The organism is Desulfosporosinus shakirovi (assembly GCF_020595055.1).
In the GTDB taxonomy this organism is placed as follows: Bacteria; Bacillota; Desulfitobacteriia; order Desulfitobacteriales; family Desulfitobacteriaceae; genus Desulfosporosinus; species Desulfosporosinus shakirovi.
In genome coordinates this window covers 115343-166256 of the sequence record NZ_JAJDOO010000010.1, presented here as the reverse complement: position 1 = coordinate 166256, position 50914 = coordinate 115343, and the positions used below count along the sequence as shown (strand labels likewise).

Genomic DNA, 50914 nt, shown 5'->3' with positions numbered 1-50914 from the left:
GGCCAAGGATACTTGGAGCATAGCTCCTGGGAAAGTAGGTCATCGCCAGGTAACAAAAGAGAGACTATCTCTAACGAGATAGTCTCTCTGTGTGTAGTTATACTGTAACTTAAGATACTTGGGTCCTGGGTTCCACCCGTTCGGGATCCACACTGCAGGAGAGTGCGTTATATGTCGCAGTGTGGCGAAAGGATCATCCGCCTTTCGTTCCAGGGCCAAGGATACTTGGAGCATAGCTCCTGGGAAAATAGGTCATCGCCAGGTAACACATCATAAACAGAAAGACTATCTCTAACGAGGTAGTCTCTCGCTTGATGGGTTGAGAATTGGGTTGGCCTTTATTAGAATAAATATATCTGATTGTGAGCACGTTGTTATCGTATGGATTTAAAGCTGACGCTATGTTAGGCTTTAGATAAGGATAGAAGTTTAAAGGAGAGTGAATAGGCTTTCAATGAACTGTGAATTGATGGCATAACTTTCGGAGAAACTCTGACCAAGTGATTAACGTCTTACGTAAAAACTTATTTATGCAATGTAGTGAAAATATTCACCATACATCTAAATAAAGTAGTTAACTTCTATTCCTAGATAGTTATTTGCATAAACTGATGTTTCGGAAGTCATCATTCAATTATCTGATTTTAGATCAAGTTACCAAGAGATGTCTAACGAGTGAATAAATATGAAGGGGGCGTCGCTTATGTTAGCATGGATTTTAACGTTTGGATTGTGTATTTTCTTGGGTGCATGTACTGTAGTTATTGCCGCTTCATGTAATAAACTTTATAGGCTGGTTCATAGATTCTAGGCAAATGAAAGGGATGAAGTAGTAGAGGCCAATCATATCTGTTAACGCCTTGCAAAATGAGGTTTGGAAAACTCTGAATGAAGGGACAGGTTCCTTATTTTGATTAGAACAAGGGACCTGTCCCCTCCATTTATGTAATAGGAGATTTTAGGAGTCACAGAATGTATTTTCCTTTATCTGTTGAAACCGGAATACATACTGTCAAATATTTAGAGATTATTCTGGATAAAAACTGTAATACGAGACCTCACCGCTGGAGTGTTTGTGATGGGACTCCGTGAGGATTTATTGTTGCTAATCTTGGGAGGAATTTAGGAAAGAACGTGGAAGGTAGTAGGAGCTGATCATTCTTATAGAATAGCTATTGCATTAAACGTTGTCATAAAACAGTCAAAAAAATGATTGTAAACAAGGCAACTATCACTCCAAAATAACATTGATGTTAAGTTTTAATACTTTTCGGTAGCACGATCCCCTTAACAGGTTTCTTCAAAAAGTAAAAAGCAACAGTTGGACATTTCGGGAGAAACGCTAACTGTGCTGACTGCTTATCGAGCAAGAGAGGCTAATGTCAGTCTTGGGGCGAAGCATAGTGATGTTATAGGAGTTGAAAAATCAGAGGAATTATTCGAAGCTTGTAGTATGATAATTAATTCTGCAAATCGTAAAGTAGATTTGAACGGATTAAACTTCTTTAAGCAAGATCTCACTTAACTCAATTCTAGGACGAGAGTTGGGGGTTTGGTCAGGATAACCTACGGGTAGTAAGGCCACAACATTATAATTCTCGCCTAATCCTAGAATCTGCTTTACTTTCTCTTGGTCGAACATCATGACCCAACAGGTGCCTAAACCGAGGTCAACAGCACGTAATGTAATGTGATCGATAGCAATGGCCGCGTTTAAGCGAAGATAGGCTTCGGCGGTGGCTTGATCCATTGGGTTACGCTTTGCATAACTTTCTGTGTCCATCTTCTCGAGGGGGGTATCTGTGAAGGCACCCGCTTCCATGAGTTCTCGCATTCGAGTTCCTAAGCCTCCAAAGGACTCTGTAGACACACAGCATGCGATGACAACGGGCGCATGGCTGACAAATGGTAAAGGAGTAGCTTGGCTTAATTGTCTGCGAGCTTCATCACTTTTAATTACAACAAAGCGTGTAGGTTGAATATTACTGCCAGATGGAGCTAATCGCGCGGATTCGATAAGTTGAGTAATCAAGGATTCTGGAATGGGTTCGGATTTAAATTTTCGAATGCTTCGTCTGGCTTTCATGGCATCAAGTAATTCCATTTAAAACAACTTCTTTCTCAAATTATTTAAGTACTTATTGGGTTATATTTGTTGTTTCCATCCTAGAATAGTATTAGGATTATAGTGTCTTCTTATTCCTAGGGGTTAAGTCTGTCGACTGATGAACTTCATTGATACCAATAATATAGGAAACTTGTGTGATTCACCAGGTCTTGGAGCCAAGATGTGTATTTTTGTTTCAAGCGCCTTTGTGCAAAAAGGAGAGGGTGGTTGATTAAAATGGAAACAAATTACCGAGTTGCTTATAATAAATACTGGCAGGACCTAAAAAGAAAGGTACCGGAGGAAATCGCCACACAGCTTGCTGTGACCTACTCTGGAGAAACCCAACAATTCATTGTGACGTTCTTTAACTCAGAGTATATTTTAGATTGCAAAACTGAGACGATCTACAGGGAAATAGATGGATATGTCCCAGATATTAATGCAGCCATCATAATCTTGAATTACCTGGCCTATGCCAAAACAGCCCAAGAAACCGCTAAAAAATGGGTAAGTTTAAAGGAAATACCGAACGGTGGGATGCTATTTTACCCTGCCTTTCACAAAAGTTCGATCCTAGGCCTTGTCAGGGCATTTGGAGATCAGCCCAAACAATTATTGGCGTATGCGACTGCTTTAGGTGGAAAACCTGCATCTTTTGGGGATGCGTCAGCTGTTTTCCAAGCTTTCCCCGAAATCCCCTTGTGTGTAATTGTTTGGGAAGGGGACGAAGAAGTTCAAGCTAATGCCACCATCCTTTACGAGCCGTCCGTTGAACATTTATTGCACATCGAGAGCGTTATCGGCCTCGGCATGTATTTGGCGAGTCAATTAATACGGCGAGCAACTTCATCTTTAGCATTGCCATCTTAGATTGAACCGCAATAATATTTTGAGAGGATTGTTAATTCGGGCCTGTAGGGAAAATAGTAGTAGTCAATCGCCAATAAGTATATACTAGACTCAATGTCGTGGAGGTTGAAGCGATACCTTAGACAATGATAATTAAAATTGTAGGGAGACTGAAAATGAATTTTGAACAAATTTACTACGCCAATAGCCAACATAAGGGACATTTCTTAGCTCTTATAACACAGAAAAAATCAAATGAGTCTGGCTATTACTCAGCCTATTACATACTTACTTCAACTAAGGAGATTTGGTCAGCAACAAAAAGATATACCACTCTAGAAGAAATCGATTTTGGCAAAATTTTGGAACAGGGTTTTGCGAGTAATCATAAAGCACTTATTTTACTTGCTCAACATCTGTTCATGGGAAGTACTAGCTTTGACTTAGATCATGCTTTGGAAAGCTGGGATCAAATCAGTTACAGTGTAGCTTTGCAAGCAATTAAACTGCGATGGACACTTTCGCGAGAGAGTATGGAGGGATTTTTAGAGTAAAGGCTGGAGGAACAATGCTACTGAACCAATAAATAGGTGCCGTACTAAAACTAATATTTTTCGTACAGCACCTGTTATTTTTTCTTGACTTGCCCCAGGATATAGGCATTTCAAAAAGTAGATAATAGAAGATGAATGTTTACATTTTTGGGTTAGGAACTTAAACTGAATCAAAAGGTAAATATAATCAAGACTTTTTGAAAGGGCTGAGTAAAATGAGTATTAAAGAAGATGTACTGAAAGCAATGAGAGATGCAGGAGAACCTGTGAGCGCGGGAGAGGTTGAGAAATTAACAGGTCTGGAGCGTAAAGAAATTGATAAAGCATTTAAAGAATTAAAAAAGGAAGAAGCGATTGTTTCTCCTGTTAGATGTAAATGGCAACCTGCTAACTAAACACTATCTTTTATAGTTTGATAAACGTGGATAAGAATAAACTCCTGTCACAGATGCATTCGTATCTGCACAGGAGTCAATATTTCCATGGAATTCTTTAGAGGATTAGCAACTATCTAGCAAGGCTGTCTATGTAAAAGGTGATTAAAAGGCATTTGAACATGGTTCTTTGCAGTAAGAATTAGTAGAGCATTATTAATTGGGCTTCGTTTTAGTCCATTAAATACGTATAAAGAAATAAACAATCATTAAAATTTCAGCACATAATTTTAATACTGTCCCACCGAGGATGCCGACCAGAGTTCCAAACCCAACACGGATTGCTTGATTTATTTGTATACCACGCAACAATTCAGCCACAACAGCACCAAGGAAGGGGCCAATGACGATACCCAGCGGTCCGAAGAAAATCAAACCAAGGATTGTGCCGATGATTGCACCCCAAGCTGCCTGTTTGCTGCCGTTGAAGCGACGTGTGCCAGCAGCAGAAGCAACAAAATCCACGGAAAAGACTAAAACCAGCACTAATGCTTGTAAGAGAAAGAAATTTGCATCTAGTGTTGAAAACTTCGTCATGAAGCCATAAAGAAGCATGCCTCCGTAAATCAGGATGGAACCAGGTAAAATAGGCAGTATAGTCCCCAGCAGACCAGCGACAAAAAAGATGATCGATAGAATTAAAGCTGTCGTCTCCAAATTAAGCGCCTCCTTTTTATAGAAAGAAGTAAGATGAGACGGGTCTGCTAATATTTAATTGCTATACTAAAAGTGCGAAAGGAGTATCTCTCATCCTCTATGGATAGCTTAACACAATACATGGAGGATGGACAATTCCTTATGCCCAAAATTTATAAGAATAGACAGATTTCAGGACAGATAACCTGAATGATAAGTATTGGAGGCAAAAAAGGAGCTGTGTTATATGAATGGACCAGATAAGAACAAGCTATATCCGAATGAAAGGATAAAGACTGTTTGCTACATAAAGAATCTGCCCAAAAGGGCAAATGTTGAGATTGGAGACTACACGTATTATAGCGACAACAAAAACTCTCCCGAGGATTTCCATAATAACATTGAACATCATTATGAGTTTCTGGGTGATAAGTTGATAATAGGGAAATTCTGTGCAATTGCAGAAGGCATCAGATTTATTATGAATGGTGCAAACCACAGGATGGACGGCATTACAACATATCCTTTTAATATTTTTGCCGGCGGTTGGGAAAAGGTAACTCCAACTGTAGAACAGTTACCCTTCAGGGGTGACACTGTAATTGGTAACGATGTATGGATTGGACAGAATGTGACTATCATGCCAGGAGTTAAAATCGGTGATGGTGCGATTATTGCTGCTAACTCAACTGTGGTAAAAAACATTGAACCTTATACAATTTATGGCGGCAATCCAGCTAGATTTATTAAGAAACGTTTCACTGATAAAAATATTGAATTGTTGCTAGAACTCCAATGGTGGAATTGGGACGAGAGTAAGATATTTGAAAATCTTGAACTGTTAACTTCAGATAAAGGGGTGGATCAATTAGGACTAATTTAAATCTTATAGACTTTTGGGCAGGGGAGATTTCTATACAAGTTCAACATATGTGTGATATAATATGATTGATTTTAAATGGATGGAGGGTTGTCTTAAAATGGGTATTTGTCATATTAGACTCCGATTTAAATACTTTATGTAACTAATTTAATAGTGCTTAAAGGCTCTACCGCTGTGTAGAGTAATCGGGATTTGGTATGCCTATTTTTAAGAGAACCTTATTAACGATATATATGTATAATGAAATTCGTTAAAGAGGGACCAATCTGCCCTCTTTTTGTTGTATTCTTATATCAATAAAATCTCCTCAAAGAATGAGTTATTTCTGGTGCGATTCTTTGAGAGACCTTGCGTTAGTCAGTAAGACGCTTGTTTTTGGTATTTTAAGAACAAAATTTCTTTGTACTAGTCAGACCCCCATATCGCTAGCTAGCATCACTAATCAATGGAAAAGTGTGTTGCTTGCGCTAGCTAAGTTTTTTGAACTTTTTAGTAGGCATCTTCCCGTTTACTCATAACACAGGTAACCAGCCTGTGTTTTTTTGTGCTATCAGAAAGTATAAACTTGCGTTATATACTTTCTAAGCATAAGTGCAACTAGAGCTGCCGCCTTCGGTCCCTTCTCGCCATCCATGGCCGGTGCCTGCGGCTGACAGAATGACTAATACGTGAGAAGACAGTGTCTTCGGGTGCCAGCCAAGTTTTCTTTACATTCAAATGGGAGGAATATATATGGAACAAAAACAAAAAGCGATACTAGTAGGGGTTCAACTTAACAATCAGCAGGACTTTACAGATTCAATGGAGGAATTGTTTAACTTAGCAAATGCATGTGATCTAGAGGTAGTTGGTGAAAAGATCCAAAAATTGAATGGCTTGAATATATCCTATTATTTAGGCAAGGGTAAAATCCAAGAAGTATTAGCATTACTTGCTGAGAAGAATGCTAATCTAGTAATTTTCAATGATGAGTTATCTCCTTCTCAAATTCGTAACCTAGAGGAAATTTTAGAATGCAGGGTCATAGACCGAACGGTTCTGATTTTGGACATTTTTGCTCGGAGGGGCTAAAACCCGGGAAGCCCAACTACAGGTAGAAGTAGCGAAATTGCAATATATGTTGCCCAAATTAATTGGTCTGGGAGAATCATTGGGTCGTCAGGGGGGAAGTTCTGGCCTCAAAAACAGAGGCTCTGGGGAGACAAAACTAGAGCTGGATCGTAGAAAGATTGAAGATAGAATCAGTGGATTAAACAAAGAATTGGAGACACTTGTAGCTCAACGTCAAAACCAACGGAAAAAGCGTAAAAAGAAAGAGATTCCTGTGATTGCTTTAGTAGGGTATACAAATACAGGCAAGTCAACTCTTATGAATGCCATGATAGATTTATTCAATCCATCAACAGAGAAGCAGGTGTTTGAAAAGGATATGTTGTTTGCCACTTTAGAAACCTTCGTTAGAAGCATTAAGTTACCGGATAACAAATCCTTCTTATTAACAGACACAGTAGGTTTTATAAGTAAATTGCCTCACCATTTAATTAAAGCATTTCGATCAACGTTAGAAGAAGTTGCAGAAGCTGATATTCTGATTCACGTCGTTGATTACTCAAATCCTCAATATAATCAACAAATTAAGGTTACGAGGGAGACGTTAAAGGAGCTTGGAGCAGATAATATTCCTGTTATCTATGCTTACAACAAAACAGATTTGGTCAGTGTTGAAATTTCAAAAATTGCAGAGGATTGCGTATACATTTCTGCCAAGAGGAAAGAAGGAATTGTTGATTTAGTGAACGTAATTGGGCAAAAGGCTTTCACAGCCTATGTCCACTGTGAAATGTTAATTCCGTATGACAAAGGAAATATTGTATCCTATCTGAATGATAATGCAACGATAAAATCAACTCTTTATCAAGGTAGCGGAGTGTTAATATCTTTAGAATGTAAGGAAGCGGATTATGAAAGATATCAACAGTATGTAACCTAAAATAATAATTTCTAGGTGATATATGATGGATATTAACACGAAGATTCGAAAAGCTTCCTAAGACTAGAAAAATTGGTGGGACACCGATGGCTTTCTAAATGTAAACCGACTGCTTGTACGTACGTAATAATATATAGAGGATGTGATGCTCAATGAGCAAAACAATAAATCAAGTCATTGAAACAGCGGAAAAACATGGTCTGCAGTTGAAAAAAACACTTTAGAATTTAATGAATCGGGCCTTGACTTTCAGGTTGTATTTGCAACCGATCTAGAAGGTAATGAGTGGGTACTGCGTTTTCCCAGGCGTCAAGATGTTGTTCCTAGAACGAAAGTAGAGAAAAATGCCTTAGATCTGGTGAACCAATACTTTTCATTTGAAGCGCCAAACTGGTCGGTGTACACAGACGAGCTGATTGCGTACAAGAGGTTATGCGGCATACCGGCAGGTACCATAGATCCTGATACACATGCCTATGTATGGGAAATTGATGAGAAAAATGTACCGGAGTGTTTTCATCAAACGCTTGGAAAAGCACTGGCATCGCTGCACAACATTCCCAATAAAAAGGCAATTGAAGCTGGATTGGTTGTTCATACTCCAGAAGAGGCAAAACAGTCGATGAAAGAGCGTATGGATTCAGTGAAGGCAAAGTTTGGAGTGGGCGAGTCACTATGGAAATCGATGGCAGGCATGGCTGAATGATGAAGAAATGTGGCCTAAAGAAACCGGGCTTATTCATGGAGATGTACATGCAGGGCATATTTTAGTGGATAAAAATGCAAATGTGACTGGCTTGATTGATTGGACTGAAGCTAGGGTAACTGATATGTCAAATGACTTTGTCATCTATTATAAGATGTTTGGTGAAGAAGGGCTTGATTTGCTTATTAAGGCCTACAAAGAAGCGGGGGGATATTTTTGGCCGAAGATGAAGTCGCACATCATTGAATTAGTGTCTGCCTACCCAGTTGGAATTGCTGAATTTGCAATAATATCTGGTCTCGATGAATATGAGCAAATGGCAAAAGAAGCCTTAGAGATTTAATCTGAACCAACTAAATTAATTGAAACAATATAATAACAGTTCTTAAAAGCATAGTCTTTTTTTAGAGATGAGAGAAGACTATGCTTTATTGCTGATAAGAATGATTATTCAAAAAACAATTGATAATTATAATAAGTTGTTATAAAGTTCATACTGAGGCGAAATTGAAGGCTCTTTTAGAAAAGAGGAAGCATAATGTTGCCGGGCAACTTACAGCGTTTAACTTTCCAACTGTCGGAAGCCAGCTGGATTTATCCCTTGTTATAAAGGTATTAATGAAGTAAAATTGGCGGGTGGAAAATTAATGCATATAAGCAGTAAAGAGTTGAAGCCAGATATAATAATTATTGGCGCCGGCATTATTGGATTAAGCATTGCCTATCATATTCTGGAGGCGGATCCCAAACTGTCAATAACCATATTGGAAAAACAAAAAATGCTCGGAATGGGGTCCACTGGCATAGGAACTGGAAGTATTCGCCACCAATTTAGCAGTCCTCTGCTCAGGCGCTTGAGTCTTCTAAGCAGGGATTTCTTCCTTAATTTTCAGTCAACTTTTGATACCCCAATTGAGTATCTGGAAAAAGGAGGATTACTGCTAGCTGATAATGAGGGGTTGTGGAATCAATTGCAATTGACAGTTGAAGAAGCTGAGACTGATGGCATTCCTATGAATTTGCTGGAACAAGAAGAATTGCTAAGGAATTTCCCCTACCTGGACAGAGACCGCTTTCAGGGCGGTACATTTTGCCCATGGGATGCCTATGCAGACCCGTATGCGGTTTTGGCGGCGGTTTACGCGGCGGTACGTCGAAAAGGCGCTGATGTTCATTTCGGACGGGAAGCAACGAAAATTATCCTCGGTGGAGAGCGGATTAAAGGCGTCGAAACCAAGCGAGGGACTATTTGGAGCCCGCTTATAGTGAATGCCGTTGGTCCCCATGCAGCCCAGTTAGCGGCAACGGCAGGGATTATGCTTCCTGTGCAACCCTTTCGCCGTCAGGTTTACGTCTGCACTAACCCGATAGATGTGCCTCCGAAGACCCCCCTAATTACGGATCTGGCTACCGGTTTCTATTTACATCAGGAAGTCAGCGCGAAGACGGTATTATTAGGGGGAACCGATCAATACACCTGGCCTGGGTTTGAAGAAGGGGTTGATAAGTCTGTGGCTGAAGATTTCTTTACGGCAGTCATGGAGGCAATCCCTTCGGCGATCGATATAAAATGGTTGCGCACCTATACGGGGATTTGCGAACAAACGCCTGATTTTCTTCCGATTATTGGCGAAGCACCAGGATTAAAAGGGTTTATTTTAGCTAATGGGTTCAGCGGACATGGCTTTATGCATGCTCCCGCTGCTGGACTCATCGTAGCAGATCTAATTTTGAAGGGCAGAACTGAGCAGATCGATCTTAATTCATTTCAACCGGACCGATTCGAAAGATTTTCTCTTCCGGAATCCTAGGGAGTTCACAGCCTGACTTGTTTTCTTGAAGCCCTCTCTTGTTAGAATTCTAGCAAAAGAGGGTTTCTTTGCTTTAAATCAAAGGCACTCGGCCATTTAAGGACAGCGATAAGTGAAACCACGGTGATCGCTTGAGCCTTGGAGGATTTGGCGTTGACCTCTTAAATATTGGGTCCATGTTAATTATTAAGAAGTTCTTAAGAATTAGATTAAGATTTTCGTAAGATTTAGCTGATATCATTACCTAAAGGAAATAATAAAGGGTGTGATATGATTGAATAAACCAATACGTAGGAGTGATACATCATGAATATACTAGTTTGCGATGACGATAAAGAAATATTAGATGCTATAAAAATCTATTTAGAAAACGAAGGCTATAAAGTATTCAGAGCTTCAAACGGACTGGCAGCGCTGGAAGTCGTTGAAGAACATGAAATCCATCTGGTTATTATGGATATTATGATGCCCCAAATGGATGGACTAAGGGCAACGATGAAGATCAGAGAAGATAAAAATATTCCGGTTATTATGCTTTCTGCAAAATCTGAGGATACTGACAAAATAATGGGCCTAAATATGGGGGCTGATGATTATATTACCAAGCCCTTTAATCCTTTGGAATTAATTGCACGAGTGAGGTCTCAGCTAAGAAGATATATGACACTGGGGAGCATAGAAACAAAAAGTAATGTCTATAAGACTGGCGGACTCGTAATAGATGACGAGTGTAAGATTGTATCGGTTGATGGTGACGAAGTAAAGCTGACTCCCGTCCAATATAAGATATTAAAGCTTTTGACGGCCAATGCGGGAAGCGTGTTTTCCATCGACGAAATATATGAGAAGGTATGGAAGGAAGTTGCTTTTTGTCCGGAAAACACTGTTGCAGTCCATATAAGAAAGATAAGAGAAGGTATAGAAATAAATCCTAAAGAACCAAAATATTTGAAGGTGGTGTGGGGAATTGGATATAAAGTGGAGAAGATATAGCCATTCGCTTGTAACAAAGGCTATTGTTTTTATAATTACAGTACTGTGTTTCACTAGTGCCTTTACAATATTTTTGAATATTGCATTGGTGCATAGGGCCGACTTTGATTTTTTTTTTGAAAACAGCTATTATGAGGGCAACGATTATCGAAGAGACAGCTCAGAAATCGTTGAAAGTTTGAGAAAAGTACAAAGATATAAGAGTGAGCAATTTATTTTAACTGGCGGAACTCTTACCGAAGAAGAGATTCAAAATGAAGAAAGCAATTTGTTTAGAGAGTTTGAATATAATTCAAGGAGTTATAACCCTAATTTAACGATTGAGGAAAATTTTAAGACATTCAAAGAAGTCTATGCTGATAAAATTTTACAAGCAAAAGATAATTTAATCAAAAATGACCTTAATGATTATCATTTAGCGATGCAAAGATTAGCTAATTATCAAGGTCTTCTCTATTATGCAAATAGTGGTGGAAATGAATTTACTAATAGCCCAGATAAAGCTAAGAACTATTTCAAATCCCATCCGGCTTATATGATTTTTGACGGCTCAGAACAAGAGATATTTCCGAGGGAAATCAACGATAGTAGGGATTATTACTGGGTTAGTGCTAGTATTGATCAAATAGGGTTACAAGACATTATGTATATTGCTTTTACGGAGGATTATTTGAATTCCAAAATTTTAGAATGGAAGGAAAACAAACTATTAATTACTAATGGTCTCTATCAAATAACGGGCTTTTTACTAGGATTTGCGGCAACTTTTATATATCTATTATTAGTTACAGGCAGAAAACCAAACCAAGACCAAGAGGTTCAACTAAACTTTATCAACAGAATCTATAATGATTTCAACATAGGCATGTGTATTGTTTTGATTGCATTATGGGTTGGGGCCATAGATCAATTGGAGAATCTCAAGAGCTATAAATTAATATTTCCAATCACTTTACCAATAGTTGCCCTTGTTTGCGTATTGGTTCTGTCCTTAGTAAAACATCTTAAAAACAGGACATTTATTAAGCACACCTTGACCTATAGCATCTTTCATAAACTTTTTAAATTCATCAATGATATCTATAATAGTGGAAGTATGGCAGTTAAAGTCGTCTTAATAGTAATAGGCTATCCTGTTATCGTAGCCATAACATTCTTTATGTTTCCTATAACGCTTGGAGTAGCAACTTGGTTAGCCTTTAAGAAGGTAAAGGAATTTAATGCCATAAAAGATGGGGTAAAGCGGGTAAAAGATGGAGATATTCACTACACTATCAATGTAGCTGGAGAGGGAGAGCTTGCTAAACTTGCGGCGGATATAAACAGCATCACTGACGGCTTATACAAAGCAGTTGAAAGTGAGACCAAAAGTGAACGGTTAAAAGCAGAATTAATCACTAATGTATCTCACGATATTAGAACTCCCTTAACCTCTATTATCACCTATGTCGATTTATTGAAGCAGGAGAAGGATCAAACAAAGGTCGAAGAATATCTCGAAATAATTGACCAGAAATCACAACGGTTAAAGGTTTTAACAGAGGATTTGTTTGAAGCAGCTAAGGCCTCAAGTGGGACTATCTTGGTAAATTTCGATAAAATCGATCTCTTATCGTTAATAACCCAGGGGTTAGGGGAACTTGATGATAAAATACAAGAGAGTAAGTTAGAATTTAAGCTTAGTCACTCTAACGATAAAGTATATATCAAAGCCGATGGAAAACTTTTGTGGAGAGCTATCGAGAATTTGTTATCCAATATATTTAAATATGCGCTAGAAGGGTCAAGAGTCTATATTGATATTATCGATACAGGCACTGGGGTAACACTGATCATTAAAAATATCTCGGCCTATGAATTGAATATTTCTTCTGACGAGCTAATGGAGCGGTTTAAACGAGGGGATGAAGCCAGAAGCAGTCAAGGAAGCGGGTTAGGATTATCGATTGCCAAAAGTCTGATGGAAGTTCAAAAAGGAAGTTTTAATATTGAAATTGATGGAGACTTATTTAAGGCAGTAATCCAAATGACCAAAGCAGAATTAAATTAGGGAAAATAGTAAACAAGGATTAATTGCCTGTCTTAGGAAGAGAAATGTTGCCAAAAGGCCAAGATTGGGAGAATGAGTTAAAGCTGCCGCAAATTTTTTACGGCAGCTTTTTTGCAGTTGTATTTAGGGCTTGCTAACCAACCCCCTTTTCTACTCTAGGCAACCAAAATCTTAGGATTTTCCGCTTAATATCCAACTTGGACTTTGAGCAATCAACTAAGGATGCAGCCGGTATGAGGATGGAAATTTCCAACAGGACGCCTGAGCAAATCGCGTCCGAGCTTAACTTTATTAAGGAACAAAGCGGCAAAATACTGCTTAGCAACGCCGTTGAGCTGATACCCCATGGAGAGTGGCTTAAATGGCCGACTGAATCAGTGAGTTACTCCCCCGTCGGGGAAGAGAGGCCAAATGTTGCATTGATGCAACATTTGATTTTAACTCCATGTGCACGGTTTTTGACGCCAAAGGCTGTCTTACAGGCACATTATTTATTAAGACACTACTCGTAAACCCTTGCCAAGTCTAGACCTTTCGATAAATAAGCAAGCCCTATTTAGGTTTGAAATCGAAATTGTGTATGAAGCATTAAGTATGAAATTCTATGATTTGTTTCCGTTTAGAGGTATACTACAACCGGAATCGTATAATTCAAGCTTATAATCGATTGTTTTAAGGTTTTCCTTTAAATCATCCATTTGTTTTAAAACCTCTTTACGATGATCAATAAACATTTGTCTTCGGATTTCCAAGGTGTCATCTCCTTGCAAACACCATTCGATATACAGCTTGATTTGTTTAATCGGCATTCCCGTATTTTTTAAACAACAAATGAGTTTCACCCACTCAAGATCACCGTCTGAAAATTCCCTGTTTCCAGCTTTATTGCGATCTATAAATGGCAAGAGACCTTCTTTATCATAATATCTTATCGTGTGAGCAGTTAGGTCAAACTTTTCAGCAACTTGGCTAATCGAGTATCCCAAATATAACGTCTCCTTTTAAAGGATAATTAGTGTTATTGAAACTTGACTTAGAGCTAACTCAAAGTGTTAACATCAGTATAAACTAGGTAATATTGAATTTCAAGTAGTGAACATTATTAATTTATTAATGACTAGTAAAGGGGTTTGAGATTTCTTGAAAGATAACATCGTTCAACAAGGCGATTCTAAATTAAATAATTTTTTGGTGCTGGTAATGGCAGTAGCCAGCGGCATCACTGTGGCCAATTTGTATTATATACAACCATTACTGGTAGAAATAGCTAATGACATTCAAGTCACTCAAGTTAGCGTCGGCTTTGTAGCTATGCTGACGCAAATTGGATATGCCCTCGGAATGCTGTGCATTTTGCCTTTGGCGGATATTAAAGAAAAAAGGTCTCTAATTGTCACGATGTTACTCTGTTCAGCCGGTTCATTGATGTTTATGTTTTTTTCTTTTAATATAACTGTGATTTCAATCGCATCTTTTGCTGTAGGTTTTACTTCTGTCGTGCCTCAACTGATCGTCCCCTTCGCAGCGCAGCTAGCTAATCCAAAAGAGAGGGGGAAGATCATTGGAACAGTAATGAGCGGTTTATTTATTGGCATATTGGTATCTCGTACCTTCAGTGGTCTTGTGGGAGAATATTGGGGATGGAGAATGGTCTATTTCATTGCAGCGGCTTTGATGATTATCCTCGCAATTTCTTTAAGTAAATTGTTGCCTTTATGTCTTCCCACTTCGAGTATGAAATACAAAGAATTATTCACATCTATGATGAGCCTGACAAAAAGCCTGCCTGTATTAAGAGAGGCATCCCTGAACGGAGCACTGATGTTCGCAGCATTCAGTGCTTTCTGGACATCGCTTGTGTTTTTACTTGAGGGTTCGCCCTATCATATGGGAGCTGATGTTGCAGGGCTGTTTGGGTTAGTTGGTGTGACAGGGGCCATGGCCGCCCCGATAGTTGGCAGGATAGCAGACAAACGAAGCCCAAAATTTACACTCGGAATAGGCATGATCGCGGTGATATTTGCTTATCTCTGTTTCCTTGCTTTTGGATTTAAACTATGGGGATTGATTATCGGTGTTGTTTTACTTGATTTAGGGGTTCAGTCATGTCAGATTTCTAATCAGGCCAGAGTGCACGCCCTAAAGGATGAAGCGCGCAACAGATTAAATACGGTTTATATGGTTTCGTATTTTACCGGAGGAGCGCTTGGCTCTTATTTCGGTTCATACAGCTATGCCCATTTTGGATGGTATGGAGTTTGCGCTTTGGGCCTCTTAACCCAATTAATAGCCGCTTCCGTTTATATACACTATAAAACAAAGGCATATATTACAACTATGTAACAATAAAAAGCGCGTTAATTTGCGCTGACACACTGCAGTTTTATTTATGCGAAGCGCCTCGATCCCTTGGGCCCAAAGGTGATCTAAGACGCTTCGTGCGTCGGCAGAATATCAAACTGGAATTTCTGTATCTGTGTCTCAAGTCAAAATGAATATGAAAGATAGGCCTCAGGCGGTATAAACTCCGCCGGGCCTAGCTTTAACGATCCTGCAATATTCATTTTTTTATGCCCATAAGAATAGGGGTCAAGACAGTGTATAGATTCCTGCCGCGATGTTCATAGTTAATAAATCTATTTCATTAAATTGTAATCAATTTATAGTCCTTGCTACCCAGACCCATTTTTACCGCGTAGTCGATTGCAACTTTCCAGTCAGTATTTGGGCTGACGTCGGTAAAATGGTCATGGTGTTCACGGGTGCTTTTCTCAAGAAGACTGCCTGCCATGACAGGCTGGTTGTTTACCGCATCCACGCATGCAACATCCAGTGCAACCGGGTCAAAGGACGCAAACATACCTACATTCGGAACAATCGGTATATCGTTCTCTGAATGACAGTCGCAGAAAGGAGAAACATCAATTACCAGACTGATGTGGAAGTGAGGGCGTCCCTGCAGTACGGCCCGGGTGTATTCAGCTATCTTTTTATTCAGGATTTCATTTGACTCGCCCCAAGCAGGTTGAACAGCGTCTGTTGGGCAAACGCCAATACAGCGGCCACAGCCAACACAGTTTATGTGATTAATAGAAGCTTTACGTTCTGTGAGGCTAATCGCACTGTGTGCACAAATTTTTGTGCACATGCCACAGCCTACACATTGTTCGTGGGAAACTTGGGGCTTTCCGCTACTGTGCATTTCCATCTTACCGGCACGGGAACCGCAACCCATCCCTATATTTTTTAACGCTCCTCCAAAACCAGTCAACTCATGCCCCTTGAAATGATTTAAAGAAATAAACACATCAGCATCCATAATAGCTTGACCGATTTTTGCTTCTTTCACATATTCTCCACCCTCAACAGGAACTAACATCTCATCAGTACCTTTCAAGCCATCGGCAATCAGCACATGACAGCCGGTGGAAAAGGGAGAAAAGCCATTGACATAAGCAGAATCAAGATGGTCGAGGGCATTTTTTCTGCCACCTACATAAAGAGTATTGCAATCTGTGAGAAACGGTTTCCCGCCTAGTTCTTTCACAATATCCACAACTGTTTTGGCAAAATTAGGTCGCAAATAGGATAGATTACCCGGCTCACCAAAATGAATTTTAATTGACGCATATTTTTTCTCGAAATCAATTTGACCAATTCCCGCTGTTCTAATCAGGCGGCTTAACTTCTGTTGCAAATTCTCATTCATTGTCGTGTGCATGTCCGTAAAATAAACCTTTGATTTTTCCAACTTAATAACCTCCAAGATTTGAACTTTAATAAATTCAGCTTTTAAAGCATAATTTACAATTCCTAGATATGCCTAAGACTTAACCTTAACATAATTTCGCACCTGAATTTTTCAGCAAATGTGCTTTTTAAATAGCATAAACCATAGAGGGCACTTTAAGTCAAGTAAAACTTTGAAAGATAAACTTGCAAGACTGCTTGAGCTTGGGGAGGGCAAATTTTTTAAACAAAATTTAACGTTGATCTTACATTTCCTTAGCAGCAGCCTAACAATGATTTGGTATTATATATATTATTAAATGCTATAGAGCTCCCTGTGACGCTGGATGGAATTTTGAGGAATCGAAACATGAGGAGGTTTGCATCGAAAAAGTTGATATAAGATGTCGCGAGGGTTAAAAACAGAGTGCTTTGCTTTCGAAATTTACGAAGGAGATGTTGTTATGCTTAAGAGATTACTTAGTATTTCTAGCATTCGCAGTAAGACATTACTTGCCATTTTGCCCCTAATAATACTGACCCTTGTGGCGATGACGACAATTAGTTATAAATATTCAGAGTCACTTCTTAGCAGTGAAATTCAAAATAAGATGAGTGCCAAGTTGCAGGAAACAATTAAGGATATGGAAAAACAACTAACGGAACACGGTACTTTGATTCAAGGCATAGTCAGTACACTAGAGTCAGTTGGCGGTAGTTTTAGTCCAGAGCAGCATACAAGTCTACTGGAAAAAACCGTAACAAATGGTGGAGTGACCTTTGGAAGCGGTGTCTTTTATGAGCCTTATGCCTACAGGGAAGACGTTAAGTACTATGGCCCTTATGCTTATAAGGATAATGACAAAGTAATCTATACGGATGAATACAGTGATGAGAAGTATGACTATCCTAACCAAGATTGGTATATAACGGGCAAGAACACAAACGAAAATGTAGTTTGGACAGATCCCTACTACGATGCGGTAACTGATGTCGCAATGATCACAGCCTGCCTACCGTTGCATGATAAACAAGGGGATTTTATAGGTGTAGCTACTGGAGATCTTGATTTTGTCACCCTGCAGAAACTAATTCGAGATATTAAGTTAAATATTAACGCTGATGTTTACTTATTAAATAGAGAAGGGCAGTATTTAGCTAATCCAGATCAAGATAAAGTAATGAAAGCTAAAATCACTGAAGACCCAAATAAAAGTTTGAGTGAAGCAGCTAAAATTATGCTTGATGGCAATGAAGGAATGTTTACATACTCCAGAGAAGGATTAAGAAGGGTCTATTATGCACCTATTTTGGGATTTGGCTGGACACTGGCTATTGACGTTTCGGAGACAGATCTTTTCGCTCCTTTGAATGCGCTATTGTACCGAATGCTCCTGATCTTTGTCGCGGCAATCGCGGTCATAGTGACGGTACTGCTTCTATATAGTCGATTTATCGTTAAAAATATAAAACGGGTGAACCAGTTTGCGAAGGCTATTGTTCAAGGTGATCTAAGTGAAACTATTGTGGTTCGCTCAAAAGATGAGTTCGGTCAGATGACGGAGAACCTTAACACAATGATGGAGAATCTTAAGGGAATTATTGAGGGGATCGTCAACAATTCACAGAAGTTAGCTGCCTCGGCAGAAGAGTTGACCGCCAGTGCTGACGAGGGCAGCAGGACCACGGAACAAATTGCTTATTCTATTCAGGAAGTATCTGATGGGGTTAAACAAAAACTCGAAGGAGTCGATGATACGGCAAAGTCCGCCCAACTAGTTTCTGAGCATATGCATAGGATCACTCAGGATATCCAATTGGTTACGGCAGGATCACTCTCTACATCACAAAAGGCTGCTACTGGGAACAGTGTGGTTAGAAAAGCCGTCGACGAGATGCAGGCGATTAGTAGTAAGGTCACAGAGGCAGCAGATGTTGTAAATAGCCTAGGAATAAAATCCGGGGAGATTGGTGAAATAGTAGCCCTGATAACGAACATTGCTGCTCAAACGAATCTTCTTGCTCTAAATGCAGCGATCGAAGCGGCGAGGGCAGGAGAGCAGGGCAGAGGGTTTGCAGTGGTTGCAGATGAAGTTCGAAAACTTGCTGAACAGTCAAGTGATGCAGCCGGAAAAATTAGTAGTTTGGTTGATGAGATCCAAAAGGAAACCACGAAGGCCGTTAAGACTATGAACGATGGAACTGTTGCAGTGCAAGAGGGGATTACCATGGTTAACTCAGCTGGTGAAGCGTTCCAAGGTATCTTGCAGGGGGTCAACGACTTTTCCAAACAGGCACAGGCTGTTGCTGATGTAGTTGAGCGGGTCGGAGCAAGTACTGAGACAATTGTTTCCTCAATCATGGAGGTGGCCGACATTCCTAAGGAAATTGCAGGCAGTTTGGAAAATGTGGTGGCGGGGACAGAGGAACAGAGTGCTTCTATGGAGGAAATTCGTAGGGCGGCGACCTCATTGGCTCAAATGGCAACAGATTTCCAGGGCAGCGTAACAATGTTTATACTTGAGTAGATTAAGATAAAGCCAAAAAGTTATTGTAACTTCTCAATAAGGTAGCAGTAACCTTTTTAGACAACACTCTGATTCATTAAATATACACATACAGTTAATCTAGAGTCCATGATAAAACCCAAATTCAACATAATGAAAATTAGAGGGTTTATTGGTTGGCTAAACGTAACTCATGCTCAGGTCATCACAATTGATAATCTGAGCATAAGTTACTATTTTACCAATATTGTATTAAACAAGAGACTTAGCACATTATTTTTTATATGTACTTTGATATCTAGCAAAGGGTCAATTTTACTAAAAAAGTCAAGACCATTCAAAGTTGCCAATATGGATACTGCAATACCCTCCATATCCAGATCAGTGCGAAAAACACCCTTATTAATGCCAGCTTCAAGCAAATTCATTATACTATTAACAAAAAAATTATGTATGTCTTTTGTACATTGATCAATCTTCTTATTATGGGCTATTTGGTTATAGGCTTCTAAAAATAAAGTATTTGGATAGGGCTCGCCTATGTAATTGCAATAACCAGTAATATAGTTTTCCAAGGCTTCTGCAGGATTTTCAACATTTAATAATATTTCCCCTGCCTCTCGCTTAATCATTTCGGTTTCCTTTACGATACAGTATTCTAAAAGTTCTTCCTTAGATTTGAAGTATTTATACAATGTCGCACGCTGAAGTCCAGCCGCCTTAGCTATCTCCTCCATGTCAATTCTGTTGTAACTTTTCTCAGCAAATCTTTCCCGGGCCTTTTCAATAATCGCCTCCCTCTCATCAATGATTTTCAAGTTATAACCGATTTGCTTAAGTTCATTGATTAAGATTTCCTTTGAAGAAAATATCTCATAAAAGGTTCTTTTGCTGATACTGCATTTTTTAGCTAGATTTAAGACGGTCAGCTGGTCTATTTCCTCAGTTTCAATAATGTCTGTGGCGCATTCAAGTATTTTTTCCCTATAGAAGCGTCTCTTGTCCATGGTACTGACTCCTTTGCAAAAAAAACTAATATTGTAGATAATTGCAAAAGCACCAAGAAAAGTAATTCGATATTGACAGGGACAGAAGGAGGTAATATACTGAACAAGGTGTTGAACCTAGTACCATGGTTCGTGAGAATTATTCAAAGGGCAATGCCTTTTATAGCGGTTACAAAATCTTTGTTCATGTCCAAAATAGCACATAAGCTTGATAAAGGCAAACTTAGTGAAAACTAAGGACGCAAAGCCACGGGTCTTCTACTTAAAAGTAAAGATCGCCGGGTTGCCAAGGGAGTTTTAAGCCAGCCCTTGGGTATGGCTTTTTTTGTCATTGGATTATTGTTGCAGAGAAGAGAGGGGTTAACTATTATGAGAATTTTGGTTGTAGATGATTCCTCATTTATGCGCAATATAGTTCGAGCAGTATTGGAAAAGGCAGGACATCAGGTTATTGGTGAGGCTTCAAACGGTCAAGAAGCCATTTCTCAATACAAGGACTTGAACCCTGAACTCGTAATAATGGATAACACCATGCCGATATTAAGCGGCATAGAATCATTAAAGGAAATTCTCAACTATAATGCCCATGCGAAAGTAATAATGTGTTCTGCAACGGGACAAAAAGCTATTATTGAAGAAAGTATTAGGTATGGAGCAAAAGGCTTTATCACTAAGCCCTTTAAAGAAGCATTGATATTAGACGAAGTCGCGAAGATGTGCTATATCTGATCAATAACAGTATCATTGAATTGATCGATACATTACAGGGTGTCGTCGACTTTAATCTTAACCATTAATGATATACTTATACAACCGTGTGTAGAGCAAGGAGCTCCCTTGGGTAAAGGGGTGGCCGCTTGCTCTTCTGCATTCTTTTCCTGCTAAAATCGATGGCTGACTTTGAATATCGTTAAAATCCAGAATTATTTGACAGGTATCGACACGTTTACCAAAGGAGATTAGTGGTCTAATGTTGAATGTCTAGATTAATTATTTAAAGTGAACAAGTGTACGGACTAATCAGAAAGGAAGTTGCAGGATGAGGCTCAAGGAACGAAGATACCCGCATTATTTTCATTAAAGCAATCTAACATTCCACGGAAAACATTGCGCAAGGGTATTACTAGACACTACGGCCATGCATAAAAATGGGACAACTTTCCCAGTAGAGATTCAGATCGGAGTGGCTAGCATTGGAGAGCGGCAGGTTGTTCTCTGGTCAGTGAGGGATATTACTGAGCGGAAACAGTTAGAGAAAGAGCGGAAAGATCGCTATAAAACTCTGGAAAGGCACGTACTTGAGCGACCAAGCAAACTCTTCCATACGAATAAAAAGCTCAAAGAGGAAATATTCCAATTTTTTTCTTTCACTACAGCGATGCATAGTGTTGCAGGAAATTTAGGAAGTATGTGGAATGCTAGATGGGTGTTAAATGTTTGTGCGATCAGGGTTGGAAAAAGTGAAGGGGAGCGATACTGTGACGATTAATGCTCTAATGATTAAACGAAAGGCCATTGAGCTAGGGGCAGACCTAGTCGGGATAGCAGATTTGACACGTGTTGAAGGGCTTCCTACCGTACCCCAGGGACTTTTAGAGCCCTACACTCATGCTGTCGTGATTGCTGTTGCCATTTCTCCGGATATTTTTGAACAAATCGTGAATGAACCAACCCCCTTGTACCTGCATCATTATCTGGCTGCGAATATATTATTAGATGATATTAACCTGCGTTTGCAAGGAGAGATTATCGGTAATGGCTTCCGCGCTCTTGCCATTCCTGCTTCACAAGTTGTAGATAAGGTTAACTGGATGGGCCATATATCTCATAAAGCTATGGCTAAGGCTGCGGGCCTTGGATGGCAGGGGAAAAGCCTCTTGCTTGTAACCCCGGGATATGGTCCACGCGTGCGTTTAGCCACGTTACTGACCGATGCACCATTTGAGACGGATCCTATTCTAACTAATCGATGCGGCAAATGTAAAAATTGCCAAGAGGCTTGTCCGGCTTCGGCTATAAAAGGGGGCTCATGGGAAGATCATCCTCAAACGAGAGAGGAAGCTCTTCACTTTTCACGATGTGTGGAAAAGGTTAATGAAGATTTTGCAAAGCGGCCTGAAATCGGAAAGCCCATATGCGGAGTTTGTATTAAGGTCTGTCCTTGGGGAAAGCCTAAGGGAAAATAAGAAGGATGAGTCTGGCAGAGCAAGAAGCTCCCTTTAAAAGGGATAAGCCACTTGCTCTTCTTTGTTATTACTCAAAGCTAGATATACTTTCATATTGAGGCCTTTCTGTTAACTAGGATATTGCACTTTGAAGGAGGTTATTACTATTAAGGCTAACCAGAGGCTATGGGATTTCGCACCTTTATATTGTCATTAATATAACTTAAGAAGTAGGAAAAGCCAAAGGGACAGACCATTAATTCACTGTAGATTAAGGCTGTCCCTTTGGCTTTTTATAAAGATCGATCGTAGGTCTACGATTCTAATTGTATTAATTGTCATGTTGGTGATTTTAAACCAGAGTTAGAGGCTCCCACTATGCTTAAAGGGCATGCTAAACTTATTAAAAACGAAGTAGGATGCAACAATTGCCATAGAGATACGGGACATAAGAATGGACTTCTCGTTGATGTTAAGTTTGAGTCGATGGAACTGTAAAACTGTTCTTAATGGTAGGCAATCGAAAGATAATAACTAGGTTTTTGCGATGATCTCTCCCATACGGGATATATCATACCCGCCAATACCCATCACTTCATTGCGAAAGGAAGGGGACTTTAAGATGCTAATTAAGGCTTGAAAATGAGGGCGTTCCAGATCTTCTAGGCGTATTACTAAATCATAGCGTTCTTTATGAAGTGGTATGAAATCAAGATTAATGAATTGCATGGCCACTTTTTCAATCCCTAACCCAACGTCCGCTTCCCCACGTGCAACTTTACTGGCTATGGCCAGGTGAGTCATTTCTTCATCTCCATAGCCAAGAATATCGTTGCGATTAATTCCTGAAAGCCTCAGCTGTTCATCTAACAACACTCTCGCACCGGATCCTCTTTCCCGGTTTACAAAACGGACCTCAGGTTTAGTTAGGTCTCCCCAAGTGATGATACCTTTGGGATTTCCTTTGGCAACATAAAATCCTTCGATTCGATAAACTAAGTTTATGACACAAGTTTGGTGACCGGGCATTAGTCTGCGAACGTAGGGGGTGTTATATTCATCAGTATCACTATCCCATAAGTGGGCGGTGACAACGTTGGCAAGGCCGCGGTATAAAGCCATCAGTCCATCGATGCTTCCAATGTAACGACGCAAAAAATGAACCTGCGGAAATTGTTTTTCCAAATAGCGGGTTAAAATGTCAAGGACGATGTCTTGACCGCAGATGACTAAGTTTTCATCACGCGAGATACTATTATTTAATCGCTCACTCAGTGCTGGGGGGTCTAATAGGGAGGGCAGTGAACTCATCCCTTTAGATTTTTGCTTATAGCTCTCAATATCAGCGCCCTCAACGCGGACCTTGCGGCCGATATGGTAAGCCGCCAGCTCACCCCGCTTGATCAGCTCATAAACCGTGAACTTGGAAATCTTGAGGATTTTGGCAACTTCTTCGGGCGTATACGAAATATCAGTGGACATATCCAACGCACCTGTCTCTCATGAGTATTTTTCATAATGAATACAATTAGTAATTTCTCACTTATGTCTTGCTATTGTATTATAACATATCGTATAATGGCAGTGTAGTTCAGTCTTGTTAGCTTACGTTTGCTCGTGTTCGATGAAAGGCGCTTATTTTCCTAACACTAAAAAATATAAACTAACATGATTAGAGATTACTAAGAAAGATTGAGGAGGAGTATAAGTGAAGAAAGTCTCATGGTTATTAGTATTAAGTTTTGGATTTCTGCTAATTCTATCTTCTATCGGTTGTAATACAGGAAGTAATACCCCATCCGCAACAAACGTCCCAGAAGTTGAATCTGCAGAAATCATGGTATCTGCCGCAGCGAGTATGAAAGATTCGTTGACGGAAATCCAGAAAGCGTATGCTGAGAAAACAACCGGGGTAAAGCTTACCTTCGTCTTTGGAGCTTCAGGTACACTACAACAACAAATCGAACAAGGTGCTCCGGTTGATCTTTTCATTTCTGCTGGGAAAACCCAGATGGATGCCCTCGAACAAGAGAATTTGTTACTTAAAGAGAGTAAAGTCGATTTAGTAGGAAATGAATTAGTGCTTGTCACGGGGAAGGATAACAACAAGGTTACTTCCCTCGAAGATTTGACTAAACCGGATGTTGATAAGATCAGCATCGGTACACCTGAGTCCGTGCCCGCCGGAAAGTACGCACAAGAATCATTGATGAATCTCAAACTTTGGGATGCCTTAATGCCGAAGTTTGTATTGGCTAAGGATGTGACCCAGGTCCTGAATTACGTAGAAACAGGTAATGTAGAGGCAGGACTTGTGTATAAATCCGATGCTCAAGGGTCAGCAAAGGTTAAGGTTGTATCAGTGGTCCCGGAGAGCAGTCACAAAGCCATTGTCTATCCGGCAGCAGTTATTTCGGCTACTAAAAACAAGCAAGTTACTGAGAATTTTCTAAAATACTTAGAGAGTTCGGAAGCCCAGCAAATATTTGTAAAATACGGTTTTAAGACCTTAGCAAAATAAAAAAAATTTCCGGGGGAGTCCGATGGAATTTAGTTATGTTCCGATAGTTTTGTCTCTGAAAGTTGCTTTTGCTGCTGTTATTATTGTCACTTGTTCTTCTATACCAATAGCTGCCCTTATGGCCAAGCGTGAGTTCTTCGGCAAAGATGTTGTAGAGTCTGTTATTACTTTGCCCTTGGTACTTCCCCCCTCGGTTATCGGCTTCATGTTGCTTTATGTTTTTGGAAAAAACGGTCCGCTAGGGAAGTTATTCGAACAATGGTTTCATACTAGAATCGTCTTTACCCTAGCGGGAGCAGTAATCGCAGCCGCTGTCGTTGCCTTTCCTTTGATGTACCAATCTGTCAAGGTCGCCATTGAGAATGTTGATCCAAATCTTGAGAAGGCAGCGCGTACATTAGGGGCTGGAGAACTTAGGGTGTTCTTCACCATAACCCTTCCGTTAGCATTGAATGGTATTGTTGCGGGCTTAGTCTTAGCCTTCGCTCGGTCTCTGGGGGAATTTGGAGCTACCTTGATGATTGCAGGAAATATTCCGGGCAAGACGCAAACAATGCCGATTGCTATCTACTTTGCTAATGAAGCGGGCGACACAGGGCAAGCAAGCATATTGGTTATCATCATGACTATTTTTAGTTTTCTGGTTATTTATGGACTGAACAGATGGGGTAAAGGATCACGACGAGACTCGCGAGGAGGTGGGGCATAATGCTAAAGGCGTTTTTTCAGAAGAAGTTACCAACCTTCGAGCTTGAAATCAAATTCTCCTTGAACAATGGAATTCTTGCCCTTGTTGGTCCCTCTGGTGCAGGTAAGACGACGATCTTGCAATGTGTAGCAGGGCTTCAGACCCCTTCGTCGGGGGAGATTAATATCAATGACAAGATCGTCTTCTCTTCTGAGCAGGGCGTAAATATTCCAATTAGAAAGCGACGCATTGGCTACGTTTTCCAAGACTATGCTCTTTTTCCGCACATGACTGTGGAGAAAAATGTGATGTATGGAAAGCCCCAGAAAGGGAGTATCCCCAACAAGGTGCTTACCGTTTCCAATGTCTTAGAAATGCTAAAGATTGAACATTTGCGAAATCGTTATCCCAATCAGATTTCGGGTGGAGAGAAACAAAGAGTCGCTCTCGCCCGTGCCTTAATGACCGAGCCCGAACTTTTGTTGCTCGATGAACCGCTCTCCGCCCTTGATCAGGACACGCGGAGTACACTTCAACAAGAGTTACTTAAGCTCCAAGTCCAATGGCAGATTCCTTTTATCCTAGTTACGCATGATCTTCAGGAAGCAGAAATGCTGGGAGATCAGATTATTAAGCTGGATCATGGTAAGCAAGAGGAGTTAAGGAAGTTCGATAAAGCTCAGTGAAGCGAATCATCTGTATTTCGAAATCAAGGAAAATAGAATAGTAAATCTCCGATCCAGAATGACCTAAAGAGTAAGTCCATGGTCACTGGACAGGGCTTTAAGTCCTCAGGGTGTTCTCGGAAACGGGTAGGCCTTTCATTTTGAAAAGGAGTAGCAAGTATTAGACTGGGAAGCCAGTTTGTTTAGGGCTCTCTTTTTGGGAGTCCTATTTATTATGTGATTATACATGACGATAGAGAGGGGGTTATTGTGTTTATCGTGATTTATTAGGAATGGACTTTACCCCGTTACTGATTTCACTAAGAGCAGCAATAATAGCAACTATCGGGACCTTTTTCTTGGGAATTGCAGCTGCATGCTTTGTTTCGGGATATAGGGGGAAATTCAAGGGATTGATTGACGGCGTGCTTACCTTGCCCTTGGTTTTGCCACCGACAGTTATAGGATTCTTGCTTCTTATACTTTTTGGCAAGAACGGACCTCTTGGGAAACTCTTAATGTCTATTGGAAAGACTGTGATATTTTCTTGGCCAGCAACTGTGATTGCGGCTTCAGTTGTCGCTTTCCCTTTAATGTATCGAACGGTCAGAAGTGCCTTTGAACAAATAGATCAAAATATTATTAATGCTGCTCGTACGTTGGGTGTCTCAGAGTGGAAAATATTTTGGAGGATAACGATTCCGCTTGCTTGGCCGGGAGTAGCTGCCGGTACGGTATTAGCTTTTGCAAGGGCCTTGGGCGATTTTGGTGCAACGCTCATGATTGGTGGTAATATACCTGGGAAAACACTGACAATCCCTGCTGCTATTTTCTTTGCAGCCGAAAGCGGAGAAATGAGAAAGGCTTTGATATGGGTGATGCTTATTTTTATTGTTTCCTTGATCGTTATGACGTTAATGAATTATTGGACGGATTACCAGCGCAAGATGATCGCTACCGCTGGCAGGAAATAGTATGGAAATATTGGTTGATATCCAAAAAAAACTGCCAGGTTTTGAACTTGATGTTAATTTTGACACAGGCATGGACATTCTTGGACTTCTAGGAGCTTCAGGTTCGGGAAAGAGTATGACCTTGCGCTGTATTGCAGGAATTGATACCCCGGATAGGGGCAGAATTGTTCTCAACGGCCGGACTTTGTTCGACTCTCAGAAAGGCGTTAATCTCCCCTGCCGCAAAAGGAAGATGGGCTATTTATTTCAAAACTACGCACTTTTTCCTAATATGACTGTCGAAGAGAACATTGGTTTCGGAATTGAAGATAAAAAGAGAGAGGAAAGAATGGCAATCATCAAGGAAAAGGTGAAGATGATTAAGCTGGAAGGCTTGGAGAAAAGATATCCAAACCAACTTTCCGGGGGACAACAGCAACGGGTTGCTCTAGCCAGAGCTTTGGCTATTGAGCCAGAGGCGTTACTCTTGGATGAACCATTTTCCGCACTTGACGACTATCTAAGAAGCCATATGGTCAAACAACTGACTGAGACTTTAGCAGATTATCCTGGAGTAACCCTGTTCGTAACCCATAATATGGATGAGGCCTATAGCGTTTGCAACAAATTGGTAGTACTTTCAATGGGTAAAATTGAAGCAAAAGGAGGGACAGAGGAAGTATTCAGGTCTCCGCCTACACTTGTATCAGCGCAATTAACAGGGTGCAAGAATTCTTCTTTGGCAAAATACATATCACCGTTTGAGGTAGAGGCCTTGGATTGGGGAATAACTTTAAAAACCAAGAACGAAATTGTTAAACACATCGAATTTGTGGGTATTCGTGCCCATGAAATCGAACTGGCCTTAGATGAAAAACAAGACAATGTGTTTAGTTGTTGGCTTAATTTCACAACTCAGACTCCTTCTCGGATAACAGCCTATCTATCCATGCAAGTCGCGACTTTAGGAAAGGGCGGTTACCACATACAATGGGAGATCACCAAACAAATGTGGTTCGAATTGAAGGATAAACCACAGCCTTGGAACCTCCGATTTAATCCTGATAATCTAATAATTGTCTAATTTTATTCTTTAGTTGAACGAGTTCACTCACTGCTAAATCTAATGAGGAAGAGGGTAAATCCATGAAACCACTTTATAAAATCTGGAAGTCAAGTAAAGCTAAAGTTGCCTTGAGATTTGTTGCGTGCTCGATCTTGTTACTTGTTCTGTTTATCTCAGGATGTTCCGGGGTTGTCAATCAAACCTCAAAACCGGAAGACAAGGGAGTTGTCTATAATAAACCTATTGAACTTTTGATTTCCACTGCTCCTAGTTTAAAAGGCTCCTTTGAAGAAATTAAAGGATTGTATACAGCAAAAAATGCTCAAGTGAATTTGGTATTTAATTATGGACCGTCAGGTTCACTCCAAAATCAAATTGAGCAAGGGGGGGCCACAGATATTTTTATTTCTCAAGGTAAGCCTCAGATGGATGCGCTAGAGCAAAAGGGGCTTATCAAGAAGGACTCTAGGGTAAATTTGCTGGGGGATGAACTTGTCTTAATCGTTAATAAAAGCAATACCTCTATTAATAGCTTCGAAGATCTAACGAAGACGGAGGTTAAGAAAATTGGAATTGGTGAAGCCGAATCAGTTCCGGCAGCTAAGACTGCAAAAGAAACCCTGGAGACCCTTAAATTATGGGACACTTTACAACCTAAGTTCGTAATAGGCAAAGATCTAATGCAAATAATGACCTATGTAGAGACAGACAACGCCGAAGCAGGTTTTGTTTGGGATACAATAGCGATCATCTCAGATAAAGTCAAAATCGTGGCTGCGGCACCAGCTAATTCTCATAAACCGGTTATATTGCCGGCGGCAGTAGTTGCTGCCTCCAAAAATAGTGATGAAGCTTCGAAGTTCTTGGAGTATTTACAGAGTGATGAGGCTATGAAAGTATTCGAAAAGAATGGATTTATAAAGGTAAAATAGTTCAAAAAAAGATGGAGGCAGGACTATGCTTTATATCAGTGATGAAACAATAGACCGATGGATCAAAGAGGATGTGCCGTATATTGATTTAACAACACTGACCCTTGGCATAGGTGGATTCAAGGGGAAGATAAGTTTTACTGCGAGAGAATATACGGTCTTATCAGGGGTAGAGGAAGTTTTAAGGATCTTTGCAAAGTTTGGAATTACGCCAATTCGATCGTTGCCGTCGGGTTCTGTTGTTAACAAAGGAGATATATTTATTGAAGCGGAAGGGTTAGCATCAAGTCTTCATATGGCTTGGAAAATGGCGATGAATATAATTGAATACAGCTCAGGTATTGCAACAAGAACAAAAAGGATGGTGGATAAGGCTAAATTAGTTAGTCCACAGATTACTGTTGTTGCTACAAGGAAATCCTTTCCGGGAACCAAGGAGCTTGCCATTAAGTCTATTATTGCGGGAGGGGCTTTTCCCCACCGACTGGGTTTATCTGAAACGATCTTAATCTTCAAACAACATATAACCTTCCTAGGCGATATCAACAATCTGGCACAAATAATGAAACAAATTAAAACCAATGCCTGTGAAAAGAAAATCATAGTTGAGGTGGAAAGGATTGAAGATGCACTCCATTTAATCGGATCCGGAGTTGACGGATTACAATTTGATAAGATCCCAGCGAATGATTTAAGAATCATGGTTGATCAAATAAGACGACTTAACCCGAATATTACCCTTCTTGGAGCGGGTGGAATCAATGGAGACAATATCGAAGAATACGCTCGGACAGGCATCGATGCAATTGTGACCACTTCGATGTATTTTGGAAAACCTTCCGACATTGGCGTGACGATGGAAAAAATTTAATATAAAGGACATTCTGAAAGGAGGAAAAAGAATGCGTTCTTTGGATGAGGATCTCTAAGCAGCTGTTGCTTATCATGGTCACCTCTGTATGGGTGTGGTATTGGGGTGAGATGGCTCGCCTCGGCATGCAAATCTTGGGTATAGATGACCCCTTAAGTTTTCGTGACTTAATTGTGTATGTAGAAATGGATCGGTGCGCGACGGACGATGTGAGTGTTGTAACGGGATGTACTCTTGGTCGAAGGTGATTAAAGGTCGTCGATTATGGGGAAAATGGCAGCAACCTTCGTTAACTTGCAACGAATGAAGCTATAAGGGTATCGCCAAAGATTGCAACTTATCCCCAACCAGGTGAAGACCCTGTAGTTTTTATGCAGAGTTTTAAGGATGAAGAATTATTTCTGTGGAAGAAAGTGTTTGTCAGTACCCCCCCCTCCCCCGGAGGATTTGCCCGGAATGCCACTACATAATATAGTTTGTGAAAAATGTGGTGAAGTAGTTTTAGATCGTCGGGAAGTTACAGTAGATAAGAGGACGTTTTGCAAAGTATGTGTATCTAAATCGTATTACCAAGAAATATCTGAAAGGGGATAGATATTTTAGTGGAAGAATCTATTACAATTAATCCCATCGGGATAGTACAATCATCGATAACAAATTGTGATGACATGCCCACAAATGGAATCCAGGCAGGGATAAGGGTATTTCCACCATATGTCGGAGCACTGGAGAGAATCGAAGAATACTCTCACTTATGGATTTTGACTTGGTTTCATCAAGCGCCTCGCAACGTTACTACCGCAGTACCATCTAAAGTCAATCCTTTGTCTCATAGATTCGGAGTGTTCGCTTTACGCTCTCCGTCTCGCCTTAATCCTGTAGCTCTAACCTTGGTTAAGTTGGATCGGATTCAGGAGAATACGCTATATGTGGCTGATATGGATGCAATTGATGGGACGCCTGTTATTGATATTAAACCTTACTTCGAGCATGATACAGTATTATCACCGCGAACACCACAAATATCCCCTCTTAGTGCAAACGCTCTTCAGAAGACTTTGCTCAAACAAGCACTAACCCATCACGGCGAAACATGCCCGGATCTATTGCTTGCCGTTCGGATGGCGCTAATTGCGGAGAAACTGCTGGGATATATAAAATCTCCAGATGTGCAGGTTCAAGTCTACGGTTCTACCTGCTTGGCCGATGCTATTCAAGGGCTTTGTAGGGCAAGACTTGCGAATCCTGCAAGATTCGAGTTTTGTTCATCTTTTATTAAACATAGTATCTGGATTAAAGGAAATCGGCGGTTATCTATTTCAGGCGTTCGAGAGTTAGATCTAAAAGCGTTTTGGGGGTTGCCAGATTACGAGATTTTCGAGGTAGCTATGGAAGAAATAGAATAATTTTCGTGGCTATATGGTCAATTATCAAGCTCATAAGAAAAGGATGTCGGATTAAATGTTGGCTAAAAAGGCTATTCCGATTAATGAGATCGGTTCGTTTGAAGACCCTGATTTCAAGACGCGTAGGCCATTACGGAAGGAAATAGTGCTTATTATCATAGCCCTTCTGATTTTGTTTTCTCTTTTCCCATAGGAAGGTACTCGATATCGCCGGATGCAGTCGACTTCAACCCAGACTAAACAGAATTCAGCAACACCGACCAGCCAAACTACAGCAAGAGCGGCAAAAATACCTCAAGAAAGCGTGTAAGTGTATATTATGCGGAAGGCGCAAAAGGGTTACAGTCCGAACCCGATGGTTCAATGCACATTGAAGCCTTAGGCATAATTGGTGGTCTTAACGTTGCCAAGGTTGCCTAGGGGGAAACGCGGGGTTGTCGCCTGTCTCGATGGAACAAGTATCAGCTTGGAATCCTGAAGTAATCTTAGCCTGGAATAGGGAGGGTTCTATAAAGGGATTTTTTCGATCCAAGTTGGAAAGGAATTAGGCTGTATAGCAAAATCGTGTCTATCAGATCCCCGACGCTCCCTTCCTTAAAGACAGGATTTATACCGAAATCAGTGGTGGCGAGCGACAGATGGTACTTATTGCTCAGGCCTTGGCTCAGCAACCAGAAATCTTGGTCATGGACGAGCCAACATCTAGCCTGGACATTGGTAACCAAATCCGGGTGCTTGAACAGATCGATCGTCTGGCCCAGAGGGGACTGGGTATAACGGTCATTAGTAAAATGGTTCATATTTCGGGGAAGCCAGTGCATATTAGAGTTTAATGAAAACCAAATATACTAAACTCCTAGCCGGATGAACCTAATGAGAAATCGATGGTTCCCTGGCCAGGGCTTTTAGCCCTCGGGGTATATTCGGAAACGGGTATGCCTTCTACATTTGAAAAGGAGTGGACAAGCTATCTAGGCTTTTATTTCTCGATGGCTCCACGTTCTTTGATCGTGGAGCCATTTCATTTTAGATAGTTATATGATTTTTAGTCAATCATCAAGCTTAGGAAAAGGATGTTGGAAAGGGGGTAAATGATGACAATTGATTCAAATATCCTAATAAGTGGTGCTAAGGAAGCAAAGCGCTAAGGCAGGATTCGCAACTTTTACCAAACAGACGCTAGTGTATCGAGTCAGCGCTGTTTTTGAAACCGTTAATCCGGAAGTTTTCCAAAGGCTTAAACCCGGGGATGATTTGGAAGCAAAAAAAAACAGTTCGCGCAGCGAATTGGAGAAGCCGGCCTCAAATTAGGCACAGGAATCATGGCCGGCTTGAGCCCGGAGGAGACTAAATATCAGGACTATGTGGAATTTATGTTTCAAGTTAAGCAGAATGTACATCTCCACTATGTCTATGTGTCTAAATTTACTCCTTTCAAAGGAATTGCCATTGAAAATCATCCGGCCTTGTTCGGCACAGGAAGCGGCAAGGGTGATAGCTATTATGCGGCTGGTAATGCCGGATATTAATATTAGTTCGGCCGCTGGCTGGAACCAGAGGATACTCCCGCGCCCTTGATGGCAGGGAGTGGGAATAAAGCGTTGGGTATTCACATTAATCGTACTCCGAAATGGAAAAAAGGATCTGCTGTTGATTGGTGCGTATATCAGGATAATATGGAATTCCGTAACACGATGGAGGCTGCGTATAAGCGATATCAGGAGTTAGGATTGACGATCGTTTTTTAAAGATACCTTTACATGTCCTTGAAAAGGCTGGGTAAGGGGGCAGGGCTAATGGATAAGGAAATTTTCCAGGGACTTAAAAAAGTATTTGACCATAATTTAGAGGCAGCACTGATTACGGTAACCAGTGCGCTGGGTTCAATCCCCCGCAAGCCCGGGGCTAAGATGTTGGTTTTTGCTGACGGGACTACAGTTGGCACTATCGGCGGAGGATGTGGGGAGGCTGAGGCCAGACGGGAGGCTTTCAATGTTATAGTGGCGCACACCCCTAAGATTTATTATTTAAATATGACTGCTGACGTTGGTCAGGAAGAGGGTATGGTTTGCGGGGGTATCATGGGCTTATTCATTGATTATTTGGGTTATCAAAGCCTCGCAGAACAGACCAAGCTTAACAAGGATTATTTGTCTGCTTTAGGGAGTCACCATGACCCAATATCAGTGACTGTGATTGAAGCGGCTGAGGAACGGTGGATAGGGAAAAAGCTTTTCATCAAAAATAATAGAGAGGTCTTAGGTGACCTTGGTTCAGAGGACTTGAATAAAGTTGCCCTAGAGAGTGCTGAAACAGGTAGGGGGAAACTCTATCCGCAGTTGATTAGTTTGGATTCTGAGTTTGAGACATGTAAATCTTCCATCACGAAGGCCACTGTCCGATTACTGATAGAGCCTCCAACGACCGTCATACACTTGTTGATTTTAGGGGCAGGATATATTGCCCAACCTCTCGTGGCTATGGCCAAAATTCTCAGGTATGAGGTAACTGTTGTAGATGATCGTCCATCGTTTGCTAATTATGCCCGATTTTACTTGGCCGATAGAATTATATGTGATGACTTTGAACGATCACTAGATGCGATAAACATTAATCAACATACGTTTATCGTGATTGTTACTAAAGGGTCAAATTCTGATAAGGTGTGTTTGCGCAAAGTGATTAATCAACCAGCCAGATATATTGGCATGATGGGTAGCTACAGAAAAGTTAAAGCCTTGAAAGCAGAATTAGAGGAGGAAGGAGTCCGCAGTGAATCGTTACAAAAATTGTATTCTCCAATCGGTTTGAAAATCGGAGCAGAAACTCCAGCAGAAATAGCGGTAAGTATTATCAGTCAATTAATTAAAGTTCAGAAGCAGTTGGTTTAGAACTAAATTATAAAGAAAAGGCCTTGATGAGCTATATCAAACTGAGGTAAAGATCACCTATGTGGAACAGGTTGCGCGAAATGTCTGTCTGACAAGATTGCGGCTTTCTGGTGGGATCGTCCGTCTCCTGAAGCACCGTTGGGATTTAAACTCTTTATCCGGAGTATACCAAGTATCTTGATTTGAAAAAAAACCAAATATTTCTTCTCAGAATTTTATAACTATGATTTGAGCGATGAAGAGTACGAATCCTTCTTCATCCACAAGAAATAACGGAGTATTTTTGAGGGACAAGGAAACGGAGTTATTGCAGTCCCCCTCGCAGCTATGGCATCAAAAAACTTTATAAACTCTATCTCCGAGCCGGAATAAACCTAATGAGTAATCTATGGTTACCGGCCAGGGCTTTACAGTCCTCAGGGTGTACCCGGAAACGGGTATGCATCCACTATTGAAAAGGAGTAGCCGATAGACTGGGACATCAGTTTATTAAGGGCTCCCTTTTTGGGAGCTCTATTTTTTATACTAGTCCGGTTAATTAAAGTTCAGAAGAGTTGGCTTATAGCGGCAATATCTGATGATAAATAATCATAGCGACTTTTTAACATTGTTTCTTATAAGGAGAAAGGGTTGAAAAATTAAAGGAGGAATGCACAAGTGCATGAAATAAAAAGTTCGTTAACTATTAATGTTAATACCTACACTGATGGGGTATCAGCCGTCATCATAAACCATGATACTAATAAAGTATTTGAATTTACAGACTTCGTCATGGTTGGTTTTTCTGATGGAGGTGAATATGTAGCAAACAATTGCACGATACCACAGGTAGCCCAAGGTTTATCTAGACTGCATGATCTCTATGATGAGCTTATGGCGGAGGCTCAAGCTAAAAACAAGCCAAAGCTTATGATACTGCCGACAATAATTAATGAAGAATTAGATATATAACCAAAAAAGCGTGCTTAAGTTTAAGTGCATATTCAATAATGTAGTGAGGATTAAAAAGAATCCACTTTTTTAAAGGTCTTTTTTGATATATTTTCACATGAATTGTCAGGAGGTGGATATAAAAAGGCAACTCATAAGATCGATGAGGATGCTTGCATCGAAATGTATCCTGTTTGGAGAAATGCAATTTGTTGTGATTATTTTGGTATATTCGATATAGGAAAGGAGCGAAACACTTTGGAGGGCCTTACATTAACAATTGATGGGCGCGAAGTTAGCGTTCCGAAGGGGACGACTGTGCTCGAAGCCTGTCGCATGAACAATATTCCGATTCCTACCTTGTGTCATGACCCGGCGCTTACCCCTGCCGGCGCTTGTCGTTTGTGTGTCGTGCAAATCGAAGGAATGCGCAATCTGCCTCCGTCTTGCGTCACTCAAGTAATGCAGGGTATGAAGGTAGAAACTCAGAATCCAAAAGTTCGAAATGCGCGTAAAACGATTCTGGAGTTGTTGGTTGCCAATCATCCGTTAGATTGCATGACCTGTCAGAAATTAGGCGACTGTTCCTTGGCGGAATACGCCTATGAATATGGTGTAAAAGGAGAAATTTACAAAGGGGAGAAACGCCAGCTTCCCATTGATGACGCAAATCCTTATATTTTAAGGGATCTTAACAAGTGTATATTGTGTGGCAAATGCATTGCTACGTGCGAGGCGGTAACGGAACGCAATGTGATTGGCTTTGCTTATCGTGGATTTAACACTAAGGTTTCAACATTTATGGACACTGACTTGAAGGATTCAATCTGTGTCTATTGCAACAGGTGTGTGGCTATTTGTCCAGTTGGGGCACTTATAGACAAAAATATAATAGGTAAAGGGAGAGCGTGGGAGTTCAATACGGAAGAAGCTACCTGCACTTTTTGTGAATCTGGCTGCAAATTTGATATTAACTCAAAGAATGGTAAAGTTATTGGGGTCACTGCGAAATCAGCTGCAAATGGCCGACCGCTTTGCCTTAAAGGGCGTATAGGTTCTGATTTTAGGTATAATCCTAACCGAACAGAAATGCCTTTCATTAATCAAGATGGTGAGTTTATTCAGGTTACGTGGGCGGAATTTTTAGGTCTGGGTAATATTGTAGAAAAGATTAACTCGCTGGTGAAGTAAGCCGGAGCTGTATACCTTGTGAATTAACTTTAAAATATGAAAAGGAGCGCTTCTGAAGAAGGCTCCTTTTCCACCTAATAAAAACAAAGCTTTTTAACTAAAGGTCAAGTTTCAGCAATAACTTTTCCTAGTTCAGTGAGGTCATAGCCGCCTAACCCTTGCAACTCAAATTTGAACTCTTCAGACCGGATTATTTCAAAAATTGCGTTAAAGGCAGGGCGGTTTAGATCTTCTTTTTTTATGACCATGTCATATTGCTCTTCTTGAAGAGGTATGAAATCGATTCCCTGTACTTGCAAACAGGCCTTTTCATTGCCAATACCAAGATCTGCATCTCCACGGGCAACCGTACTGGCAATGGCAAGATGAGAATGGAATTCTCTCATATAGCCATTAATGGATCGACCTGAAATGCCCATTTTACGCAAGTGCTCATCTAGTAATATTCTTGTACCACTACCCTTTTCACGGTTGATAATTGCAATATCTGAACGGCATAAATCGTTCCAATCCTTGATGTTTTTCGGGTTCCCTTTCGCTACATAGAAACCTTGCATACGGCTGGCAAGACGAATAATAACAGTTGGAGTTCCCGGCAGCATCCTTTCAACGAATGGCACATTGTATTCTCCTGTCTTGCCATCCCACATATGAGCAGTAGCCACTTGAACTTCTCCTTGATAAAGTGCATATATCGCATTATAACTTCCTTCATAGGAACGTAAGGCGCGAATTCCTTTGGGATGGCGATCTAAGTAACGGCATAAAACATCTAAAATAAGGTCCTGACCCGAAATTATAAAAGAGCTGTTTCTATGCTGCATTTTTTCATAAATAAGTGAAGAAACGTAGTTGCTTGGATCAGGAGAAAATGTGGTGATGGGTTTGGAGTCTTTAGTTTTGTTTTTATAGTTTTCCACATCCTCTAAATCGACACGCAATTTTTTCCCCGCTCTGTAAGCATTTAATTCTCTGCGTTTGATTAAATCATAAACAGTACTTTTGGAAATTTTCAATACGTCAGCCACTTCTTGCGGTGTTAAGGCTTTGTTCTCAACCATAGCGTTACAACGAACCTTTCATCAGCAATATATTGACAATTATATCACATTTTAAAGGACAAATTATACTTTGAAAACTAAAAGAAATCGCATAGTTATCGACATGTGCCTCTAGCCTCTGAAATATAAGGTCTTGAGGCACTTCTTGCAGCCACAGACTGTCAAAGCTGAGACTTAATCCTTATGAAAAGGAAAAAGTTTAAAGATGCTGATCCTCGTATATTATTTTGTGAAAAAGTATTGACACAACAAAATGCAATGCGTATAATAATACAAAACAGTATAGAATGGAAAATATGGCGATCTACCAATCTCATAACAATGTTAAATGGAAAAATACTTACAAGACAATGTATTCTGGAAAATTTTATCCGGCAAAAAGGAGGGCTTAATATTGCAATTTACGTTGGATAAAGAAAGAAAGCCTTCCATAGAAAAGGCGGCAATACTGCTGGCCTTGACCCAAACAAGAGAGGAAGAAGAAGAACTCAGAGCATCTCTCAGTGAAATGTTTGACATATGTTGTGGTGTGACTGAACTTGGAGGAAAAGTTGCAAATCTTCAACATACAGGAAAACTAACAAATTCGGTAATATCAACAGCGTTTAATACGGGCATAATTCCAAAGGAAGCCCAAAAGATTCACGCCCTTATTCATGCAACTTTGGAAGCCAGCAACAGCGTGTTTACTCATACCAACAGCAATGCTAATATGTCTCTGAAAATTGGATTGACAACAAACTCCAAATGGCTTGCTGTAGCAATTCATGGTCGTTCTTCTCTTCATCCACTATTGGAACACGCGCGGGTGGGATTGGGAGTTATGCATCTTTAATTAGAGTTCTATTGAATAGTGAGTCAGGTTATTAGAGTGAAAGAGTGACAAGGGAACGTTTTGATAAACTAACCCTTATAGAATAGGTCAGTACAACTTCATAACCGGGCAGCAAATCAAACGATGATTTGAAGTGGAAAAGTGTTTTAGTGAGCCTTAATTATACAAAATTAGGGCTCACTTTGTTTTTTTAAAACTGATTAAGGGAGGTGATGCGATGGCGCCTTATACCTGATTTGGAATCATGGTGATGGTGCGGAGTGATTTTAATAAAAATATCAAATAATGAATGCCAAGTAACAAACTAATTACAAGTTTGTCGGTACATGAAAGGAGTTTCAGAAAATAAGAATTTGAATTTGCTTGAGTAGTGCGTCAAGTGGTCAGAGTGATAGAGTGATCAAGTGATAGAGTGGTCAAAGTGGTAGAGTGATTAAAGTGATATGAGTTTAATCACTTAGCTCTTACAGATCAGTACAATTTCATAACCGGGCAGCAAATCGATGGATGATTTGAAGTGGAAGAGTGTTTTAGTGAGCCTTTAATTTTACAGAATTAGGGGCTCACTTTGTTTCTTTTTAAATTGATTAAGAGAGGTGATGCTTATGGTGTCTTATTCAGATTATCTAGGCCATGGCGATGGCAAAGAGGGGCCTGAGTCATTCAATAATCTCAGACAATGAAGGTCAAGCAATCAAACGAATTCAATTAATGGTAATTATGAGAGGAGTTTTTAAAATGACAAGAAAAATTGCTATTTATGGTAAAGGTGGAATTGGCAAATCAACAACCCAACAAAATACAGCCGCTGCCATGGTGCATTTTTACAATCAGAAGGTCTTCATCCATGGATGTGATCCAAAGGCAGATTCGACTCGTCTTATTCTTGGTGGGATGAATCAACAAACCTTGATGGATATACTTCGCGATGAAGGTGAATCGAAGGTTACCATTGACAGAGTGGTAAAAACAGGGTTTGGCGGGATTCGCTGTGTTGAGTCGGGCGGTCCTGAACCAGGCGTAGGATGTGCGGGTCGTGGCGTCATCACAGCCATTGATCTTATGGAGAAAAATGGGGCTTATACCTCGGATTTAGACTTTGTATTTTTTGATGTCCTGGGTGATGTTGTCTGTGGTGGATTTGCCATGCCGATCCGTGAAGGAAAAGCCCAGGAAGTTTATATTGTAGCTTCAGGAGAGATGATGGCTGTCTATGCAGCCAATAATATCTGCAAAGGTCTGCTTAAATATGCCAAGCAAAGTGGTGTCCGCCTCGGTGGGGTCATTTGCAATAGTCGTAAAGTTGATAAGGAAAGAGAATTCCTGGAAGAGTTTACGGCAGCGATCGGCACCCATTTAATCCACTTTGTACCGCGCGATAATGTGGTTCAAAAGGCTGAATTCAACAAACAAACCGTGGTTGAATTCGACGCTAATGAAAACCAAGCCCATGAATATGGAGAACTGGCACGAAGGATTATCGAAAATAAGAATTTTGTCATTCCTAAACCTCTCACCATGGATGAATTAGAGGCCATGGTTGTCAAATACGGTTTGGTGGATTAAGGGCTGCTTCAAGTGCAGAAAAGGAAGGGAGTCGACACTGATTATGATCATGATTAAAGCCATCGTTAGACCGGATAAAAAAGAAGTGGTGCTTAATGAACTTTCCAAAGCCGGGTTTCATGCTGCCACTGTCATTGATGTAGTAGGCCGCGGCAAACAAAAGGGTATTACATTCGGTGACATCCTCTATGACGAAATTCCTAAAAGCCTGATTATGTTAGCCGTTAAGGATGGAGACAAAGAGGATGTGCTGGATGTAATTCTCCAGCATGCTAAGACCAGTGAAAATGGTGCTTTTGGGGATGGGAAAGTAATTATAAGTCCAATCGATGAAGTATATACCGTCTCAAGCGGCGTTGCTGAGCTGTAAAGGAGTGGCGTTATGAAAGAGATTATAGCTGTCGTAAGAATGAATAAGGTCAGTGTTACTAAAAAGGCTCTAATCGAAGTTGGGGCTGCCGGTTTCACGGCTACTAAGGTTGTGGGGCGCGGCAAGCTGGTGGAAGACAAATCCATCATTGCTGAACGGAGAAAGACTTTATTGGCCTTGGCTCAGAAAGATGATCAGACTACAGAAAAGATGATCACCGAGTTCTTAGATGGCACTCGTTTGTTTCCCCGCAGAATGTTTAATATCCTGGCCCATGACGAAGATGTGGTAAAGATTATTTCAGCCATCATTAAGGCCAATAAAACTGAGTACAAGGTGGGTGACGGCAAAATCTTTGTCCTGCCGGCCCTTGATGCAGTCCGAGTTAGAACAAAGGAGTCGGGAGATGCGGCAATCTAACAAAGGAAAGTAAGCTATTCATGGATTAAATAAAGGAGGAACAAATTATGCCCTATCACAAATTTAAATGCAGTGAGTGTATTCCTGAAAGAGAAAAGCACGCCGTTACAAAAGGCCCCGGTGAAGATTTGACGTCGTGCCTGCCCCTTGGCTACCTCAACACCATTCCGGGCACGATTTCGGAACGCGGCTGTGCTTACTGCGGGGCCAAGCACGTCATCGGTGCCCCCATGAAGGACGTCATCCATATGAGTCATGGACCCGTCGGATGCACCTACGACACCTGGCAAACCAAACGCTATATCAGCGATAATGACAACTTTCAGCTCAAATATACCTATGCCACGGATGTCAAGGAAAAACACATCATCTTCGGAGCGGAGAAAATGCTCAAGCAAAACATTATTGAGGCCTTTCAAGCCTTTCCCTATATCAAGCGAATGAGTCTCTACCAAACCTGCGCCACAGCCTTGATTGGGGACGATATAGGTGCGGTTGCCCAAGAAGTGATGGAGGAAATGCCTGATGTGGATATCTTTGTCTGCAATTCTCCTGGATTTGCAGGGCCGAGTCAGTCGGGAGGACATCATAAAATCAATCTCGCCTGGCTGGATCAGAAGGTGGGAACCTTTGAACCGGAAATTACCAGCAAGTACGTCATCAATTACGTCGGCGACTATAACATCCAGGGGGATACGGAGGTCATGGTGGACTATTTTAAGCGGATGGGCATTCAAGTGCTTTCTTGCTTTACCGGCAATGGCTCCTATGATTCACTCAGAGGGATGCACCGGGGCCACCTCAACGTTTTGGAATGTGCGCGTTCCTCGGAATACATCTGCAATGAACTTAGAGTAAGATACGGGATTCCGCGTCTGGATATCGAGGGGTTTGGCTTCAAACCACTGTCCGAGTCCCTGATGAAGGTGGCCATGTTTTTTGGACTGGAAAAGGAAGCTCAAGCCATTATCGACGAAGAGATTGCCCGCTGGAAACCGGAACTTGACTGGTACGCCAAACGTCTGCAAGGGAAAAAAGTGTGTCTCTGGCCCGGGGGCTCCAAACTTTGGCACTGGGCGAATGTAATCCATGAAGAGATGGGAGTCGAGGTTGTTTCCGTGTATACGAAGTTCGGTCATCAGGGAGATATGGAAAAGGGGATTGCCCGTTGTCAAGAAGGCGCACTGGCTATCGACGATCCCAATGAGCTGGAGGGAATCGAAGCTATGAAGACGCTGAAGCCCGACATCATCTTCACGGGGGTTCGTCCCGGGGAGGTCGCCAAAAAGCTTCGGGTTCAATACCTCAATGCTCATGCCTATCACAACGGTCCTTACAAGGGGTTTGAAGGCTGGGTCAGGTTTGCCCGGGATATCTACAACGCACTCTATTCGCCGATTCATCAGCTTTCCGGCCTGGATATCAGCAAGGATGAGATACCCACTGAGGTAGGATTTTTGACGCGTCAGATGATTTCTGATGTAAATATCAATAAGGAGGAGACAACTCCCATTGAGGAAAGACCTTATACGGGTGATTATGACTGTGTTACAAAATTGCGTGGGAAGACCTATCCACGTTCATCAGAACCGCTTTCCGACGCGGTATAAGGGAGGCATGACAGTTATGGAAGTAAGTCTGGAAGAGACTCAAAAGGACAGAGTTGAGCAACTGGTGGACTATATCATGAAATGGTGTCTGTGGCAGTTTCACTCCCGCGCCTGGGACAGGGAGAGACAAAACGAGGGTATCCTGACCAAAACCAGGCAGTTGTTGTGCGAGGAGCCCGTCGAGCTTGAAACTCCGGCGGACAAATGCTATTGGGTGGATGCTGTAATCTTGGCCAGGGATTTTAAAGCTACCTATCCGTGGCTGGCCACCATGGAGAAAAAGGACATTAAGTCACTCATGCAGGGACTCAAAGAGCGCATGGACTTCTTGACGATTACAGGATCACTGAATGAAGAGCTTACTGACCCTAAGTATTAAAAGCTGGGAGCTGTGCCGTCACGGTTGGAAGTAGAAGAAATTTAAGAGGAAAGGGTGTCATACTATGTCTTGTGAGATCAAAGAAAAAGAACGTGCCGGCATTATCAATCCGATATTTACCTGCCAGCCTGCGGGAGCGCAGTATGCCAGCATAGGAATCAAGGATTGTCTGGCAGTAGTTCATGGAGGACAGGGCTGTGTGATGTTCGTCCGCTTGTTGTTCGCTCAGCATTTTAAGGATAACTTTGATATCGCGTCTTCATCAGTGCATGAGGATGGTGCAGTCTTCGGTGCCGTCCATCGTGTCGAGGAAGCGGTCGATGTGGTTTTAATGCGCTATCCCCATGTGAAAGTCATACCCATTATCACAACCTGCTCGACGGAAGTCATCGGTGACGATGTCGATGGTGTGATTCGCAAACTCAATCAAGGGCTTTTAAAAGAAAAATATGCTGATCGGGAGGTCTATCTTATTCCGGTTCATACCCCCAGTTTTAAAGGAAGTCAGGTGACGGGATACGATGTGGCCCTGGAGGCTTTTGTCCAGACCCTGGCCAAAAAGGACAAACCCAACGGAAAACTCAACCTAATTACCGGCTGGGTTAACCCGGGAGACGTGACAGCGCTTAAGCATCTTCTGTCAGAAATGCAGGTGGAGGCAACGGTTCTTTTCGAAATTGAAAGCTTCGATTCCCCTTTAATGCCAGATCCGGATCATAGCGCCGTTTCCCACGGCAGCACGACGGTTGAGGAACTGATCGACACGGCCAATGCCCTGGGAACGATTGCGCTGAACAAATACGAGGGTGGAAAAGCCGCCCACTATCTTGAAAAGGAATTTGACATTCCGACCATAATAGGGCCGACCCCTATCGGCATCCGCAACACGGATACCTTTTTGCAGAATCTGAAGAAAATGACCGGCAAGCCAATTCCTCAGTCCCTCGTTCGCGAACGAGGAATTGCCATTGATGCACTGACGGATCTTGTGCACATGTTTTTCGCCGATAAGCGAGTTGCTATCTACGGACATCCTGATCTGGTCATAGGTCTGGCGGAATTTTGTCTCGATCTGGAGATGAAGCCTGTGCTGCTTCTGCTCGGCGATGACAACGTGACCTATCAGGAGGATCCCCGTCTCAAGGCGTTTCAGGAAAACGTTGATTTCGAAATGCAGGTCATCTGCAATTCAGATCTGTGGGAGCTGGAAGATCGGATCAAAAACCAGGGATTGGAACTCGATCTCATATTGGGTCATTCCAAAGGGCGCTTCATTGCCATTGACAATAATATTCCTATGGTCCGCGTGGGGTTTCCCACCTACGACCGGGCGGGACTGTACCGTCACCCGGTTGTCGGCTATGCGGGCGCGATCTGGCTCGCCGAAGAGATGGCGAACACGCTGTTCACTGATATGGAGTACAAAAAGAATAAGGAATGGATACTGAATGTATGGTAAAGAGAATTAAACGGATTAGGATTCTGAGCAAGCAATGCTTGTAAAACTCAACTGGCTTTTTACCGGACTAGTCAGAATCTGATGATTATCAGGTTCTGACTAGTCATTAAAAAGCTCATAAAATAATGAGTGAACCACGGCATTCCGTTCTAAGCTAAATTTAATTAAGAGGAGTATAGGGATTATTAAAGAAAAAAGATAGAAGGCCGAGGTGAAAAATATGGGTTGTCCAGTTACGACGTCGGATACAAAAATGCCAATAGCTGCTGCTATGTTGGAAAAAACCCAGAGGCATCCCTGTTACTCCTTTGATGCTCATCAGAAATTTGCTCGAATGCATTTGCCTGTTGCACCACATTGTAATATTAGCTGCAACTATTGTAATCGTAAATTTGATTGTGTCAATGAAAGTCGTCCAGGTGTAACCAGTGAAATACTTGCGCCACAAGCAGCTAAAAACAAGTTTGACAAGGTAAGTGCTCGAATTGGGCAACTTAGTGTGGTCGGAATTGCAGGACCTGGAGATGCTTTAGCCAATTGGGAAAACACGCGGGAGACAATCCGCTTGATTGGAGCGGAAAATCCGCACATCGTTTTTTGTCTTTCAACAAATGGACTACTACTGCCGGAGTATGCTCAGGAAATTGTCGAGCTCGGTGTTACCCATGTGACCGTGACCGTTAATTGTTTAGATAGCGCTATTGGGGCGAAAATCTATCAACATATTAAGTATAAAGGACAGCTCTATGAAGGGAGTCTGGAGTAAAACTGCTGATTGAAAATCAGCTGGCAGGTATTGCTCTACTCTTAGCTCAAGGAGTTGTTGTAAAAATTAATATTGTTATGCTAAAAGGTATTAATGACCAACATATTCCGGAAGTTGTGAAGAAAATGAAAGAGGTTGGCGTTTATATTATAAATATTATGCCGCTAATTCCAGCTTCAGGCAGTGTTTTTGAAAAGTTTCCTCAAACTACCATGAAAGATGTTAATGAGATGAGGAATTTGTGTGAACAGGATGTCAGGCAGATGCGTCACTGCAAGCAATGCCGCGCTGATGCTATCGGGTTGCTTGGAGAAGATCGGTCTCAGGAATTTCGTGACAATGAACGACTGGTAGCCACTCTGCCAATTAGTAAACAAGAGGAAAAAGAGTCCCCCAAACTTAAGGTTGCGGTAACCTCAAAACATGGGAGCTTGGTTGATTTGCATTTTGGCCATGCTAAGGAATTTTTAATTTACGAAATAGCCGGGCCGGAAATTTCTTTTCTGGAATCTCGAGCAGTTGATCAATATTGTTTAGGGATGGCTGAATGTGATGAAGAACAGTCTCGCCGCGATGCTTTAGTTGACGTGATTGCCGACTGTGAGGCAGTACTTACGCTGCGAATTGGCTATCATGCTCAGCAAAAGCTTCTTGAACGAGGCATTACCAGTGTGGAACATTGTGATACGGTTGAGCAAGGTTTAAGGTTTGTGCAACAACAACTTGGCTAGAATAGGGCTTCAAAGGTTGGAGAGGGTGGTGATAAGGCTCCAACCTAGCGCTGGCTAGCAGTAGTGAGGGTGAAGGTTTTTGGGAAATTATGTGAAAGGAGAAAAATGATGAAGAAAGTGACTCACTGTTATTTTGCCTATGGTTCAAATCTGAACTGGGCACAAATGAAGCAAAGGTGTTCGAGTCCAAAGGTGCTTGGAGTTGCTCGTCTGCCAGGTTACAAGGTTGAATTTTACGGATATTCGGCTGTTTGGGATGGGGCCCAGGAAACGGTAGTTCCTGAGCTCCAATCGGAGGTTTGGGGAGTATTATATGAATTGCAGGTTTTTGATTGGGAGTCACTAGATGTGTATGAGGATGCTCGTCTTAATGGGACAGGCGCGTATTTTCACTATCCTGTGAAAGTAGTTGATATGAAGCAGGAGACGATTAATGCTATAATCTACAAAAAGGATATCTTAAAAGAGGCGAAACTTCCCAGCACTGAATATCTGGATTTTATTGTGCAAGGTGGCAAAGAGCAGGGTTTGCCTACAGAGTATCTGACTCTTTTGCAAAATAGGGAAACAAAGCCTGCTTCCTATGCCGTGCCTATTTTGAAAAATTCAAGATCCAACTGGGTGAGTAAAACCGGTGCTGATTGCGGCCCGTGAAAAGCCAAAAAACCCCAAAAATTAATGACGAAAGGACGGAAATAAGGAGATGAGGCTTCACTATTTGCAACATGCCCCCTTTGAAAATCCCGGGAGCATTCTAGGCTGGGCCAAGGAAAAAGGTTTTAGAATAACAAATACCCAAGTGTACGAAAATGGCCTTTTGCCTGACCAGCAGGATTTCGATTGGTTGGTAGTCATGGGTGGTCCGATGAATGTTTACGAAGAGGAAACTTATCCCTGGCTTATCAAGGAAAAAGCGTTCATCCGAGCAGCCATCGACTCGGGTAAAGTGATTATTGGCCTATGTCTTGGAGGGCAATTGATTGCTGATGTGATAGGTGGGAAGGTGACCAAAAATCCTCATCCGGAAATTGGCTGGTTTCCAATTCGTTGGAGCGAAGAAGCCAGGTCATCCCCCTTATTTTCCTTTTTCCCTCATCAGCCCATCGTATTCCAGTGGCATGGGGACACCTTCAGTGTACTGCCGGAAGATACGAACTGCCTGGCGGAAAGCGATGCCTGTAAGCAGCAGGCCTTCATTTATAGAAAAAGGGTCTTTGGGTTTCAGTTTCATATGGAAAATACTTCGTCAATCATCAAGGGCCTGGTGGAAAACTGCGGGGGAGAAATGGTTCCTGGGATTTACGTTCAGACACCGGAAGAACTGCTTGCTCACCCTGAATACATCGAACTAAATAACCAGTGGATGACTATGTTTCTTACGCAACTGGAAAAAATGGCTAGAAAGGGTGATCTGTGATGAATCAGGTGAGTTATACGACGAGAAACTGTACAGACCAGCAGAAAATCGAAACCTTTCTTGGGCGAGAAAGAACAGGTGTGCTTGGCATGGTAAGTGGTATTTTTCCCTATACCGTTCCGGTGAACTATGTATGGCATAATGGTTGTGTTTACTTTCATGGCATGGGTTCAGGCAAAAAAGAAAAGATTCTTTCCGAAAATCCCCTTGTTTGTTTTACGATCTATAAGGAACAGGGTACCGTAACCGACCCAGTACCTTGCCATGCTGATACGGCATACATGAGCGTGATGATTTTTGGAAAAGCTGAAAAGGTGACTGATCTCGAAGAGGCTACTGCGGCATTACAAAAAGTGCTGGATAAATTTATGCCCAAGTATTACAGCCAACCTTTAACCAGCACTTTGATTGAGAAATATCGCTCTTCCATGGATGGGAATGCGGTTTCTGTTTATCGGGTAACGCCTCAGGAAATGACGGCCAAAGAAAACTCAGTAGAATCGGGCAAACTGTTCCATTTGGAAACTCGGTAACGATATACTGCTCTATATATAAAGGCACTTTGAGGATTTTTCCTCAAAGTGCCTTTATATATAGAGCAAGTCTGGAGAGGCACAGGGTGATCATTGCTCTAAGTGTAGACAGTGAACTAGCAGGCCGGAAACGAAGTCCGAAGTTTGTAAGTCCCGAAATCCCAATTGGGAGGGCTGATGCTGTGGTCAGCGACAGAAAGGAACATCATACGATTCATCAAATGGCAAGACTCGTACGGCTCTTCTAGGGTCGCAGAGCCCAGCAGATTAGCTCAGAAGCGGTTGGCTTAGAACTGCAATGGAAGGATTGAAGATGACCATAGGAAATCATTCGCCAAGATATTGGCCCGGAATGGAAGCGGTTTTGTATGTATATTTCTTGTTGGTGCAATACTATGCATGACTATAGATGGAGGTGTACATATGAAATTATCGACGAGAAATCAGCTTAAAGGGAAAATTAAGGACATTAAGAAAGGTCCGGTATCGACTGAAGTAATCTTAGATGTTAGTGCTCAAGCAGTGGTAGTAGCTTCAATTACCACCGGGTCGGCGGATTCAATGGAGCTTAAAGTGGGAGACGATGTCACCGCTCTTATCAAAGCAAGTTCTGTTATGATTATGAAATAGTGAATCCGTTATAAAGGCGTTAAATATTCTGGAAAATTAATGATAAAACGACTGTTACCGGATCTTCAGGTCCAGTAACAGTCCGTTTTTATTTTCTTTGTCACCATCATAGGCGGTAACAAGCCCATAGCCTTGGTTCATCAGGTAAAATATATTTCATACAACAATTCTAAACTGAAAAGAGGATTTCCGATGTCACCTAGTGTTCATTGTTCAACGTCAGTATGCTTGACCATGTTGTGGTTTTGTGTTAAGTTTAATTTATTAAATAAATGAGCAAGTGATTTTCTTTAGCAGAGAAATCATAACAGGGAAGCCGGTGTAAATCCGGCGCGGTCCCGCCACTGTAACGGGGAGTTTCTGCCAAACATCCACTGAGGAAACTTGGGAAGGAGGCAGTAAATGAGGATCCTGAGCCAGGAGACCTGATTGCTTAGATGCTTTACTCACGATGGATGGGTGGAGGGACTTGTTAATTCGGCCCTTCATTATGAAGGGCTTTATCTATTATTTTATGTACATAAAAGGTTTCCAGAGGGAAACTGACCTGCGGGGTCAATGTCTTGTTCAAGTGGGATCAGCTTTCAAAAATGCGAATGCAACTTGAAAGCGGAGGAGAACGCGCCGTCCGAGACAACCGATACATTGCTGTCTTCTGGATTAGTGATGTGAGGTTGTCTCTTTATTTTTTTATAGGTGTCGATGATCACTAGATATCAATAAAACTAAATACTTAGGGAATTTAGGTACTGAAGTTCGAGAACCTCGGTTTAAAAGGGAAACAGGTGTAATTCCTGCATGGTCCCGCCGCTGTGATGGGGAAATGGCTCATTGATGCCACTGGACGAGTCCGGGAAGGTATGAACCATTGATGATCCAGAGTCAGAAGACCTGCCTAAATGATGCAAGCCGAAACTCTACGAGCGATAGAGGAGGTATTATTAGTGATGAGCAAATGTTTATCAGTTTTTAAGCCTCTTGACCAATCGGTTGAGAGGTTTTTTGCATGGAGTGGCTTATCTTTTCATTTCATTTCCCATGATCTTAGTGCTGTTCACTTTATGAGCGAACGGCTAATGGTTATGCAGCGAGGAGAAATGGTGGATGTCTGCGAAGGGAAAGAACTTTTTGCACTGAATAGGCATCCTTACACCAAACAGCTACTGGCTCTTTTGGATGGGGACTGAATCTAAAATGCAAAATGCCATGATATGTCATCAGAAAAGGAGGGCTGTTCGCGTTGAATAAGCAAGACATAATTATCCGACCTATTAGAACAGAAGATATTGATGGTGTGCAGAAATTTTTATTGTTCCAGTTGAAAGAACTATTTGCCCAGGAAGGCCAGTTGGCCATAACGGATGATGTATGGGGGCTGGGCAAGAGGTATTTGGAGCCTGCAAACTGCAACCTGTGGAGAGTACTCACAAAGGTGGGTGAAGTTGTAGGTACTGCTGCAATCTGTACTTATAATGACCGGATTGAATTGCTGAAAGGTTGGTATCACCCCTTAACTACTTTTTGGAAAAAACAGGGTTTCAAAACAATTGACGAGGGTGGCAGTGCGGAAACCGTTCATATGGAGAAAACAATATGAAGGTTGGAAAAGAGAGGGACTGCCTAAAACTAGCGTTCTATGGAAAAGGCGGAATCGGAAAATCGACAGTGGCTGGCAATATCTCTGCAGCTTTGGCAATTCAGGGGCTTAGGACCTTGCACATTGGCTGCGATCCTAAGGCGGATTCCACAAGATGCCTTGTGGGGCGTAAAATTCCTACGGTTTTACAGCAATTGCAGGCTAAGCGTATAGGTATTTCTCGGCAGGATATCGTATTTCCTGGTTTTAGTGGTGTTAATTGCATTAAAGCCGGAGGCCCCGAAGCCGGCATTGGCTGTGCAGGTAGGGGAATTATCACCATGATGGATGAATTGAACCTATCTGGAACTATGGGATGAAGTTTGGGACGCCGTTGTTTATGATGTCCTGGGTGATGTCGTGTGTGGTGGATTTTCGGTTCCTATGCGCGAAGGGTATGCAGATACAATTTATATTGTAACCTCCTCGGAATTCATGTCTGTATATGCTGCTAACAATATCATGAAGGCTATCACTAGAAGCCAGGGGACAAGGCCAATAATCCTGGGGGGATTAATTCACAACTGTAGAAATGGTGACTCGAGTAGGGCGGCAGTCGAGGAATTTGTCTCTTTGACGGATACGCGGATAGTGGCTGAAGTCCCTTTCAGCAGAGAAATTGCTCTTGCGGAACTTGAAGGCAAAACGGTTCTGGAAAAGTTTCCAGATTCAAAGGTAGCTGGTTTCTTTAAAGATTTAGCGGGTGTTATCACAGAGGATCAAGGTTATAAGCCAGTAACAGCTCTTGAAGATGATGAATTGGAAAAACTCAGTCACTACATGCTTGACCTGGAATTGCGAAAAGCATAGAGGTTGGATAGCGGAAAGCGGGGGAGTGGAATTGTCTTGTTCGGTATATATCAAAACAAGTAGCTGGGAAGAAAAGATTAAATTGGCAGATATTGAGGCGAAGTTGCCCTTAAACAGCTTTTTTGACAGGGGTATAGCGGAGGATGATTGTGG

The 50914-nt window shown here is 41.5% G+C and carries 54 protein-coding genes, 3 pseudogenes and 6 riboswitches (1 of these 63 only partly in view); of the genes and pseudogenes, 50 read left to right on the top strand and 7 right to left on the bottom strand.

Annotated elements, in window-relative coordinates; genetic code table 11:
- Positions 1-1495: 1495 nt before the first annotated feature.
- On the bottom strand, positions 1496-2104 hold the full coding sequence (locus LJE72_RS11320; RefSeq protein ID WP_229247679.1) for a nitroreductase family protein: 609 nt from the start codon (positions 2102-2104) through the stop codon (positions 1496-1498).
- A 240-nt stretch (positions 2105-2344) separates the two neighbouring features.
- Between LJE72_RS11320 and LJE72_RS11315 the strand changes: the two genes are divergently transcribed.
- From LJE72_RS11315 to LJE72_RS11305, 3 genes are all read left to right on the top strand, one after another.
- The gene (locus LJE72_RS11315) at positions 2345-2980 is read left to right on the top strand and encodes a DUF3786 domain-containing protein (RefSeq protein WP_229247678.1); all 636 of its coding nucleotides are present in this window, start codon (positions 2345-2347) and stop codon (positions 2978-2980) included.
- 155 nt (positions 2981-3135) lie between these two features.
- Positions 3136-3513, top strand: coding sequence for a hypothetical protein (locus LJE72_RS11310; protein WP_229247677.1), 378 nt, complete (start codon positions 3136-3138; stop codon positions 3511-3513).
- A gap of 215 nt (positions 3514-3728) precedes the next feature.
- Positions 3729-3908 carry a transcriptional regulator gene (locus tag LJE72_RS11305; protein WP_229247676.1) on the top strand — a complete coding sequence of 60 codons (180 nt, stop codon included), beginning with the start codon at positions 3729-3731 and terminating at the stop codon, positions 3906-3908.
- A 219-nt stretch (positions 3909-4127) separates the two neighbouring features.
- On the opposite strand, the gene LJE72_RS11300 is transcribed toward LJE72_RS11305, so the two are convergent.
- Positions 4128-4604: a DUF456 domain-containing protein gene (locus LJE72_RS11300; protein WP_229247675.1), complete on the bottom strand. Its 477-nt coding sequence runs from the start codon at positions 4602-4604 to the stop codon at positions 4128-4130.
- Positions 4605-4830: 226 nt separating this feature from the next.
- Between LJE72_RS11300 and LJE72_RS11295 the strand changes: the two genes are divergently transcribed.
- From LJE72_RS11295 to LJE72_RS11265, 8 genes and pseudogenes are all read left to right on the top strand, one after another.
- The gene (locus LJE72_RS11295) at positions 4831-5466 is read left to right on the top strand and encodes a Vat family streptogramin A O-acetyltransferase (protein ID WP_229247674.1); all 636 of its coding nucleotides are present in this window, start codon (positions 4831-4833) and stop codon (positions 5464-5466) included.
- A gap of 732 nt (positions 5467-6198) precedes the next feature.
- Positions 6199-6537, top strand: a complete 339-nt coding sequence (locus tag LJE72_RS26745) for an HflX-like GTP-binding protein (RefSeq protein ID WP_396390877.1) — start codon at positions 6199-6201, stop codon at positions 6535-6537.
- Positions 6538-6583: 46 nt separating this feature from the next.
- Positions 6584-7456 (top strand): GTPase HflX, encoded by an 873-nt coding sequence (gene hflX, locus LJE72_RS11290; protein ID WP_396390885.1) that lies wholly within the window; start codon positions 6584-6586, stop codon positions 7454-7456.
- Between the two features lie 152 nt (positions 7457-7608).
- A pseudogene (locus LJE72_RS11285) lies at positions 7609-8505 on the top strand (macrolide 2'-phosphotransferase).
- 304 nt (positions 8506-8809) lie between these two features.
- Entirely contained in the window at positions 8810-9973 is a 1164-nt protein-coding gene (locus tag LJE72_RS11280) for an NAD(P)/FAD-dependent oxidoreductase (protein ID WP_229247673.1), read from the top strand.
- Between the two features lie 306 nt (positions 9974-10279).
- Entirely contained in the window at positions 10280-10966 is a 687-nt protein-coding gene (locus LJE72_RS11275) for a response regulator transcription factor (RefSeq protein ID WP_229247672.1), read from the top strand.
- On the top strand, positions 10941-13016 hold the full coding sequence (locus LJE72_RS11270; protein ID WP_229247671.1) for a HAMP domain-containing sensor histidine kinase: 2076 nt from the start codon (positions 10941-10943) through the stop codon (positions 13014-13016). The genes LJE72_RS11275 and LJE72_RS11270 overlap by 26 nt, the downstream gene beginning before the upstream one ends.
- 233 nt (positions 13017-13249) lie before the next feature.
- Positions 13250-13405: pseudogene (locus tag LJE72_RS11265) on the top strand (DUF3102 domain-containing protein); the annotation flags it as partial.
- A 213-nt stretch (positions 13406-13618) separates the two neighbouring features.
- On the opposite strand, the gene LJE72_RS11260 reads toward LJE72_RS11265, so the two are convergent.
- Positions 13619-14002 carry a MerR family transcriptional regulator gene (locus tag LJE72_RS11260; RefSeq protein ID WP_229247670.1) on the bottom strand — a complete coding sequence of 128 codons (384 nt, stop codon included), beginning with the start codon at positions 14000-14002 and terminating at the stop codon, positions 13619-13621.
- 214 nt (positions 14003-14216) lie between these two features.
- On the opposite strand from LJE72_RS11260, the gene LJE72_RS11255 reads away from it, so the two are divergent.
- Positions 14217-15359, top strand: a complete 1143-nt coding sequence (locus LJE72_RS11255; protein ID WP_229247685.1) for an MFS transporter — start codon at positions 14217-14219, stop codon at positions 15357-15359.
- Between the two features lie 301 nt (positions 15360-15660).
- On the opposite strand, the gene LJE72_RS11250 is transcribed toward LJE72_RS11255, so the two are convergent.
- Complete coding sequence (locus tag LJE72_RS11250; protein ID WP_229247669.1) at positions 15661-16767, bottom strand: DUF362 domain-containing protein; 1107 nt, start codon at positions 16765-16767, stop codon at positions 15661-15663.
- A 442-nt stretch (positions 16768-17209) separates the two neighbouring features.
- Between LJE72_RS11250 and LJE72_RS11245 the strand changes: the two genes are divergently transcribed.
- Complete coding sequence (locus LJE72_RS11245; RefSeq protein WP_229247668.1) at positions 17210-19273, top strand: methyl-accepting chemotaxis protein; 2064 nt, start codon at positions 17210-17212, stop codon at positions 19271-19273.
- A 212-nt stretch (positions 19274-19485) separates the two neighbouring features.
- Here LJE72_RS11245 and LJE72_RS11240 read toward each other — a convergent pair whose 3' ends face one another.
- Entirely contained in the window at positions 19486-20259 is a 774-nt protein-coding gene (locus LJE72_RS11240) for a TetR/AcrR family transcriptional regulator (protein ID WP_229247667.1), read from the bottom strand.
- A 206-nt stretch (positions 20260-20465) separates the two neighbouring features.
- A riboswitch (cyclic di-GMP riboswitch) is annotated at positions 20466-20550 on the top strand.
- 78 nt (positions 20551-20628) lie between these two features.
- Between LJE72_RS11240 and LJE72_RS11235 the strand changes: the two genes are divergently transcribed.
- From LJE72_RS11235 to LJE72_RS11225, 3 genes are all read left to right on the top strand, one after another.
- The gene (locus tag LJE72_RS11235; RefSeq protein WP_229247666.1) at positions 20629-20988 is read left to right on the top strand and encodes a response regulator; all 360 of its coding nucleotides are present in this window, start codon (positions 20629-20631) and stop codon (positions 20986-20988) included.
- Positions 20989-21397: 409 nt separating this feature from the next.
- On the top strand, positions 21398-21748 hold the full coding sequence (locus LJE72_RS11230) for a PAS domain S-box protein (protein ID WP_248286314.1): 351 nt from the start codon (positions 21398-21400) through the stop codon (positions 21746-21748).
- A complete protein-coding gene (locus tag LJE72_RS11225) occupies positions 21693-22445 on the top strand; it encodes a 4Fe-4S double cluster binding domain-containing protein (RefSeq protein ID WP_229247664.1) in 753 nt (250 codons plus the stop codon). Before LJE72_RS11230 ends, LJE72_RS11225 begins: the two co-directional genes overlap by 56 nt.
- A gap of 513 nt (positions 22446-22958) precedes the next feature.
- On the opposite strand, the gene LJE72_RS11220 is transcribed toward LJE72_RS11225, so the two are convergent.
- Complete coding sequence (locus tag LJE72_RS11220; RefSeq protein WP_229247663.1) at positions 22959-23906, bottom strand: helix-turn-helix transcriptional regulator; 948 nt, start codon at positions 23904-23906, stop codon at positions 22959-22961.
- Positions 23907-24132: 226 nt separating this feature from the next.
- Between LJE72_RS11220 and modA (LJE72_RS11215) the strand changes: the two genes are divergently transcribed.
- The 15 genes and pseudogenes from modA (LJE72_RS11215) to LJE72_RS11145 all read left to right on the top strand — a co-directional run bounded on the left by modA (LJE72_RS11215) (position 24133) and on the right by LJE72_RS11145 (position 36538).
- Complete coding sequence (modA, locus tag LJE72_RS11215; protein WP_229247662.1) at positions 24133-24945, top strand: molybdate ABC transporter substrate-binding protein; 813 nt, start codon at positions 24133-24135, stop codon at positions 24943-24945.
- Between the two features lie 22 nt (positions 24946-24967).
- Positions 24968-25654, top strand: coding sequence for a molybdate ABC transporter permease subunit (gene modB / locus LJE72_RS11210; RefSeq protein ID WP_229247661.1), 687 nt, complete (start codon positions 24968-24970; stop codon positions 25652-25654).
- Positions 25654-26319, top strand: a complete 666-nt coding sequence (locus LJE72_RS11205; protein ID WP_229247660.1) for an ATP-binding cassette domain-containing protein — start codon at positions 25654-25656, stop codon at positions 26317-26319. The genes modB (LJE72_RS11210) and LJE72_RS11205 overlap by 1 nt, the downstream gene beginning before the upstream one ends.
- Before the next feature lie 34 nt (positions 26320-26353).
- A riboswitch (molybdenum cofactor riboswitch) is annotated at positions 26354-26487 on the top strand.
- Positions 26488-26591: 104 nt separating this feature from the next.
- The gene (gene modB, locus LJE72_RS11200; protein ID WP_229247659.1) at positions 26592-27272 is read left to right on the top strand and encodes a molybdate ABC transporter permease subunit; all 681 of its coding nucleotides are present in this window, start codon (positions 26592-26594) and stop codon (positions 27270-27272) included.
- 1 nt (position 27273) lies between these two features.
- Positions 27274-28335: a sulfate/molybdate ABC transporter ATP-binding protein gene (locus tag LJE72_RS11195; RefSeq protein WP_229247658.1), complete on the top strand. Its 1062-nt coding sequence runs from the start codon at positions 27274-27276 to the stop codon at positions 28333-28335.
- A 62-nt stretch (positions 28336-28397) separates the two neighbouring features.
- On the top strand, positions 28398-29249 hold the full coding sequence (modA, locus tag LJE72_RS11190; protein ID WP_229247657.1) for a molybdate ABC transporter substrate-binding protein: 852 nt from the start codon (positions 28398-28400) through the stop codon (positions 29247-29249).
- A 25-nt stretch (positions 29250-29274) separates the two neighbouring features.
- A complete protein-coding gene (gene modD / locus LJE72_RS11185; RefSeq protein WP_229247656.1) occupies positions 29275-30120 on the top strand; it encodes a ModD protein in 846 nt (281 codons plus the stop codon).
- 44 nt (positions 30121-30164) lie between these two features.
- Complete coding sequence (locus LJE72_RS11180; protein ID WP_229247655.1) at positions 30165-30368, top strand: formylmethanofuran dehydrogenase subunit E family protein; 204 nt, start codon at positions 30165-30167, stop codon at positions 30366-30368.
- A gap of 354 nt (positions 30369-30722) precedes the next feature.
- Positions 30723-31526 (top strand): tRNA (N6-threonylcarbamoyladenosine(37)-N6)-methyltransferase TrmO, encoded by an 804-nt coding sequence (gene tsaA / locus LJE72_RS26540; protein WP_229247654.1) that lies wholly within the window; start codon positions 30723-30725, stop codon positions 31524-31526.
- A 55-nt stretch (positions 31527-31581) separates the two neighbouring features.
- Positions 31582-31719, top strand: a complete 138-nt coding sequence (locus LJE72_RS11170) for a hypothetical protein (RefSeq protein ID WP_229247653.1) — start codon at positions 31582-31584, stop codon at positions 31717-31719.
- A gap of 397 nt (positions 31720-32116) precedes the next feature.
- Positions 32117-32314 (top strand): annotated as a pseudogene (locus LJE72_RS11165) (ATP-binding cassette domain-containing protein); the annotation flags it as partial.
- A 53-nt stretch (positions 32315-32367) separates the two neighbouring features.
- A riboswitch (molybdenum cofactor riboswitch) is annotated at positions 32368-32501 on the top strand.
- Positions 32502-32888: 387 nt separating this feature from the next.
- On the top strand, positions 32889-33104 hold the full coding sequence (locus LJE72_RS11160; protein ID WP_396390870.1) for a hypothetical protein: 216 nt from the start codon (positions 32889-32891) through the stop codon (positions 33102-33104).
- 218 nt (positions 33105-33322) lie between these two features.
- Positions 33323-34417 carry an XdhC family protein gene (locus LJE72_RS11155; RefSeq protein WP_229247651.1) on the top strand — a complete coding sequence of 365 codons (1095 nt, stop codon included), beginning with the start codon at positions 33323-33325 and terminating at the stop codon, positions 34415-34417.
- 344 nt (positions 34418-34761) lie between these two features.
- A riboswitch (molybdenum cofactor riboswitch) is annotated at positions 34762-34895 on the top strand.
- A 179-nt stretch (positions 34896-35074) separates the two neighbouring features.
- Positions 35075-35368: a hypothetical protein gene (locus LJE72_RS11150; RefSeq protein ID WP_229247650.1), complete on the top strand. Its 294-nt coding sequence runs from the start codon at positions 35075-35077 to the stop codon at positions 35366-35368.
- Between the two features lie 237 nt (positions 35369-35605).
- Positions 35606-36538: a 2Fe-2S iron-sulfur cluster-binding protein gene (locus LJE72_RS11145; RefSeq protein WP_229247649.1), complete on the top strand. Its 933-nt coding sequence runs from the start codon at positions 35606-35608 to the stop codon at positions 36536-36538.
- A gap of 104 nt (positions 36539-36642) precedes the next feature.
- On the opposite strand, the gene LJE72_RS11140 is transcribed toward LJE72_RS11145, so the two are convergent.
- The gene (locus tag LJE72_RS11140; RefSeq protein ID WP_229247648.1) at positions 36643-37599 is read right to left on the bottom strand and encodes a substrate-binding domain-containing protein; all 957 of its coding nucleotides are present in this window, start codon (positions 37597-37599) and stop codon (positions 36643-36645) included.
- Positions 37600-37993: 394 nt separating this feature from the next.
- Here LJE72_RS11140 and LJE72_RS11135 point away from each other — a divergent pair, with 394 nt between their 5' ends.
- The 19 genes from LJE72_RS11135 to LJE72_RS11050 all read left to right on the top strand — a co-directional run.
- A complete protein-coding gene (locus tag LJE72_RS11135) occupies positions 37994-38434 on the top strand; it encodes a HutP family protein (protein WP_229247647.1) in 441 nt (146 codons plus the stop codon).
- A 738-nt stretch (positions 38435-39172) separates the two neighbouring features.
- Complete coding sequence (nifH, locus tag LJE72_RS11130; RefSeq protein WP_229247646.1) at positions 39173-40000, top strand: nitrogenase iron protein; 828 nt, start codon at positions 39173-39175, stop codon at positions 39998-40000.
- Between the two features lie 43 nt (positions 40001-40043).
- Complete coding sequence (locus LJE72_RS11125) at positions 40044-40370, top strand: P-II family nitrogen regulator (protein ID WP_229247645.1); 327 nt, start codon at positions 40044-40046, stop codon at positions 40368-40370.
- Positions 40371-40382: 12 nt separating this feature from the next.
- On the top strand, positions 40383-40790 hold the full coding sequence (locus LJE72_RS11120) for a P-II family nitrogen regulator (RefSeq protein WP_229247644.1): 408 nt from the start codon (positions 40383-40385) through the stop codon (positions 40788-40790).
- A gap of 47 nt (positions 40791-40837) precedes the next feature.
- Positions 40838-42400 carry a nitrogenase iron-iron protein, alpha chain gene (gene anfD / locus LJE72_RS11115; protein WP_229247643.1) on the top strand — a complete coding sequence of 521 codons (1563 nt, stop codon included), beginning with the start codon at positions 40838-40840 and terminating at the stop codon, positions 42398-42400.
- Between the two features lie 28 nt (positions 42401-42428).
- Positions 42429-42779, top strand: a complete 351-nt coding sequence (gene anfG, locus LJE72_RS11110) for a Fe-only nitrogenase subunit delta (RefSeq protein ID WP_229247684.1) — start codon at positions 42429-42431, stop codon at positions 42777-42779.
- Between the two features lie 64 nt (positions 42780-42843).
- Positions 42844-44238, top strand: coding sequence for a Fe-only nitrogenase subunit beta (anfK, locus tag LJE72_RS11105; protein ID WP_229247642.1), 1395 nt, complete (start codon positions 42844-42846; stop codon positions 44236-44238).
- 220 nt (positions 44239-44458) lie between these two features.
- Positions 44459-45004: a radical SAM protein gene (locus LJE72_RS26535; RefSeq protein WP_312038926.1), complete on the top strand. Its 546-nt coding sequence runs from the start codon at positions 44459-44461 to the stop codon at positions 45002-45004.
- Positions 45005-45129: 125 nt separating this feature from the next.
- Positions 45130-45735: a NifB/NifX family molybdenum-iron cluster-binding protein gene (locus LJE72_RS26530; RefSeq protein ID WP_312038922.1), complete on the top strand. Its 606-nt coding sequence runs from the start codon at positions 45130-45132 to the stop codon at positions 45733-45735.
- Positions 45736-45843: 108 nt separating this feature from the next.
- Entirely contained in the window at positions 45844-46389 is a 546-nt protein-coding gene (locus LJE72_RS11090) for a gamma-glutamylcyclotransferase family protein (RefSeq protein ID WP_229247641.1), read from the top strand.
- Between the two features lie 49 nt (positions 46390-46438).
- A complete protein-coding gene (locus LJE72_RS11085; RefSeq protein ID WP_229247640.1) occupies positions 46439-47152 on the top strand; it encodes a type 1 glutamine amidotransferase in 714 nt (237 codons plus the stop codon).
- Positions 47152-47685 (top strand): pyridoxamine 5'-phosphate oxidase family protein, encoded by a 534-nt coding sequence (locus LJE72_RS11080; protein ID WP_229247639.1) that lies wholly within the window; start codon positions 47152-47154, stop codon positions 47683-47685. The genes LJE72_RS11085 and LJE72_RS11080 overlap by 1 nt, the downstream gene beginning before the upstream one ends.
- Positions 47686-47771: 86 nt before the next feature.
- The gene (locus tag LJE72_RS11075; RefSeq protein WP_229247638.1) at positions 47772-47933 is read left to right on the top strand and encodes a hypothetical protein; all 162 of its coding nucleotides are present in this window, start codon (positions 47772-47774) and stop codon (positions 47931-47933) included.
- A gap of 175 nt (positions 47934-48108) precedes the next feature.
- Positions 48109-48315 (top strand): TOBE domain-containing protein, encoded by a 207-nt coding sequence (locus LJE72_RS11070; protein ID WP_229247637.1) that lies wholly within the window; start codon positions 48109-48111, stop codon positions 48313-48315.
- Between the two features lie 261 nt (positions 48316-48576).
- Positions 48577-48762: riboswitch (cobalamin riboswitch) on the top strand.
- Positions 48763-49042: 280 nt separating this feature from the next.
- Positions 49043-49228, top strand: a riboswitch (cobalamin riboswitch).
- A gap of 34 nt (positions 49229-49262) precedes the next feature.
- Positions 49263-49502: a hypothetical protein gene (locus LJE72_RS11065; protein WP_229247636.1), complete on the top strand. Its 240-nt coding sequence runs from the start codon at positions 49263-49265 to the stop codon at positions 49500-49502.
- A gap of 53 nt (positions 49503-49555) precedes the next feature.
- On the top strand, positions 49556-49912 hold the full coding sequence (locus LJE72_RS11060) for a hypothetical protein (RefSeq protein ID WP_229247635.1): 357 nt from the start codon (positions 49556-49558) through the stop codon (positions 49910-49912).
- Positions 49909-50271 carry a nucleotide-binding protein gene (locus LJE72_RS26245; RefSeq protein WP_282437892.1) on the top strand — a complete coding sequence of 121 codons (363 nt, stop codon included), beginning with the start codon at positions 49909-49911 and terminating at the stop codon, positions 50269-50271. The genes LJE72_RS11060 and LJE72_RS26245 overlap by 4 nt, the downstream gene beginning before the upstream one ends.
- 40 nt (positions 50272-50311) lie before the next feature.
- Positions 50312-50761: a P-loop NTPase family protein gene (locus LJE72_RS26240; protein WP_312038921.1), complete on the top strand. Its 450-nt coding sequence runs from the start codon at positions 50312-50314 to the stop codon at positions 50759-50761.
- Positions 50762-50792: 31 nt separating this feature from the next.
- Positions 50793-50914, top strand: the 5' end (the start) of a protein-coding gene (locus tag LJE72_RS11050) for a nitrogenase component 1 (RefSeq protein WP_229247634.1). 1123 nt of this gene lie beyond the right edge of the window; only the first 122 of its 1245 coding nucleotides appear in the window; it begins with the start codon at positions 50793-50795; its stop codon lies off the right edge, out of view.

Coding starts and splice junctions, on each gene's coding strand:
- modA (WP_229247657.1), top strand. CDS start 28,398: ATGAAACCACTTTATAAAATCTGGAAGTCAAGTAAAGCTAAAGTTGCC.
- LJE72_RS11195 (WP_229247658.1), top strand. CDS start 27,274: ATGGAAATATTGGTTGATATCCAAAAAAAACTGCCAGGTTTTGAACTT.
- LJE72_RS11245 (WP_229247668.1), top strand. CDS start 17,210: ATGCTTAAGAGATTACTTAGTATTTCTAGCATTCGCAGTAAGACATTA.
- LJE72_RS11140 (WP_229247648.1), bottom strand. CDS start 37,599: ATGGTTGAGAACAAAGCCTTAACACCGCAAGAAGTGGCTGACGTATTG.
- LJE72_RS11320 (WP_229247679.1), bottom strand. CDS start 2,104: ATGGAATTACTTGATGCCATGAAAGCCAGACGAAGCATTCGAAAATTT.
- LJE72_RS11225 (WP_229247664.1), top strand. CDS start 21,693: ATGTTTGTGCGATCAGGGTTGGAAAAAGTGAAGGGGAGCGATACTGTG.
- LJE72_RS11170 (WP_229247653.1), top strand. CDS start 31,582: ATGTTGGCTAAAAAGGCTATTCCGATTAATGAGATCGGTTCGTTTGAA.
- LJE72_RS11315 (WP_229247678.1), top strand. CDS start 2,345: ATGGAAACAAATTACCGAGTTGCTTATAATAAATACTGGCAGGACCTA.
- LJE72_RS11085 (WP_229247640.1), top strand. CDS start 46,439: ATGAGGCTTCACTATTTGCAACATGCCCCCTTTGAAAATCCCGGGAGC.
- LJE72_RS11275 (WP_229247672.1), top strand. CDS start 10,280: ATGAATATACTAGTTTGCGATGACGATAAAGAAATATTAGATGCTATA.
- LJE72_RS11220 (WP_229247663.1), bottom strand. CDS start 23,906: ATGTCCACTGATATTTCGTATACGCCCGAAGAAGTTGCCAAAATCCTC.
- LJE72_RS11155 (WP_229247651.1), top strand. CDS start 33,323: ATGGATAAGGAAATTTTCCAGGGACTTAAAAAAGTATTTGACCATAAT.
- LJE72_RS11180 (WP_229247655.1), top strand. CDS start 30,165: ATGAGGATCTCTAAGCAGCTGTTGCTTATCATGGTCACCTCTGTATGG.
- LJE72_RS11205 (WP_229247660.1), top strand. CDS start 25,654: ATGCTAAAGGCGTTTTTTCAGAAGAAGTTACCAACCTTCGAGCTTGAA.
- LJE72_RS11310 (WP_229247677.1), top strand. CDS start 3,136: ATGAATTTTGAACAAATTTACTACGCCAATAGCCAACATAAGGGACAT.
- anfK (WP_229247642.1), top strand. CDS start 42,844: ATGTCTTGTGAGATCAAAGAAAAAGAACGTGCCGGCATTATCAATCCG.
- LJE72_RS11090 (WP_229247641.1), top strand. CDS start 45,844: ATGAAGAAAGTGACTCACTGTTATTTTGCCTATGGTTCAAATCTGAAC.
- LJE72_RS11070 (WP_229247637.1), top strand. CDS start 48,109: ATGAAATTATCGACGAGAAATCAGCTTAAAGGGAAAATTAAGGACATT.
- nifH (WP_229247646.1), top strand. CDS start 39,173: ATGACAAGAAAAATTGCTATTTATGGTAAAGGTGGAATTGGCAAATCA.
- modB (WP_229247661.1), top strand. CDS start 24,968: ATGGAATTTAGTTATGTTCCGATAGTTTTGTCTCTGAAAGTTGCTTTT.
- modD (WP_229247656.1), top strand. CDS start 29,275: ATGCTTTATATCAGTGATGAAACAATAGACCGATGGATCAAAGAGGAT.
- LJE72_RS26245 (WP_282437892.1), top strand. CDS start 49,909: ATGAAGGTTGGAAAAGAGAGGGACTGCCTAAAACTAGCGTTCTATGGA.
- LJE72_RS11065 (WP_229247636.1), top strand. CDS start 49,263: ATGAGCAAATGTTTATCAGTTTTTAAGCCTCTTGACCAATCGGTTGAG.
- LJE72_RS26535 (WP_312038926.1), top strand. CDS start 44,459: ATGGGTTGTCCAGTTACGACGTCGGATACAAAAATGCCAATAGCTGCT.
- LJE72_RS11120 (WP_229247644.1), top strand. CDS start 40,383: ATGAAAGAGATTATAGCTGTCGTAAGAATGAATAAGGTCAGTGTTACT.
- modB (WP_229247659.1), top strand. CDS start 26,592: ATGGACTTTACCCCGTTACTGATTTCACTAAGAGCAGCAATAATAGCA.
- LJE72_RS11125 (WP_229247645.1), top strand. CDS start 40,044: ATGATCATGATTAAAGCCATCGTTAGACCGGATAAAAAAGAAGTGGTG.
- LJE72_RS11255 (WP_229247685.1), top strand. CDS start 14,217: ATGGCAGTAGCCAGCGGCATCACTGTGGCCAATTTGTATTATATACAA.
- LJE72_RS11235 (WP_229247666.1), top strand. CDS start 20,629: ATGAGAATTTTGGTTGTAGATGATTCCTCATTTATGCGCAATATAGTT.
- hflX (WP_396390885.1), top strand. CDS start 6,584: ATGTTGCCCAAATTAATTGGTCTGGGAGAATCATTGGGTCGTCAGGGG.
- LJE72_RS11305 (WP_229247676.1), top strand. CDS start 3,729: ATGAGTATTAAAGAAGATGTACTGAAAGCAATGAGAGATGCAGGAGAA.
- LJE72_RS11240 (WP_229247667.1), bottom strand. CDS start 20,259: ATGGACAAGAGACGCTTCTATAGGGAAAAAATACTTGAATGCGCCACA.
- LJE72_RS26745 (WP_396390877.1), top strand. CDS start 6,199: ATGGAACAAAAACAAAAAGCGATACTAGTAGGGGTTCAACTTAACAAT.
- LJE72_RS11230 (WP_248286314.1), top strand. CDS start 21,398: ATGCATAAAAATGGGACAACTTTCCCAGTAGAGATTCAGATCGGAGTG.
- LJE72_RS26530 (WP_312038922.1), top strand. CDS start 45,130: ATGAAAGAGGTTGGCGTTTATATTATAAATATTATGCCGCTAATTCCA.
- LJE72_RS11295 (WP_229247674.1), top strand. CDS start 4,831: ATGAATGGACCAGATAAGAACAAGCTATATCCGAATGAAAGGATAAAG.
- LJE72_RS11280 (WP_229247673.1), top strand. CDS start 8,810: ATGCATATAAGCAGTAAAGAGTTGAAGCCAGATATAATAATTATTGGC.
- LJE72_RS11160 (WP_396390870.1), top strand. CDS start 32,889: ATGTGGAATTTATGTTTCAAGTTAAGCAGAATGTACATCTCCACTATG.
- LJE72_RS11080 (WP_229247639.1), top strand. CDS start 47,152: ATGAATCAGGTGAGTTATACGACGAGAAACTGTACAGACCAGCAGAAA.
- anfD (WP_229247643.1), top strand. CDS start 40,838: ATGCCCTATCACAAATTTAAATGCAGTGAGTGTATTCCTGAAAGAGAA.